Source organism: Mesorhizobium loti CJ3sym (assembly GCF_000472785.1).
In the GTDB taxonomy this organism is placed as follows: domain Bacteria; phylum Pseudomonadota; class Alphaproteobacteria; order Rhizobiales; family Rhizobiaceae; genus Mesorhizobium; species Mesorhizobium loti_E.
Genome location: NZ_AXAL01000017.1, coordinates 1 through 57,076, shown reverse-complemented (window position 1 = coordinate 57,076; position 57,076 = coordinate 1). Strand labels below are relative to the sequence as shown.

The following is a 57,076-nucleotide window of genomic DNA, read 5'->3' as shown; positions in this document are numbered from 1 at the left end:
CCGAAGCACGCGCGATAGAGTTCGTTCACAACTCTGCTGGGGGAGCATTCATGGGCAAAGGCAAGATCTTTCGCGAGCTGCATGCATCGACCTTCGTCATGCCCAATCCCTGGGATCCGGGCACGACCAAGCTGCTTGGCTCCTTCGGCTTCAAGGCGCTGGCGACGACGAGCGCCGGCTTTGCCTTTTCGCGCGGCCTGCCGGACGGCGCGGTGACCTTCGAGCAGATGATCCATCATTGCCGCGAGGTGACGGCGGCGACCAGCCTGCCGGTCTCGGCCGATCTCGAGAAGGGCAAGGGCGACAGCGCCGAGCAGGCAGCTGAAACCATCTTCGCGGCGGAAGCGGCCGGCCTTGCCGGCTGTTCGATCGAGGACCACACAGGCGATCCCGACAAGCCGATCTATGATTTTGCGCATGCGGTCGAGCGCGTGGCCGCGGCGGTGGAGGCAGCACGCGCCCTGAAGCGGGATTTCGTGTTCACCGCGCGGGCCGAGAATTTTCTGTGGGGCAAGTCCGACCTCGACGACACCATCAAGCGGCTGCAGGCCTTCGAAAAGGCGGGCGCCGACGTGCTCTATGCGCCGGGTATCGGTGACGTCGAGATGATCCGCACGCTTTGTTCGGCGGTCAGCAAGCCGGTCAATGTCATGGCAAAACCCGGCTTCACCATCGCCGATCTCGCCATGGCCGGCGTGAAGCGCATTTCGCTAGGGCCATGGCTGACCAATTTCGCCTATGGCATGCTGGAGACAGCGGCGCGCGAGATCCAGCAGGACGGCACGTTCGGCTTCACCCGCGCCGCCATGCCGTTCAGCAAGCTACAGGCGCTGTACAGCAAGCCTGTCGCATGACGCTGACCGTCGTCGACATGCATACGGGCGGCGAACCGCTCAGGATCGTCACATCAGGCTATCCCGCCATCCCGAAGGGCACCATCCTGGAAAAGCGCGCCTATGTGCGCGACCATCTCGATCATCTCAGAAGAATCCTGATGTTCGAGCCGCGCGGCCATTACGACATGTATGGCGCCCTGCTGATCGAGCCGGACCTGCCCGGCGCCGACCTTGCCGTGCTGTTCATGCACAATGAGGGCTATTCGACCATGTGCGGCCACGCCATCGTCGCGCTCGGCCGCTATGCCATCGATGAAGGGCTGGTGGCGAAACAGGAACCTGTCACGACTGTCAACATCGAGGCGCCATGCGGTCTCGTGGTCGCCTCGGTCGAGGTCAGGGACGGCAAGGCCGGTGCAGTGTCGTTCGAAAGCGTGCCGGCCTTCCTTTTCGCTCGTGACCAACAGATCGAGCTGACAGGCTATGGCAACATCAGTTTCGACGTCGCCTATGGCGGCGCCTTCTACGCACTGGCCGATTGCCACCAGTTCGGCCTCGAATTCGGCCGCAGCCGCGTGCGCGATTTCGTCGACGCGGCGACCGCCTTGACGGACAGGCTGAAAGCCGATTTCCGCCTGTCGCATCCCGATCATGCCGATCTTGCCTTTCTCTATGGGACCATTTTGACCGACGGAAAGGATGCCTTTTGCGGCGAGGAGACCAAAAACATCTGCGTCTTCGCCGAGGCGGAAGTCGACCGCTCGCCGACCGGTTCCGGTGTCACCGCGCGGCTGGCGGCCATGCATGCCAAGGGCGAGATCGGCATCGGGCAGACGCGTACCTTCGAGAGCATCGCCGGCTCGCGCTTCTCCGGCGCCGTGGCGAGCACAGCGCAGGCCGGCCAGCACGAGGCGATCATCGCCCGCGTTGGCGGCCGGGCCTATTATTCCGGGCGGGCGGAATTCATTGTCGAACCCGACGACGAACTGGGGCGCGGCTTCCTGTTGCGCTGAACCGGGTTTAAGCCCGCGAAGGGCGCTCCCGCGCCGAAATCGCCTTATGCAGATGCACCATCATCGCGGCGGCGAACAACGGCGTCACCAGATTGAGCAGCGGCACGGCGAGGACGGCCGCGATGACCAGCCCGGCGAGAAACACCGTGCCGGCATACTGCCTGCGCAAGGCCCTGGCCTCTTCCTCGGAGCGAAAGCGCATGGCGGCGAACTCGAAGAACTCGCGCCCGAGCAGATAGCCATTGACGATGAAGAAGGCGGCGATGTTGACGCCCGGCACCAGCAGAAGCAGAAGCGCCACGATATTGCCCAGGATGACGACGCCGAAGAATTTTACCGCCAGCACCAGCGAGCGCAATGCCGGCATGGCGCGTCCGGCCGGGTCGCCGGGATAGTCGGTGCGCTCGACCACTTCGGCGACATCGTCGAGGAACAGGCCGGCGATCACGGCCGTCACCGGCGCGATGAGCAACGCCATGCCGAAGGCGAGCGCTATGGCCGCGATGATGCCACCAAGCCAGCCGGCCCAGGACGGCATGCCCGGCAGCAATGCCTGGAGCCACGGCAGCGCCAGCCACTCGCCCAGACTTGTCAGGCCGAACCATAAGGCGACCAGCGCCAGTACGGTCAGGCCAAGCGTCTTGATGAACACGGCACGAAACGGCGGCGAAAGCAGCTCCAGGGCCGCATTGCGGGCAGCGTCGAAAATCACGGTGCTTCACCCCCAGGTCAGCGCCGCCGGAGGCGGGATGCTCCCGAGATAGGCAGCGTAGGTCGCGAGCACAAGCGCGTATCGCTACTTAGCGAAAGCTGGCTTTCTAACAGGGATGGTCATGGCCGCGACGCCGACCACGACAAAGGCCATACCCAGCCATACAGCTGGCCCGAGGCTTTCACCGAGAAAGATGGCTCCAATGCCGACACCGATCGGCACGCGCAGATAGGCCTGCGACGTCGTGCCGACAGAGCCCAGCGTGTGGATGAGGCGGAAATAGATGACGAAGGCCAGCGCCGTTGAGAGGATCGACAGGCCGAGCAGGGCTAGGATCGATGCCATGGACGGTGTGAGCGTCCAGGGTTGGTCGACGACCAGGCTGAGTGGGACCAGAATGACGGCACCGCATAGCATCGAGCCTGCGGCCGGCAGCATCGGATCGAGGCCCTTGAAGCCACGACCGAAGATCGCGGCAGCGGCGTAACAGATCGTTGCCACGACGATGGCAATCTGCGCCCACAATTCGTGACCGAGACCACCCAGCGCCTCGGTGCCGACGATGAAACAGATGCCGGCAATGCCGGCGCCGACACCGATCAGCTTTCGCACCGTGACCGGCTCATGTCGGGTGATGAGCGCGGTGAAGACGAAGGTGAAGATCGGCGAGGTGGAATTGAGGATGGTGGCGAGGCCGGCATCGACCGAGCGCTCGGCGGCCGCGATCAGCGTGAACGGTATCACGCTGTTGAGGCAGGCCTGGAAGGCGAAGCGGCGCCAGGTGGCCGCATCGCGCGGCATGGAGAGCCCGCGCCAGCGGATGATGGCGAACAGGATGCCGCCAGCGATCAAGGTGCGGGCGGCGATGAAGGTGACCGGCGGGATTGTCTCGACGCCGATCTTGATGAAGGTGTAGGAAGCGCCCCACAGCACCGCCAGCACGCCGAGCAACGCCAGGTCCGTGGTCGTATCGTTTTTTGCCGACATGGATGTTGCCTTCGGTGCGATCGGGCTCGTTGTAGGCAACGCCGCGAAGAAATGCTTCGTCCACGGTCGAATTGTCGTAGCGCCTGGTTTTTATGCGCACCGGCCATCGCCACCACGCCGGCAACGACAGAAAATCGGTTGCCAATTTTCGGGGTCATGCTGTAGACCCGCGCGGGCGTGGCAGGAAGCCGGCTCTCTCTTTGTACGCAATTCCTGTGGGAAAACCGCTAAGCACTTTTGCTGGAATTGCTCTAGGTTTTTGGTGGAGACATTGATGCCGGATTATGACGTGCTTTGCATCGGCAATGCCATTGTCGACATCATCGCCCAATGCGAGGAGGATTTCCTCGAGACCAACGGCATCATCAAGGGCGCGATGAACCTCATCGACACCCAGCGCGCCGAGCTGCTCTATAGCCGCATGGGTCCGGCGATCGAAGCCTCTGGCGGCAGCGCCGGCAACACGGCGGCCGGCGTCGCCTCCTTCGGCGGCCGCGCCGCCTTCTTCGGCAAGGTTTCCAACGATGCGCTGGGCGAAATCTACGCGCACGACATCCATGCCCAGGGCGTTGCCTTCGACACCAAACCGCTCAAGGGCGAGCCGCCGACGGCGCGCTCGATGATCTTCGTCACCCCTGATGGCGAACGCTCGATGAACACCTATCTCGGCGCCTGCGTCGAGCTCGGCCCCGAGGATGTCGAGGCCGACAAGGCCTCGGGCGCCAAGGTCACCTATTTCGAAGGCTATCTATGGGACCCGCCGCGCGCCAAGGAGGCGATCCGGCAGACGGCCAGGCTGGCGCACGCGGCCGGCCGCGAAGTGTCGATGACATTGTCGGATTCGTTCTGCGTCGACCGCTACCGCGACGAGTTCCTCGAGCTGATGCGTTCGGGCACCGTCGACATCGTCTTTGCCAACAGCCACGAGATCAAGTCGCTCTACCAGACATCGTCGTTTGACGAGGCGCTGGCCAGGATTCGCAAGGACTGCAAGATCGCCGCCGTCACCCGCTCGGAAAAAGGCTCGGTCATCGTGCGCGGCGACGAGACCGTGGTCATCCAGGCCACCACCATCAGGGAACTGGTCGACACCACGGGCGCCGGCGACCTCTACGCCGCCGGTTTCCTGCACGGCTACACGCAAGGCCGCGACCTCAAGACCTGCGGCGACCTTGGCTCGCTGGCGGCCGGCCTGGTGATCCAGCAGATCGGCCCAAGGCCAAGGCAGAATTTGCGACGCGAGGCCGAACTGGCTGGATTGCTGTAGGGACAACTGCCGATCTCCCTCCTTGTGGGGGTTGAGGAGTGGTCCGCGAAGCGGGCGGAAAGCCAATTGCTTGGCTTTCCGAACGACGAACGCCGGCAGGCCAGAGGGCGGCGCTGTCCCGCCGGCATTTCCAATGTTTACTTCACAGGGCGCGACGCCCGCCGAGAGCGTGGGGCACGGCGCAAGCATTGCTACGCAGCGATCCTTCGCGCCCCCCTCTGCCCTGCCGGGCATCTCCCCCACGAGGGGGGAGATCGGCAACTTCACCGTCGCGTGATTGTCATATATCGCTCCTACACGAAAACGAGAGCGTCCCGTGACTGACATTTCGGGGCGCTCGCAGTCAGATGGGGTGTTGAAAGATGCAAGACAGCAAGCTGTCGGGCGGACGTATTCGTTCGCGCCGCGATTTCCGTTTTCCGCGCTAGAAATTCAGCAATCGGCCGCAGCCGAGGGAGCAGCGCGCGCGGCCAGAAGACAGATGCATGAGCAGATTTCAGACCACCGGTCTCGGACAGGACGACTTCGCGGAGATGGTCGCCGAGGATGTCGAGCGCGCACTTGCCCGCCATGACGAGGCTATAAAGCAATCCACGGTGGTCTCGCTCGGCAAGATCGCCGCCGGCATAGCTTCCGCCGTAACCTTGCTGTCGCCCAAGCATCAGCGCGCCATCGACGCCATCCATGCCGACCTTCCCGGCCTTGCCTCGAAATTCGTGCGTGCACTGGCGGCGGAAGCCGCGCGCCGCAGTGAAGCCGGCACCGCCGGAAATCCACCGACAGTATTGCGGGCCAACGAGACGCCTACCTCGCAGTCCGACGACCTCGAATCGATGCTGATCGAGGACTGGGCCGGCCGCGTCGCCGGCTCGACTTATCTGGAAGAGAATTTGCATATTGCCCGCTCGACCCTGCATCGCTGGCAAAGGCGAAACAATGTCATCGCCTTGCGCAAGGGTGGCCGCAAGCACGTCTTCCCGCTGGCGCAGTTCGTCGACGGCAGGCCAGTGGCGGGCATCAGCGACGTGCTGTCGCTGATCGGCAATCCGAGGCTCGCCTGGCTCTGGCTGACACGGCCTGCGGCGCAACTCGACGGCCGCATTCCGATCGACCTGCTGCGGGCGGACCAGATCGACGACGTTGTGGAAGCGGCAAGGGTGTTCGCGCCGGGCTGAAGCCGGCACTGTCGGATATCGGAGTCGACGTTAAATTCGCACCGATAGCTCTACGCGGTCTTGCGAAGGTGAGGCCCGGACGATGGCTGTTGCGGCGTCATTTCGCTGGCGGTGACCAGGCGGTTGCGACCGCTCTTCTTGCCGATGTACATCAGCCGGTCGGCGAGTGCGATCAGCGCTTCGGAATCGCCGGCTTCCGCCGGATACATGGCCACGCCAACGGTGCAGCCGACCTGGATGGCGCCATTGGGCGTCGGAACCTTGATCCGCAACCTTTCCAGGATGCGTTCGGCGACACGCACGGCCTTCAGCTGTGCCAGATCTGTGTCGGCCGAGAACAGGAAGGCGAACTCGTCGCCGCCAAGCCGGGCGACGAAATCGGCGCTGCGCAGGATCGAGCGAAGCTGGCTCGACACGCGCTGCAGCAGCCCATCGCCGGCCTCGTGGCCGAGCGTATCGTTGACTTCCTTGAACCGGTCGAGGTCGATGAACAGAAGACCGGCCGCCTCACCGGTGGCGCCGCAGCGGGCAACCACTGATTTGAGCTCGTTGTGGAAGGCACGCCTGTTGGGCAGGTCTGTCAAGGCATCGTGGTTGGCCGAATGGTCGCTCTGCTGCTTCGCCACTTCGATCTCGCGCTTTTGCGCGGACAATTCCTCGTTAGCTGTCTTCAAATCCAGAAGCAGCTGGGCGTTGAGATCCTCGACGACCTTGCGGTCGCTGATGTCGACGACGAAGCCTTCCAGAAATTCGAGTTCGCCGGCATCATCCCAGACACCGCCGCCGATCTCGCGGACCCAGAGCGGTTCACCGACCTGCGGCACGATACGGTAGTCGACATTCCAGTTGCAGCGCGCCTCGAGCGCGGCGTCGACTGCGGCATAGACCGAGGGCAAGTCATCCGGGTGGATAGCTGAGACATAGTCGCGCACCGCATTGTGGATGAAATCGCTCGGCCGATAACCGCTGACGGTGAAAATGCCGTCGCTTATATAGAGCATGGTGTAGGACGCGTCGTTGCGGCAACGGTAGAGATAACCATCCATGCGGCCGGTGATGCTGAGCAAAGCATCCAATCGCTCGTCGTGGTAGGCTCGCTCGCCGACCACGGATAGAGAAACTCCGTCATGCTTCATGGCCGCACCCCCATTTGGCGGTCTGAGCGCGCCGTGGATGCCGTTACGGCATGCGGCAAGAGCTTCCCTATATCAGCTGAATCTTATCAAGATGTTATGGGTGGGGGTCCGGCGGAGTTTTGAGCGCCGCGCGTTCGAAGAGCTAGATCGTTGGCTTCCGCCCTCTCCAGGACCGCTCGTCACGTCCCCGCCGTATAAGCCGCGATCGCCGCCATGTTGACGATATCGCTGTCCTTGGCATTCAGCGACACGATCTGCACCGGCTTGTTCAAGCCGACCAGCAGCGGGCCGATGACGGTCGAGCCGCCGAGCTCCTGCAGCATCTTGGTCGAGATCGAGGCTGAGTGGAACGCCGGCATGATCAGCACATTGGCCGGGCCGGTGAGTCGAATAAACGGGTATTGCGCCATGGCGCGGGCATTGAGCGCGACGTCGGCCGCCATTTCGCCGTCATATTCGAAATCGACGCGGCGCTTGTCGAGGATGCGCACGGCTTCCTGGACGCGCTCGGAGCGTTCGCCCTGCGGATGGCCGAAGGTGGAATAGGCGAGCATGGCGAGCCTCGGCTCATAGCCCATGCGGCGGGCAAAGCCTGCCGCCTCCTCGGCGATGTCGGCGATCTGCTCGGCATTTGGCATGTCGTGCACGGCGGTGTCGGCGACGAGGACCGTTTTACCCCGCGCGAGCACGATCGAGACGCCGATGACGCGGTGGCCCGGCTTGGCGTCGATGACGCGGCGGATGTCGTCCAGCGCTGTCGAATAGTTGCGGGTGACGCCGGTGACGATGCCGTCGGCATCGCCCAGCGCCACCATGCAGGCAGCAAAATGGTTGCGGTCGTTGTTGATCAGCCGCTGGCAGTCGCGAAACAGGAAGCCTTTGCGCTGCATGCGCTCGTAGAGATAGTCGGTGTAGATGCCGTTGCGGCGCGACAGCCTTGCATTGATGATCTCGATGCCTTGCTTGTTCAGGTCGATGCCGGCGTGCTTGGCGTTTTCCTTGATGACATCGTCACGGCCAAGCAGGATGGCGGTGCCGAGCCGCTGGTTCACATAGGAGACGGCGGCGCGCATCACCTGCTCCTCCTCGCCCTCGGCGAAGACGATACGCTTGGGTTGGCGGCGCACGCGGTCGTAGATGCGCTGCAAGGTGGAGGCGATCGGGTCGCGGCGGGCCGAGAGTTCCTGCGCATAGCGATCGAGGTCGAGGATCGGCTTTTGGGCAACCCCCGAATCCATTGCCGCCTTGGCCACCGCAAGGGGGATAGCCGAGATCAGGCGCGGGTCGAACGGCACCGGGATGATGTAGTTGGGGCCGAATTTCGGCCGGTTGCCCTGATAGGCGGCAGCGACATCGTCGGGCACGTCCTCGCGCGCCAGCGCGGCCAGGGCTCGGGCGGCGGCGATCTTCATGTCATCGTTGATGGTCGTGGCCCGCACATCCAGCGCGCCACGGAAGATGTAGGGGAAGCCGAGAACGTTGTTGACCTGATTGGGATAGTCGGACCGGCCCGTGGCCATGATGGCGTCGGTGCGGATTTCGGCCACTTCCTCCGGCGTGATTTCGGGGTCGGGATTGGCCATGGCGAAGATGATCGGGTTCTTGGCCATCGACTGCACCATAGCGGTGGTCAGCGCGCCCTTGGCCGAGAGGCCGAGAAAGACGTCGGCGCCGTCGAGCGCCTCGGCAAGGCTGCGCGACTCTGTCTTGGCGGCATGCGCCGACTTCCACTGATTCATGCCTTCGGTGCGGCCCTGGAAGACCACGCCCTTGGTGTCGCACAGGATGATGTTTTCGGGCGCGAAGCCCATAGCCTTCATCAGCTCGATGCAGGCGATGCCGGCGGCACCGGCGCCATTGCACACCATTTTCGTGGTCTTCATGTCGCGGCCGGTGATTTCCAGCGCGTTGATCAGGCCGGCGGCCGAGATGATGGCAGTGCCATGCTGGTCGTCGTGGAAGACTGGGATGTCCATCAGTTCGCGCAAGCGCTGCTCGATGATGAAGCATTCCGGAGCCTTGATGTCCTCGAGATTGATCCCGCCGAAGGAAGGGCCGAGGAAGCGCACGCAATTGATGAACTCGTCCGCATCTTCGGTGTCGACCTCGAGGTCGATGGAATCGACATCGGCGAAACGCTTGAACAGCACCGCCTTGCCTTCCATCACCGGCTTCGAGGCCAGCGCGCCGAGATTGCCGAGGCCGAGGATGGCGGTGCCATTGGAAATGACGGCGACCATGTTGCCGCGCGTCGTGTAGTCGAAGGCGCGGCTGGGATCCTCGGCGATTGCCAGAACCGGTACCGCGACACCAGGCGAATAGGCGAGGCTGAGGTCGCGCTGCGTCGCCATCGGCTTGGTGGCAACGACCTCCAGCTTGCCGGGGCGGCCCATGGCGTGGAATTCGAGCGCCTCCTGCGCGCTGACGGACGGACCGCTGTTTTCGGTTTTCCTGGCCATGATGCTTTTGATTTCCTCGCCGGTGCAGCACCTCGTTGAAGCGGGTGCTTTGTTTCGCTCCGAATTAAGACCACGCGCCGCCCCGTGTAAACCGCCAAGCTGGGCAAAGCTGCGTCAAAGCCGACACGTTCGGTCAGGAACCATGCTGCGCTGACTTGAATGCCGCGATCTCACGCGCATGCTCGCGCAGCGTCGCCCAGCGCATCAAGGTTCCAGCACCCTGAAATGGCCATTGCGAGAAGGGCGGGTCGCTGCTGCCCAGGCGCTGCTTCAGTGCCGACAGATAGGCCGTCAGGTCCAGCCGCCCGGCCCGCACCTTTTCCAGCGTACGCTCGCGGATTTCCTCACGCGGGATGGCGCGGTCCCGGAGCCGCTCGACCGCGCGCCTGATGGCTGCCGGTTCCGGCTCGACGATCATGCAATAGTCCGGGTCGAAAAAGACGTCCCGGCCGCCGAGGCTTGGCGTACTAACGATCGGCAGACCGGCGAGCAGATATTCCATGGAGGCATACATCGCCCCCTCCTCGGCCGACAGGCAAAGTCCGACGGCGGCCTGGTTGTAGACGCGATTGACTTCGGGCGTGGTCAGCTTGGCGGTCATGCCGTCGACGATCGGGTTGGCGATGTGGTGCAGCGGTGATTGCGCCTGCAGGCGGCGGATAAAGGCGCGGGCACCGGCTGGTGACACCTCGCCGATCGAAAAGGTGATATGAACCAGCCTTTCAATGTCGAGCGCTAGATAATGGCGCTTGGTGTGCGAAATGCGGCCATTATGGACGGCATCGAATACGGCCGGCACGTCCGGCAGCGGGCGGAACATGTCTTCCGGGACCATGAGATTGTGGTTGGAAACAATCGCGGTGCCGCCGGCCGCGGCGACAAGGCGGCGCTCCTCTTCGGTATTGCAAAGGAAAATCAGCTCGTGAAGCGGGAAGCGCTCGCGGTACCAGGCTAGATCCGCGCCCATCCTTCCGACCACATGCGGCCGCTCCAATGTCCAGTTCGGCGACAGCAGCAAGGTCGCGCGCCGCTTGGCCAGGCGCCGGCCGATGGCGGCGACGGTCGAGAGCGGGCGGGCGCCACCGATCGGCGTGTAGAGTATCAGCGGATCGTGGCTGACCGCATAAACCGAAACGACCATGCCCCCATCGACATCCCGCAACGGACCATGGATCGGAAGAAGGAAAGGTATGCGCTTGGCGGCCGAAAGCCGGGCCTTGCCAAGAACCTTGGCCGCGCGCCGTACGAGGTCCAGCCGCTCGAAGGGCGAACGGACTGCACCGATCATCTCCTCGAATGCTTCCTGGCCAAACCTGTCCATCTGCCAATGCCTTGTCCGCAGCGATGATTAGGTGCGACTTCACCTCGTTGCAAGGCTGGTGAACCCATCAAACGATGGTGGCGGCAACGCAGTCGTCCCCTGCTTTTCGAGGCGCCGGCATTAAACCCTGCCATCACATCTGCTAGCGTGTCGGCATGAACATGCACATTTCCAACGAGCCGGACGCCCCTGAGGCCATGACGCCGTTGCCGGCCGCCACTGCCGGCGCCACGCCAATGATCGAGCAGTTCATCGAGATCAAGGCAGCGAACCCGGATTCTCTGCTGTTTTATCGCATGGGTGATTTCTACGAGCTGTTCTTCGACGATGCCGAGAAGGCAAGCCGGGCGCTGGGCATCGTCTTGACCAAGCGCGGCAAGTACCAGGGCCACGATATCCCGATGTGCGGCGTGCCGGTGCATGCGGCCGACGATTATCTGCAGAAGCTGATCGGCCAGGGGTTCCGCGTCGCCGTCTGCGAGCAGATCGAGGATCCGGCCGAGGCGAAGAAGCGCGGCGGCAAATCCGTCGTGCGCCGCGACGTGGTGCGGCTGGTGACGCCGGGCACCATCACCGAAGACAAATTGCTGGCGCCGTCGGAATCGAGCTTCCTGATGGCGCTGGGGCGGGTGAAAGGCGGCAGCGACCACAGCTTTGCAATTGCCTGGATCGATATCTCGACCGGCGCGTTCCGTGTTGCCGAGACCACCGCCGACCGGCTGCTGGCCGACATCTTCCGCGTTGACCCACGCGAGCTGATCGTCGCCGAGCCGGTGTTTCATGATCCCGAGCTGAAGCCGGTGTTCGACGTGCTTGGCCGCGTCGCCAGCCCGCAGCCGCCGAGCCTGTTCGATTCGGCCTCGGCCACCGGGCGCATCGCGCGTTTCTTCGACGTGGCGACGCCCGACAGTTTCGGGGCGTTTTCGCGCGCCGAACTGTCGGCGATCTCGGGCGCCATCGCCTATGTCGAGAAGACGCAGAAGGCAGAGCGGCCGCCTTTGTCGCGGCCAGAGCGCGAGGAGCAGGGATCGACCTTGTTCATCGACCCGGCGACGCGCGGCAATCTGGAACTTTTGCGCACATTGTCCGGCAGCCGCGAGGGTTCGCTGTTCAAGGCGATCGACCGCACGGTGACCGGCGGCGGCGCAAGGCTGCTAGCCGACCGGCTGATGGCGCCGCTGACCGACCCGGCGGCGATCGGCGCCAGGCTGGATTCGGTGTCGTTTTTCCGGTCCGAAACCCGGCTGTGCCAAGCGGTAAGGGCGAGCCTGAAGAGCGTCGCCGACATGCCGCGCGCACTATCGAGACTGGCGCTCAACCGTGGCGGCCCGCGCGATCTTGGTGCGCTGCGCGCCGGTTTCGAGGCCGCCGGCGCGATCGCCGAAATCTTTGCCGCGACCGCTTTGCCCCAGGAATTGACGGCATCGCTAGACGCTATTCAGACACTGCCCCAGGCGCTTGCCCGGCATCTGATGCAGGCGCTGGGCGAGGAACAGCCGCTGCTCAAGCGCGACGGCGGCTTCGTGCGTGGCGGCTACCACCCGGAACTCGATGAGATGCGGGCGCTGCGCGACGAATCGCGGAAGGTGATCGCCGGGCTGGAGCGCTCGCTGATCGAGGAGACCGGCATCCGCTCGCTGAAGATCCGGCACAACAATGTGCTCGGCTATTATATCGAGGTGACCGCCAACCATCATGCGATCATGACCGGCAGCGACGGCGCCAAGGCCCGCTTCATCCATCGCCAGACCATGGCCAATGCCATGCGCTTCACCACGACCGAGCTTGCCGAACTCGAAACCAAGATCGCCAATGCCGCCGACCGGGCACTGAGCATCGAACTGGCCGCCTTCGATGCGCTGACTGTGGAGGCGGTCGGCGAGGCGGAAAAAATCCGCGCCGGCGCCGATGCGCTTGCGGTGATCGACGTGTCGGCGGCACTCGCGCTTCTGTCGGAAAGCGAGGCCTGGTGCCGGCCGGTGGTGGATTCCAGCCTGGCCTTCGAAATTTCCGGCGGCCGGCATCCGGTGGTCGAGCAGGCGCTGCGCCGCTCCGGCGAAGGCCCGTTCGTCGCCAATAACTGCGACCTGTCGCCGGAGGGCAGCGCCAAGAACGGCGCCATCTGGCTGCTGACCGGCCCCAATATGGGTGGTAAGTCGACCTTCCTGCGCCAGAACGCGCTGATCGCCATCCTGGCCCAGACCGGCTCCTTCGTGCCGGCAACGTCAGCTCATATCGGCGTCGTCGACCGGCTGTTCTCGCGCGTCGGCGCCTCCGACGATCTGGCGCGCGGCCGCTCGACCTTCATGGTCGAGATGGTCGAGACGGCGGCGATCCTCAACCAGGCCGGCGAACGCGCGCTCGTCATCCTCGACGAGATCGGCCGCGGCACCGCGACTTTCGACGGCCTGTCGATTGCCTGGGCGGCAGTCGAATATCTGCACGAGAAGAACCGCTGCCGCGCGATCTTCGCCACCCACTTCCACGAAATGACCTCGCTCGCCGGCAAGCTGGCGCGGCTGCACAACGTCACCATGCGGGTCAAGGAATGGGAAAACGACGTCGTCTTCCTGCATGAGGTCGGCAAGGGCGCGGCCGACCGCTCTTATGGCGTGCAGGTGGCGCGACTGGCCGGCCTGCCGGAAGCCGTGGTCGACCGCGCAAAGCAGGTACTGCACCAGTTGGAGGAAGGCGAGGTTTCCGGCAAGACCAATCGACTGGTCGACGACCTGCCGCTGTTTTCAGTGGCGGTGAAGCGCGAGGCAGCGAAGCCGGTGAAAAGCGACGCGCTGGGCGCGGCACTCGGCGACATCAATCCCGATGAGATGACGCCACGGGAAGCGCTGGAGGCGCTGTACCGGCTGAAGGGGCTGGCCGGGAAGTAATCAGATCATCTCCAGCCCACGCTTGCGCGTCGGTGCCGGGAACGCGCGGTCGAGATCGGCGAGATCCTGCTGCGTAAGCTTGATGTCGAGCGCGGCAAAATTCTGACGCACATGCTCCTGGCTGCTGGCCTTGGGAATGGCGATGACGCCGTCCTGATGTATCACCCAGGCCAAGGCAATTTGTGCAGGGGTGGCATTGTGGCGGGCGGCGACAGCGTCGAGCCGGCTGTTGCGCGCCAGCGCGCCCTGCTCGACCGGTGAATAAGCCATCAAGGGAATGCCGCGCTGCCGGCTCCAGGGGGCGAGATCGAACTCGAGGCCGCGCCGGATGAGATTGTAGAGCACCTGGTTAGTCTGGACGTTGCCGCCGTTGGCAACGCCGACCAGCCCTTCCATCTCATCGGTGTCAAAATTGCTGACGCCCCAATGGCGGATCTTGCCGGCCTTTTTCAGCGCCTCGAAAGCCTCGACGGTCTCCGCCAACGGCACGCTGCCCGGCCAATGCAAGAGGTAAAGGTCGATGCGGTCGGTGCGCAGCCGCTTGAGGCTGTTTTCGCAGGCGCGCTGCACACCGGCGCGCGAAGCGTTTGACGGCAGCACTTTCGAGACCAAAAAAGTCTCGTCGCGGCGCCCGGCGATGGCTTCGGCCACCACCTCCTCGGCGCCGCCGCTGGCATACATTTCGGCGGTGTCGATCAGCGTGATGCCAAGGTCGAGGCCGAGCTTTAGAGCGTTCACTTCACCGGCCCGGCGGCGCGAATCCTCGCCCATCTTCCACGTGCCCTGGCCGAGCACGGCAATGGCTTCGCCTTGGGGTAGCGTGGTGGTTCTGATGGTCGATGGCATGGCAGGCTCCGTTTGAGGCGGGATCGCATCACAGGGCGGGCGGGAAATCCAGAGATATCCTCGCCCGATTCTTCGTCGCGAAAAGGCTCACTTCACCGAATGGGCGGCGAGCCAATCCTGCATCTGCTTGATCTCGGCTTCCTGCGCGGCGATGACGCCTTCGGCGAGCTTGCGGATTTCCGGGTCCTTGCCATTGGCAAGCTCGACCTTGGCCATGTCGATGGCGCCCTGATGGTGCGGGATCATGCCGCGGACGAAGTCGACATCGGCATTGCCGGTGTATTTGACCATCATGCCCTTGTGCATCTTGTCCATCGCCTTCTTGTAGCCAACGGTGGCAGGGCTTTGCGCACCCATCGCCATGCCGGCCATGTCGTGTTTCATCTCTTCGCTCTGTGCCGGAACGCTTTCGAGGAAGACGGCGAGCAGCATTCCGGCCGCCATCAGCAAAAGCACGAGTTTTTTAGCCAAGGTCATTCATGGTCTCCTGTTGCTTGGTTTCGTATCTGGGGGGGGTCGTATTTGGGGGGTTGGATCAGAGTTTCAACGTTCTCAGCCGCAATGCGTTTGATATGACCGACACAGAGGACAGGCTCATCGCCGCCGCCGCCAGCATCGGCGACAAAAGCGTGCCGGTGAGCGGATAGAGCACGCCGGCGGCGACCGGCACGCCAAGCACATTGTAGAGGAAGGCGAAGAACAGGTTCTGGCGGATGTTGCGGATCGTCGCCTGGGCCAGCGTTCGAGCCCGCACGATGCCGTTGAGGTCGCCCTTGACCAGGGTGATGCCGGCGCTTTCGACCGCGACATCGGCACCGGTGCCCATGGCGATGCCGACATCGGCGCTGGCCAAGGCCGGTGCGTCGTTGACGCCGTCGCCGGCCATGGCGACGCCGGCACCCCTGCCGCGCAGCTCTTCGACGAGGGCTGCCTTCTGTTCCGGCAGCAGCCCGGCGCGGACCTCATCGATACCGAGGCTTTTGGCGATCGCCTTTGCGGTGCGCTCATTGTCGCCGGTCGCCATGATGATCCTCAAGCCGCTGTCATGAAGCGCCCGGATCGCCTCGGCGGTGGTCGCCTTGACCGGATCGGCAACGGCGACGATGCCCGCCAGCTTGCCGCCGACAGCGACGAACATTGCCGTCTTGCCTTCGACCTGCAGCGTCTCGACCTTGGCCGACATGGCTGCGATGTCGATGCCAAGATCGGCCATCATGGCGGCATTGCCGAGAGCGACAGTCTTTCCAGAGACCATCCCGGACACCCCCTTTCCGGTGATTGCCTCGAAATCTCCGGCATCGGCGACAGTTACACCGCGCGCGGCAGCACCTTCGACGATGGCCTCGGCCAGCGGATGCTCCGACCCCTTCTCCAGGCCGGCCGCAAGCGCCAGCAATTCGTCTTCGGAAAAGCCGTCTGCTGCGAGAACATCGGTCAGTTTCGGCCGGCCCTCGGTCAGCGTTCCCGTCTTGTCGATTATCAGCGTGTCGACGGAGGCAAAGCGTTCGAGCGCGGCGGCTTCCTTGATCAGCACGCCGACATGCGCCCCGCGCCCGGTGGCGGTCATGATCGACATCGGCGTGGCGAGGCCGAGCGCGCAGGGACAGGCGATGATCAGCACCGACACCGCCGAGACGATGGCAAAGATCAGGCTGGGCTCCGGGCCGAAAACCGCCCAGGCAATGAACGCGGCGATCGCGATAAGGACCACTGCCGGGACAAAGTAGAAGGAAACGCGATCGGCCAATCCTTGAATGGGTGCGCGCGAGCGTTGTGCCTTGGCGACGAGTTCGACGATGCGCGCAAGCGTGGTCTCGGAGCCAATCCGCTCGGCGCGCATGATCAGCGAGCCGTTCTTATTGAGTGTGCCGCCGGTCAGGGCGTCGCCTTCTGCCTTTTCGACCGGCAGCGGCTCGCCTGATATCATCGATTCGTCGATCGAGGAACGACCTTCCAGCACGGTGCCGTCGACCGGCACGGCATCGCCGGGCCGGATACGCAGGCGATCACCGGCCTTGACGCTGTCCAGCGGCACATCGGCCTCGGAAGCGTCTTCGGCGATACGCCGCGCGGTCTTCGGCGCCAGGTCGAGCAAGGCGCGGATCGCCGATCCGGTCTTTTCGCGGGCGCGCAATTCCAGCACCTGGCCGAGGAAGACCAGAGCGACAATGACAGCGGCGGCCTCGAAATAGACCGGCACCGCACCGCCATGGCTGCGGAACTGGTGCGGAAAGATGTCGGGGAAGAAGGTGGCGATAATGCTGTAGAGATACGCGGCACCGACGCCGAGCGAGATCAGCGTCCACATATTGGGGCTGCGGTTGAGGATCGATTCCCAGCCGCGATGGAAGAACGGGAACGCAGCCCACAGCACCACCGGGCTCGCCAACGCCAACTCAACCCAAGTCTTTGTCCGGTCGCTGACCAGATTTTCGAAGCTCAGGCCGACCATCGGCGCCATGGCGATGATCAGAAGCGGGACCGACAGGGCCGCGCTGACCCAGAACCACCTGGTGAAGTCGACCAGTTCGGGATTTGGCCCTTCATCGCCTGTTGGCACGCCCATCGACTCCAGCGCCATGCCACAGATCGGGCAGGAACCGGGCTTGTCGCGGATGATCTCGGGATGCATCGGGCAGGTGTATTGCGTGCCCTTTGGCGCCGGCACCGGCGCCGGCCTGCCTCGGAGATAGGTTTGCGGTGCTGCTTCGAATTTCGCCTTGCAGCCGGCGGAACAGAAATAGAAGCCCTGGCCTTCATGATGGAGAAAGTGCCTAGCTGTGGCCCGGTCGACGCTCATGCCGCAGACGGGGTCGGTGGTCGTCAGGAATTTTTCCGGCTCCGCGACAAATTTCGTGCAGCAGCCTTCACTGCAGAAATGATAGAGCCGGCCGCCATGTTCCGATGTCGGCTTGCCGGCGGCTGGATCCACGGTCATGCCACAGACTGGATCGCGCAGAACCGCATCCACGACCGCGCCTTTCGGCGCACAGCAGCCGCCATAGGCGCCGTGGTGGTCACCGTGGTGGTCATGATCTGAATGCGTCATTCCAAAAATGCCTTTGCGCCTCTGCCTGGTGGAGAGGTAGTGCTTCCAGTAACTGGAAGGTCAAGGGCTGTTCGGATTTTTCTCGTTTTCGGCAACAGGCTGGGCCAGCCGTTCGGAAAAAGCCCATACGCCGGAGCACAGCATGTGCTAGTAGGTGCCGATATTCCAAAAATGGTGCCGTTTCCTTTAAACAATGAAGTTTCTGGTCATCAATCTCGATCGGTCTCCAGACCGACTTTCCCATATCACGGCGGAGTTTGCCCGCATCGGCATCGCCTTCGAGCGAATCGTTGCAACGGATGCCCGTGACCATCCTGACCTGGTGCTGCAACCACAGCACGCGCTGTGCGGCGTCCGGCATTTGACCGCCACCGAGGTGGCCTGCATGCACAGCCACCGCGCCTGCTGGTCGATCATCGCTCAGGATAATGCCCCCTATGGCGCCGTGTTCGAGGACGACATGGTGTTTTCGGCAAAAGCCGGTGCGCTGCTTGCCGACATCAGCTGGATTCCAGCCGACGCCGATGTCGTCAAGCTCGAAACATTCTTCAGAAAAACCATGATCCAGCGAAAAAGGACTACGGTTGGCAACGGCTTTTTCCTCTCCAGGCTGATCTGGAACCACGTTGGAACCGGCGGCTACATCCTGTCGAGGCAGATGGCGCGCGATCTGTTCGAAGCCACAGCACAGGCCAACGTAGTCGCCGATGATGCCGTCTTCAATCCGGCGTTCCCGAAGGCCAGCGGCAAGACGATCTACCAGCTCATTCCCGCGATCTGCGTGCAGGATCAGTTCGTTGGCGACAGATTTCCAAGCCTGCTTTACGAGGAAAGGGAGGCCTCCTGGGACGCAAGCGGGCTCAACACGAAACGCCGAAGACCGATCACCGAGAAGGTATGGAAAGAGACAAAGCGGATCATCGAATGGGTCGCCGACTATAGCAGGCTGCGGCGATTTACGATCGTCCCTTTCGATGCGCCCGGGGCGGAAGACCAGCCCACAGGCGGCGCTGTCGACCGGCCCCATACCCAGCGCCGCGAAAACACGCTATAGACGCCGCCCAAAAGGCAAGGCCAACCGGTACCTATGGCGAAAATCTCCCTGAAGCTCGATGAACTGATCGACGGCGAAGCCTTGCGACGCGAGATGACCGCGCTGACGACGGCCACCGACGGCGATGGTTCCGGGAAGGCCGCCCGTGCTGGCGCGCTGCAGCTTCTCAAGGCCCGGCTCGCCGAAGGCCGAAAGATCGCCGAGACGATGCTGATGGAGGACGGCGGCGGCAATGCCTGCGCCGAGCGGCTGTCGCATCTGATGGATGAGCTGATCCGGGCGCTTTACGATTTCGCGGCAAACCATGTCTACCGGGTTAAGAACCGGTCGTCGGCGGAGCGCATGGCCGTCGTGGCGGTCGGCGGCTACGGCCGCGGCACGCTGGCGCCGGGATCCGACATCGATCTTCTGTTCCTATTGCCCTACAAGCAGACGCCGTGGGGCGAACAGACCGTCGAATACATGCTCTACATGCTGTGGGATCTGGGCTTAAAGGTCGGCCACGCCACCCGCAACATCGATGAGTGCCTGAGGCTGTCGCGCACCGACATCACCATCCGCACCTCGATCCTGGAAGCGCGATTCCTGTGGGGCGAACGCAAGCTTTACGACGAGCTGATGCTGCGCTTCGACCATGAGGTGGTGCGCACCACCGGGCCTGAATATGTCCAGGCCAAGCTCGCCGAACGCGACGAGCGCCACGCCAAGGCCGGCGAGAGCCGCTATCTGGTCGAGCCTAACGTCAAGGACGGCAAGGGCGGCCTGCGCGACCTGCAGACGCTGTTCTGGATCGGCAAGTATTTTTACCGGGTGCGCACCGGCGAGGAACTGGTCGAGAAGGGCGTCTTCACCGATGCCGAGTATCGCGAATTCCAGAAGGCCGAGGATTTCCTGTGGGCGGTGCGCTGCCACATGCATTTCCTCACCGGCAAACCCGAGGAGCGGCTGCATTTCGACATCCAGCGCGAGATTGCCGAACGGCTCGGCTACACAACCCATCCCGGCCTGTCGGCGGTCGAGCGCTTCATGAAGCACTACTTCCTGGTCGCCAAGGATGTCGGCGACCTTACCCGCATCTTCTGTGCCGCGCTCGAGGAGGAGCAGGCCAAGCACGTGCCGGGCTTCAACCGCATCTTCCTCACCTTCCAGCGCCGCAAGCGCAAGCTCGCCGGCACGTCCGATTTCATTGTCGACAACCACCGTATCAACATCGCCGACGACCAGGTGTTCGAGCGTGATCCAGTCAATCTGCTCCGACTGTTCTGGTTCGCCGACAAGCACGGGCTGGAGTTCCATCCCGATGCGCTGAAGCTGCTCACCCGCTCGCTTGGCCTAGTCAACAAGTCGCTGCGTCGCGATGAGGAAGCCAACCGGCTGTTCCTCGACATATTGACCTCCGACCGCAATGCCGAACTCAATCTGCGGCGCATGAACGAGGCCGGACTGCTGGGCAGGCTGATCCCCGATTTCGGCAAGATCGTCGCCATGATGCAGTTCTCGATGTACCACCATTATACGGTGGACGAGCACCTGATCCGCTGCATCGGCGTGCTGGCCGAGATCGAGCGCGGCGACGGCGAGAAGGTGCATCCGCTGTCGCATTCGCTGATGCCGGGCCTGAGGAAGAGCCGCGAGGCGCTCTATGTCGCCGTGTTGCTGCACGACATCGCCAAGGGCAGGCTGGAGGATCACTCCGAGGCCGGCGCCCGGATCGCACGCCGCATCTGCCCGCATATGGGGATGTCGCCCGCCGACACCGAAACGGTTGCCTGGCTGGTCGAGAACCACCTCGTCATGTCGATGACGGCGCAGACCCGCGACCTCAATGACCGCAAGACAATCGAGGATTTCGCCGCGATCGTGCAGTCGGTCGAGCGGCTGAAGATGCTTTTGATCCTCACTGTCTGCGACATCAGGGGCGTCGGACCGGGGGTGTGGAACGGCTGGAAAGGTCAGTTGCTGCGCACGCTCTACTATGAGACCGAACTGCTCCTGACCGGCGGCTTCTCGGAAGTTTCGCGTGCCCAGCGCACGGCCGCGTCACGCGAACGCCTGGCCGAAGCGCTTGCCGACTGGCCCGAGAAGGACCGCAAGCGCTATGTCGGGCTGCACTACGAGAACTATCTGCTGGCCGTCGACCTGCCGGATCAGCTGCGCCACGCCGAATTCATCCGTGAGGCGGACGCGGCCGGCAACAGGCTCGCCACTATGGTCAAGACCCACCAATTCGAGGGTGTTACCGAAATCACCGTGCTGGCGCAGGACCATCCCCGTCTTCTCTCGGTCATTGCCGGGGCATGCGCCGGCGCCGGCGGCAACATCGTCGACGCGCAGATCTTCACCACCTCGGACGGCCGTGCGCTGGACACGATCCTGATCTCGAGGGAATTCGACCGCGACGAGGATGAGCGCCGTCGCGCCGAGCGTGTCGGCCGGCTGATCGAGGACGTGCTGTCGGGCAAGAGCTGGCTGCCGGAGATGATCGAGAAGCGCACCAAGCCCAGGCGCGGATCCAAGGTGTTCAAGATCCCGCCGCGCGCCGAAATCCGCAACACGCTGTCGAACCGATTCTCGGTCATCGAGGTCGAGGGGCTCGACCGGCCCGGCCTGCTGTCGGAGATCACCGGGACCTTGTCCGACCTGTCGCTGGACATCGCCTCGGCGCACATCACCACCTTCGGCGAAAAGGTCATCGACACATTCTATGTCACCGACCTCACCGGCCAGAAGATCGACAGCCCGGCCCGGATCAACACGATCCGCAACCGGCTGATGGCGACGCTGGAAGGCATCGCGCCCGAACGCGGCGGCAAGGCCAAGGCGGCCGCCGAGTGACGACAATTTCCCCTTCCCAATTCCGCAGGCAGTTTCCAGACTTATGAGCCTCGTCAAGAAATTCGCAACGGTTGCTTCCGGCACGCTGATGAGCCGCGCGCTTGGCTTTGGCCGCGAGATGCTGATGGCGGCAGCGCTCGGCACCGGACCGGTGGCCGATGCCTTCAACGCCGCCTTCCAGTTTCCCAACACGTTTCGCCGGTTGTTTGCCGAGGGCGCTTTCAACGCCGCCTTCGTGCCGCTGTTTGCCAAGGAGATCGAGACGCACGGCACTGACGGCGCCAAGCGCTTTTCGGAGGAAGTGTTCGGCGTGCTGTTCTCGGCGCTGCTGGTGCTGACCATCGCCATGGAACTGGCGATGCCGCTGATCGTGCGCTATCTGGTGGCACCGGGTTTCGCCGACACGCCGGGCAAGTTCGAGACGACCGTCACGCTGGCGACGATCATGTTCCCGTATCTGATCTGCATGTCGCTTGCGGCCATGATGGCCGGCATGCTGAATTCGCTGCGCCGCTATTTCGCGGCTGCCGTCGCACCCGCTTTCCTCAACATCATCCTCATCAGCGTGCTCGGCTATGCTTGGTACCACGGCATGGATGCGCGTGCCGTTGGTTTTGGCCTGTCCTGGGGCGTGCTGGCGGCGGGGCTCGTGCAACTCGCTATCGTCTGGGTGGCGGTGCGCAATGCCGGCATCGCGATCGGCTTTCGCCGTCCCAAGATGACGCCCAACGTCAAGCGGCTGCTGATCCTGGCGCTGCCGGCCGCGATCACCGGCGGCATTACCCAGATCAACCAGCTGATCGGTACGGCGATCGCCTCCGCGCAGGACAGTGCCGTGTCCTCGCTTGCCTATGCCGACCGCGTCTACCAGTTGCCGCTCGGCGTCGTCGGCGTGGCGGTGGCAATCGTGCTGCTGCCCGAACTGTCGCGGGCCCTGAAGTCGGGCAATTTGATCGAGGCCGCCAATCTGCAGAACCGCTCGGTCGAGTTCACGCTGTTCATGACCTTGCCGGCGGCGGCCGCACTCTGGGTCATGGCCGAGCCGATCGTACGGCTGGTCTATGAGCGTGGCGCGTTCGCCGCCAACCATTCGACGCCGACGGTGGCGGCGATCCTGGCGATCTTCGGTCTTGGCCTGCCGGCCTTCGTGCTGATCAAGGCCTTCACCCCAGGCTATTTCGCGCGCGAGGACACGCGCACGCCAATGACCTTCGCCGCCATTTCGGTGGCGGTGAACGTTGCCACCGCACTGACACTGTTTCCCAGGATGGGCGCGCCCGGCATTGCGGTCGCCTCGGCCGTGGCCGGCTGGGTCAACGCGGTGATGCTGCTTGCCGTGCTCATCCGGCGCGGCCATTGGGGCCGCGACGTGCCGCTTTTGAAGCGCATTCCAAGGCTGGTGCTGTCGGCGGCGGTGATGGCGGTGGCGCTGTATTTCGCCGAGCACTATTTCGCGGCAAGACTCGGACCAGGCTCGCCACTGGTCATCAAGGCCACGACGGTGCTTGGCCTCGTCGCCGGCGGGGCGCTGCTCTATTTTGTCACCGCCTTCGCCACCGGCGGCGCCGATTTCGGCATGATCCGGCGCAATGTCGGGCGCAAGGGAACGCCGGCGCCTAAGGAACAGTCTCCAGATCCGTGAGTCTGACGGTGGCGACGCCGCCGACAAGCATCAGTCTTCGCCTGACAATTCGTCGTAGACTTGGCGCGACAGTGGCTGGTGGGCCTGTTTGCCAAGTTCGATCCCTACTTCGGCCCGAAGCCGGGCCGCTGTCTCCAGCGGTGTCTCGCGATCGCGTCGGCGCTTGAGCGCTTCCTCGTTGTTGAAGGTGACAGGCATTCATTTTCTCGTCAGAATTATCTGTAGGGAGATCCCACCATATCATAAATGCCGATCTCGGCGCCGCCCCTCATTGCCCTGCCGGGCATTTCTCCCCGTAAACGGGGAGAAAGAAGCTGAGTGCGACGACTGCGCTTCCCTTGCAGCGTTGGCGATTGGCGAGGCGGCAACGGCAGCGTCTTTCTCCCCGTCTCTATACGGGGAGAAATGTCCGGCAGGACAATGAGGGCAGCGCCAACCTGGCAGTTCAAGAGACCAGCGCTATGAGCGCCATCCCCAACAAGATGGGAACAAGCATTCCGACCTGCCGCACCTGCTCCGCAGAACCTCTTGATCCGCCCCGCACTCTCGTCCATAAGCGCGCCGTCTAAAAGACTTTCGCCGCGCGCGAAACGGCCCTCCACAAGCCATGAGGAAACCCATGTCCGCCTTCAAGCCCCTCGTCTTCTCCGGTGTCCAGCCGACCGGCAATCTGCATCTCGGCAACTATCTCGGCGCCATCAAGAAATTCGTCGCCCTGCAGGACACGTCCGACTGCATCTACTGCGTCGTCGATCTGCATTCGCTGACCGCGCAGCTCGTCCATGACGACCTTGCCGACCAGACACGTTCGATCACCGCCGCCTTCCTCGCCTCCGGCATCGACCCGAAGAAGCACATCGTCTTCAACCAGTCGCGGGTGATGCAGCATGCCGAGCTCGCCTGGATCTTCAACTGCGTCGCGCGCATCGGCTGGATGAACAAGATGACGCAGTTCAAGGACAAGGCCGGCAAGGACCGCGAGAATGCCTCGCTGGGCTTGCTCGCCTATCCCTCGCTGATGGCTGCCGACATCCTGCTCTACCGTGCCACGCATGTGCCGGTGGGTGAGGATCAGAAGCAGCATCTGGAGCTGACCCGCGACATCGCGCAGAAATTCAACAATGATTTTTCCGACCGCATCGCCAGGCTTGGCGTCGGCGTCGAGATGCAGATCGGCGAGGAGACGGTGAACGGCTTCTTCCCGATCACCGAGCCCGTCATTGGCGGCCCGGCGGCGCGCATCATGAGCCTGCGCGACGGGTCGAAGAAGATGTCGAAGTCGGACCCGTCGGACCTGTCGCGCATCAATCTGACTGACGATGCCGACACCATCTCGAAGAAGATCCGCAAGGCCAAGACCGATCCGGAAGCCTTGCCGAGCGAAGTCGACGGCTTGCAAAGCCGGCCGGAAGCTGAAAACCTGGTCGGCATCTATGCCGGGCTGGCCGAGATGTCGAAGGCCGACGTGCTCAGGGAATTTGGCGGCCAGCAGTTTTCAGTGTTCAAGCCCGCGCTGGCCGACCTCGCGGTGGAGAGACTGGCGCCGATCGCCGCCGAGATGCGCCGCATCGAAGGCGACCGCGCCTATGTCGACGCGGTGCTCAAGGACGGTGGCGAGCGCGCCGGCGTGCTGGCCGAAACGACGATGAAGACGGTGCGCGACATCATCGGCCTGCTGCAGGGCTGATCGCGATGCCGTGCACTGCGCCAACATTGGCCCAAGCCATACAGGCCTAGGCATACTGGCCTAAGACCGGCGGCTTGCCGCCGGTCTGCCGCAGTGGCAGATTGCGGCCGAATAGATACCGAGTAGATAGACATGGTCTCCAAACGCCTCAGTCGCGAAGCCGGCCATCGCAGGAAATTCCTGACGATCATCGACGATACTCCCGAGTGCGAGCGCGCCGTCGCCTACGCCTCGAAACGGGCGCTGAGCACCAGCGGCACGCTGGTGCTGCTCTATGTCATCGAGCCGGACGATTTCCAGCACTGGCTGGGCGTCGAGAAGATCATGCGCGAGGAGGCAACCGCCACGGCACGCGCAGCCCTCGACAGCTACGCCAACAAAGTGCGCCAGAAGCTCGGCATCGAGCCGGAGATGGTGGTGCGCGAAGGCAAGCCGACGGAAGAAATCCACAAGCTGATCGAGGAAGACCAGGACATCGCCATCCTGGTGCTGGCGGCCGGCGCCGGCAAGGAGGGGCCGGGGCCACTGGTCGGCGCGGTGGCCGGCAAGGGTGCGGCTTTCCCTATTCCCGTCACAGTGGTGCCGCAAAACCTTTCGGACGAAGAGATCGATAGTCTCGCCTGAGCCCGCCAGGGATTCTGTTCCCCAGCCAGCAAAAACATTCCGCCAGCCAGCCGTTCCAGCGATGCGTTTCGCTTGAATGTCCAGCCGATAGAGCCTATTTAGAACTATTCCAAACTATCTGCCCGGAACGGGCACGGAGACGGCCATGTTCATCCAGACCGAATCGACGCCCAATCCGGCGACATTGAAATTCCTGCCCGGCAAGGAAGTGCTGCTCGAAGGCACCGCGGATTTCCGCGATGCCGACAGTGCTGCCACGGCCTCGCCCCTGGCGGGCCGGCTGTTCGAAATACCGGGCGTTACCGGCGTCTTTTTCGGCTACGACTTCATCACCGTGACCAAGGACGGTCCCGACTGGCAGCACCTGAAGCCGGCGCTTCTTGGCGCCATCATGGAGCATTTCATGTCGGGCGCGCCCGTCATGACAAAGGCCGGACCTGCCGCCGAGACCAGCGAGACCGGCGAATTCTACGACAAGGCGGACGAGGAACTCGTCGTCACCATCAAGGAGTTGCTCGACACACGGGTGCGCCCTGCCGTGGCCCAGGATGGCGGCGACATCACCTTCCGCGGCTTCGAGAACGGCACCGTGTTCCTGCACATGAAGGGCGCCTGCGCGGGTTGCCCGTCATCGACGGCGACGCTGAAGCACGGCATCCAGAACCTGTTGCGGCATTTCGTGCCCGAAGTGCAGCAGGTCGAACAGGTCTCTTGACGCCCCTTTGATGATTCTACCCTGCTGACCATCTGGTCTGATTTTCTTCGGTTCCGGCGTATCGATCAGAAGGCACTCCAAAATGATCTACGAACTTCGGGTTTACCGGGCTTTGCCGGGACGCTTGCCGGCGCTTCTTGATCGCTTCGACAAGATCACGCTCAAATTGTGGGAAAAGCACGGTATCCGCCAAGCGGGTTTCTTCACCACGCTGATCGGTGCTTCGAACAACGAACTGACCTACATGCTGGCATGGGAATCGCTGGCCGAACGCGAAGAGCGCTGGGCGGCGTTCGTGAAGGACCCTGCCTGGAAGCAGGCGCGGGAAGATTCCGAGCGTGATGGCCAGATCACCGAGACAATCACCAACCAAATTTTGGTTCCCACCTCGTTCTCGGCGGTGTCCTGACCGCCGAGCAGGCGTCGCATCGCGCAAACAACAAAAAACCGGGCCAAATTGCCCGGTTTTCTGTTTGGGACGTCCGTTGTTGCCTAGACGGTCCGCGTACGAAACCTTGTCTTCTCGTTTGACCATGATCCCGCGAGGGATCGTGGTCCTTACATCACGATGACCTTGGCGCCCACCTCGGCGCGGTCATAGAGGTCGATGATGTCCTGGTTCATCAGACGAATGCAGCCCGACGACATCGCCTTGCCGATCGAATTCCATTCCGGGCTGCCATGCAGGCGGTAGCCCATGTCGCCGCCCTTGTTGAACAGATACATGGCGCGCGCGCCGAGCGGGTTCTTGAGGCCCGGCTCCATGCCGTCGGCGAACTTCGCCAGTTCCGGCTGGCGCTTGATCATTTCGCGCGGCGGCGTCCAGGTCGGCCATTCGCGCTTCAGCGCGATATGGGCGGTGCCGTGCCACTCGAAGCCCTCGCGACCGACGCCGATGCCGTAGCGGATTGCCCGGTTGTCGCCTTCGATGAAATAGAGAAACTTGTTCTGCGTATCGACGATGATCGTGCCAGGCTTTTCCGAACTGTCGTAGTTCACTTCCTGCCGGTGAAACTGCCTCGGCACTTTTTCGATCGGGATGCGCGGCAGCTGGTACCCGGCATCGGTCACCGCACCGTAGTCGTTGGAGAAGATCTGACCGCCAATGGTGCTGCAACCGGCGAGTGCAGTGGCCAGCGCCATTGCGGCAATTATTGCAAGCGACTTCATCCGCATAAGGTGATCCGTGCCCCGCCAAACCTGTGCGGCACGAGTCTGCCGCTTTCTTGGCCACATTCATGCTGGCATTTGCTTTGCTTGCCAAGCGGGCGATGCCTATATGCGTGGCCTCACCTGCTGGTAAGCGTATCACTATGGCATTTCGGCAACAGACTTCACCGGATTGTGAAGGAAATTCAATGCGGGCGACATCAAACGGTTACGTGAAATCGAGGACCAGCCATGAATGTCGGTGATGCAGCCAGCCGGTCCGGCCTGCCGGCCAAGACCATCCGTTACTACGAAGAGATCGGCCTGATCGCGCCCGCGCGCGCCGCCAACGGCTACCGCGATTACTCCGGCGACGACATCCACCGGCTGGCTTTTCTGCGCCGCGCGCGCAACCTGGGCTTTTCCATCGAGGATTGTCGCCAGTTGATGGCACTCTACCAGGATCGCAGCCGCGCCAGCGCCGACGTGCGCGAGATCGCCGCCGCCCATGTCACGGCAATCGAGGAGAAGGTGCGCGAACTACAGTCGATGCGCACGACGCTGCAGAAACTGGTTCATGCCTGCCATGGCGATGAGCGGCCGGATTGCCCGATTTTGGATGATATGGCGGGGGCTGTGCCGGGTGGCGACAGAGCTGCTTCACGCTCTGCCTGAGTGCGAGGCTGAGAGGATCAGCCGGTCACCTTCGCAAGAGATGCCACGATATCTTTCGAGGGCAATATCAACCGACGCTCCATACCAGTTGTCTCCTGGAAATGGTATTTTGTGTAGAAGCTCATGGCATCGTCATCAATGGCGTGCACTACGACGCCCCGGAACGCTACGAGTTGGGCGGCCGACACTATGCTAATCAAAGCGTTTTTGAGAAGCGCCGGTCCAAGTCTCCTTCCCTGATGCTCTTTGGTAACGGCAAGCCGAGCCAAAACCGCAACCGGCAACTCAGCTGGAGCTTGCGAGCCCTTGATCGACCGCGAGACATGGTCCCGATGAATGATCCCGGCGCACAAGGAGTGATAGCCGACAACGTGATGATCTTCGTCGGCTATCACGAATGTACGGGAATAGCCCTGCGCTTGATTATACAGGGCCATATCCTTTAGCCACTGATTGAGCGGCGCCTTACCGCAATCGAACCCGTCAATAATATGCTGTTCAGAGATTGGTGTTGGCTTCCGGTATGGCAAGTGTCAGTCCATCCACTCAACATTGCTTTCGAACAGCCTGACAAGTTCGTCGCGTGCCGTTCCTGGCGCGGCGAATTTATCGCTTACGGCTTCAAACACGTCGGAGGTAACGCCAATGAACCTCTGGTCAAGCAATTCTTCCTGCGCGGAATAGACCGACGCTTCTGTCATAAAAGCCGTTATGCTCTTGCCGCAAACCTCCGCAGCGCGAGCGATCAAATCGTGCGCCTCCGGCTCGATACGAAGGTTCACTGTTTTTGTTTTCCTTTGTGCGGACATGTTAGGTCTCCATCCTCTCACGCCACCGGGGTTAGCGGCGAGCGCAGCGGTACTCTGTCTACTGAGATTTCAAATAGGGTGTTGTGTGGGCATTGTAAATACGCCTTGCCAAAACGCAAAAAACATGCTACGAGGCGCGTGCCTCTCCGTTAGGCACTTACCTCTTCGGCGCTGAATTTCCAAAAATCCGTTACAAAATATTTTCGCTCGCAGCAGTGGGCGGAGCCCTTTCGTATCTCGGAGTCGCGTAGGGTGGACTTTCGCCACGAAACAAGGGCGGATGGTGATCCCGCTAACCCACTCTAACACCTGTAGCAAATCATAGCACAATCGAGCCGGCCTGTCAGGACTATGTTCCTATCTTTACAATGGATCTGACAGATATAAGATCGCCCACCAAAACCGGGTTCAAACCGTGAACAAAATCTGGCATGGTACCTGCCATGCCGATCATCTCCCCGATTCCCCTCAATCCCCTCATCGACGGCCGCCAGTCCGAACGCGCCATGCTGGTGCGGCGCGGGGTGCAGCGGTTGCTCATGCAGATGGGCGCACATGTGCTGCCAGAACTGTCGCTCGCGACAGGACGCCGCGCCGACCTCGTTGCGCTCACCCGGCAGGGCGACATCTGGATCATCGAGATCAAATCTTCGATCGAGGATTTCAAGGTCGACCGCAAATGGCCTGACTACCGGCTGCACTCCGACCGCTTCTTCTTCGCCACCCATCCGGGCGTGCCCTCGGAGATCTTTCCGGAAGAATGCGGCTTCATCCTCTCCGACGGGTATGGCGCGGAGATTCTGCGCGATGCGCCCGAGCACCGCATGGCGGCGGCGACGCGCAAGGCGCTGATGCTTCGCATAGCGCGGGCCGGTGCTTCGCGGCTGCTGGCGGCGGAATTGGCCGGCGTGTCGGTGCCGGCGCTGGAGGGTGAGAGCGAGTAGTTCGCAGACCTTGGTTCCTCGCCCCACGAAGTGGGGAGAGGTGGCCCGGCTTGTTGATGGACTCTACTCTTCGCCTTCCTCCACCCCACCAGCAGTTGGCGCCATCAGCAGCACGGCGGCGCCCAGCAGCGCGGCGATGAAGGAGCCGGCGAGGATGCCAACCTTGACCGCGTCCTGCAGGGCCACATCATTGGCAAAGGCGAGCAGGCCGATGAACAGGCTCATGGTGAAGCCGATGCCGCAGAGCAGCGAGATTCCGACCATGTGCGACCAGCCAGCATTGGCCGGCAGATCGGCCAGGCCGAACCGGATGGCAAGTGCCGAGGAGCCGAACACGCCGACCAGCTTGCCGACCACAAGGCCGGCGGCAACGCCCAGCGTCAACGGCTCGATCAGCGCGCCGAAACTGAGGCCGGCGAGCGAGACGCCGGCATTGGCAAAGCCGAAGATCGGAATGACGAAGAACGGCACGATCCCGTGCAGGCCATGCTCGAGCCGATGTAGCGGCGAATGATCGAGGTCGTGGCCGATGCCGGCGGAGCGTTCGAGCGGAATGGTGAGTGCCAGGGCCACGCCGGCAAGCGTGGCATGGACACCCGACTTCAGCACCAGCACCCACAGGATGACGCCTAGCACGAGATAGGGCACCAGCGTCATCACCCGCATGCGGTTGAGGACGATGAGAACCGCAATGACGGCGAAGGCAGCACCGAGATAAGCCAGCGACAGGCCGCTGGTATAGAAGATGGCGATGATGATGACGGCGCCGAGGTCATCGATGATGGCGAGCGCGGTAAGAAAGACCTTCAGCGAGGCCGGCACGCGGCTGCCGAGCAGCGACAGCACGCCGAGCGCGAAGGCGATGTCGGTGGCGGTCGGGATCGCCCAACCAGAAAGGGCTGGTCCGTTGTTGCGGTTGATCAAGACATAGACCAGTGCCGGAACCACCATGCCGCCGGCGGCGGCAACACCGGGCAGCACCCGGCGTGGCCAGGTCGAAAGCTGGCCGTCCAGCATCTCGCGCTTGATCTCCAGCCCGACCAGCAGGAAGAACACCGCCATCAACCCGTCATTGACCCAGTGCGAGACACTGAGCGGCCCGAGATAGGCGTGGAGAACGGAGAAATAGGTTTCGGCGAGAGGCGAGTTGGCGACGATCAGGGCAAGGGCGGCGGCCACCATGAGGATGATGCCACCAGCCGCCTCGCTGTCGAGAAATTCGCGGAAGACGGACCGCTGCTTCAAATCCTGCATGTCACCTCCGTCATGCCGCCCGTTCGGCGGGCTTCATTCGCGATGATGCTCAAACTCAGCGCGGCGCGCGCTTGGCCAGAATCCGCTGCAGGGTGCGGCGATGCATGTTGAGCCGGCGCGCGGTTTCGGAGACGTTGCGCTCGCACATCTCATAGACGCGCTGGATGTGTTCCCAGCGCACGCGGTCGGCCGACATCGGGTTTTCCGGGGGCGCGGCGCGCTCGCCTGTCGTACGTGTGAGCGCGGCGAAGACATCGTCGGCATCGGCGGGTTTCGACAGATAGTCGACGGCGCCGAGCTTTACGGCCGTCACCGCGGTGGCGATGTTGCCGTAGCCGGTCAGGATGATGGTGCGGGAATCCTCGCGCTTCTCGCGGATGGCGGCGACGACGTCGAGGCCGTTGCCGTCGCCCAGCCGCATATCGACCACGGCATAGGCCGGCGGATTGGCGCGGGCCTTGCCCACCGCCTCCTCGACGCTCTCCGCGGTCTCGACCACGAACCCCCTGGTTTCCATGGCGCGGGCCAGACGGGTCAGGAACGGCTTGTCGTCATCGACGATCAGAAGCGAGGTGTCCTCGCCTTCAACCATTGCGCCAATATTCTCATCGCCTGTCATCGTCTTGAAAATTCCTGCTGCCTTAATTTTACGCAGATATAGTTTCGCGCCGCTATTGTCCAATTTACGCAGTGTCAAACATGGTCGCTGGAGCCATTTCCGGGTTCAGGAAGACATTGCGCGGCCACGAAATCTGCACCACGGCGCCCTCGCCCAGGCCGCTCGAATTGCGGAAATCGAGTGCCGCACCCGAGCGTTCGAGCAGAGTCTTGGCGATGAACAGGCCTAAACCCAGGCCACCACCGGCTTCCGTGCCCTGGCGCGTCGACATATAGGGCTCGCCGATGCGGTCGATGATTTCGGGGGGAAAACCGGGCCCGTCGTCGATGATCGAGAAGGTGACGGCGGCATCGTCCCAGCTCCAGCGCACGGTGACGCTCTTGCGGGCGAAATCGACGGCGTTCTCGACCAGATTGCCGAGGCCATAGATGACGCCCGGATTGCGGCGCCCGACCGGCTCCGGCCCGGTGCGGTCGCCGGGACGAAGCTTGATCGAAATGCCGAAATCGCGATGCGGCGCGGTGACTTCCTCGACCAGCGAGGTCAGCGGCAGGCGGGAAAGATGTGCCTCGCCCTCGGACGACAGGCTGGTCAGGCGCTTGAGAATTTCGCGGCAGCGCTCGCTTTGCGAGCGCAGCAGCTTGACGTCTTCGCCATATTTCGGGTCGCTGCCGAGCGCCTTTTCCATCTCCTTGGCGACCAGCGTGATGGTGGCGAGCGGCGTGCCGAGCTCATGCGCCGCCGCCGCCGCCAGGCCATCGAGCGCCGAAAGGTGCTGCTCGCGCTGCAGCACCAGTTCGGTGGCGGCAAGCGCATTGGCCAGAAGCCGCGCCTCGGCGGCTACCCGGAAGGCATACATGGCGGTGAAAGCGATCGAGGACAGCACCGCCATCCACATGCCGGCGACATAGATGAAGGGCATCGCCAACGGCGCGCCCTCATGCCAGGGCAAGGGCAAATGGATGAAGACCAGCAAGGTCGCGGCCGTCATCACCAGCCCGCCGAGGAGCGCTGTCAGGCGAAGGGGCAGCGACGTCGCCGAAATGACGACGGGCACGGTCATCAGCAGCGAGAATGGATTGGTCAGGCCACCGGTCATGTAGAGCAGGCCGGCAAGCTGCAGGCTGTCGAAGATCAGGATGCCGAAGGCCGCGAATGGGGTGAGCCGGTGCGCCGCCGGAAAGCGGAAGGCCAAAAACAGGTTCATCCAGGCCGAACAGGCGATCAGCGCAAAGCACAGGCTGACCGGCAACGGGAATTTCAGGCCATAGGCGACGACGAGCACCGTCACGCTCTGGCCGACAATGGCCAGCCAGCGCAGCCGGATCAGCGTGTTGAGGCGCAGTCTCTGGCTCTGCTGGAAATCGGGCGTGTTCAGGATATTGATCATGGCCATGGATTACAGCCGCAGGAGCGCAAACGCTAGGTCCGCTCCAATCCGATGAAGTCGGATTGGAGCTTTACTTATTGTTTGAGCATGATCTTTTCCAAAAACCGGTTCCCACTTTTTGGGATCATGCTCGCGGTTTGGCACGGGCGGTAGCGGCGGCCAGCAGCGGGTTTTCCGGCCAGACATGCTTGGGATAGCGGCCGCGCATGTCGGTACGCACGTCGGCCCAGGAGCCGCGCCAGAAGCCGGGCAGGTCGCGCGTCGTCTGGATCGGCCGGTGTGCCGGTGACAGAAGTTCAAGGGTGAGCGGCACCGTGCCGTTGGCGATCGATGGATGGCGATCGAGCCCAAAGAGCTCCTGAACGCGGACCGCCAGCACCGGCCATTCGCCGTCATAGCGGATCGGCACGTGGCTGCCCGATGGCGCGTCGAAATGGGTCGGTGCCAGCACATCGACCTTGCGCTGCAGATCATGCGGCACGAACGAGGCCAGCCCGGCTGAAACGACATTGGGGCCGATCGCTGCCAGGGATGCGGCACCCGACAGGAATGGCAGCAGCCAGTCGTCGAGGCGCTCGATGAGGGCCGCGTCCGACATATCGGGCCAGGGTGCGCCGAGGCCACGATGCAGCCAGGACAGCCGATGGCGCAGCGTCTCGGCCTCCTTGCTCCAGGTCAGCAGCGACAGCCCGTGTTCCCGCAAGGCGTCAAGGATGGCGCGGTCGGCCTCGCTGCCGGCCGGTGGCGGCAGCATGCGCTCGGCCAGGGTGATGGCACCAAGGCGAACGGTTTCGCGCACGCGCACGGCACGGCGCTCGCGGTCGAAACTGGTTTGCCGGCGTGTTTCGATCCGGTCGGCCAGCGCGGCGCGGATGTCCTCCTCGCCGATGGCTGCCGCCGCCGTGATGCGTGCATTCTGCGCCTTGCCCTGCAGGTCGGCGACGACCAGAAACGGCTCGCCCGCCAGCGGGTCGGCGGCATCGAGCATGGCGCCGGAGCCATTGGCCAGCACGAAGCGGCCACGCTCGCCGCGCGCCTTGGCGACGCGGTCCGGCCAGGCGTGGATGAGAAGTGCGCCGGCAGGAGCGGCTTCGCCGTTTTTCGCCCCGCCCACCTGCCTCGCCAGCCTCTCAGCCAGTTGCCGTGCGGCGGTGGCGCGGGGTGATCGTTCAGAGCGAAAGCGCATCAGCCGCCGTTCGAGATCGGCGCCGTCGCCGCCAAGGCCGCGTTCGGTGAGCAGCACGGCCAACATCGTTGCCTCGAAGGCGTGGCCGCTGCTGGCCGCCTCGGCGACCATATGCGCCAGCCGCACCGGCAGAGCGAGCTTGCGCATCGAAGCGCCCGCTTCCGTCAGGCGCCCTGCCTCGTCGATGGCATGCAGCGCGCGCAACAACGCCCGTGCCTCGTTGAGTGCCGGAGCCGGAGGCGGATCGAGGAAGGCGAGCGCCGACGGATCGGCGACACCGAAGGCGGCGCAGTCGAGCAGCAGGCCGGAGAGGTCGGCCTCGAGGATTTCCGGCGGCGTGAAGGCGGGAAGCGCCGCCGTCTGTTCGGCCCGCCATAGCCGGACGGCGACGCCAGCCTGCGTGCGTCCGGCGCGGCCGGCGCGTTGGTCGGCCGATGCCTTGCTGACGCGCACCGTCTCCAGCCGCGTCAGGCCGCTGGCCGGCTCATAGCGCGGCAGCCGCGACAGGCCGGAATCGATGACCACGCGCACGCCGTCGATGGTGATGGAGGTTTCGGCGATCGAGGTCGCCAGCACCACCTTGCGGCGGCCAGACGGCGCCGGCTTGATCGCGGCGTCCTGCGCCTTGCCGTCGAGCATGCCATAGAGCGGCACCATATCTGTGTCGGCGCCGAGCTTGCCGGCCAGCCGCTCGGCGGTGCGCTCGATCTCGCGTTGGCCGGGCAGGAAGGCAAGCACGCTGCCGCTCTCGTCAACAAGTGCTGATCGGATCGCCTTGGCCATGGCGTCCTCGATCGGAACACCGGCTGGCCGTTCGTCGTAACGGATGTCGACGGGGAAGGCGCGGCCCTCGCTTTCGATCACTGGCGCGCCCGACAGGAGTCGGGCGACACGGGCGCCGTCCAGTGTCGCCGACATCACCAGCAGCCTGAGATCCGGCCGAAGCGCTCCTTGCACGTCGAGCGCCAGGGCCAAACCGAAATCGCCGTCGAGCGAGCGCTCGTGGAACTCGTCGAAAATGACCGCCGAGACACCGGGCAGTTCGGGATCGTCGAGGATCATGCGCGCGAGCACGCCCTCGGTGACGACCAGGATTCTTGTCGCGGCCGAGGTGCGGTTTTCCATGCGCATGGCGTAGCCGACGGTAGCGCCCGGTTCCTCGCCAAGCAATTCGGCCATGCGGCGGGCGGCGGCGCGGGCGGCGAGCCGGCGCGGTTCGAGCAGGACGATCTTGCCCGTGCCCAGCCAGGACGCATCGAGCAACGCCAGCGGCACCAGCGTCGTCTTGCCGGCGCCGGGCGGCGCCACCAACACCGCGCTGCTGCCGGCGTCGAGGGCTTCGCTCAGCGCCGGCAGCACGGCGGATACCGGAAGCTCGGGCAAGGGTTTTGTCTTCATCGCGTCCGCATATCAGCGGTCGCGGTCGCCATGCAACGGTACCGGCTTAAAGCCGGGTGCGCGAAAACGGGTTCCAGCGCACCGTGCCGAGCCGCGCTTCCTCGCGCACCATGGTCAGCAGGCCGGAGCCGCCAACGACCGCGAGGCCGACGAGCGACAGCCAATCGGGGTATTCCTGGAAGAACAGGGCGCCGAGAATCACCGCCCAGACGATCTGCGAATAATGCGTCGGCGCGATCCGGTTGGCGGGGGCATATTTGGCGGCGAGCAGCTGCAGCAATTGTCCGCCCGCGGTGAAGGCGCCCGCCATCGCCAGCCAGACAAGCTGCATGGCATTCGGCAAGGTGAACGAGGTGGCGGCGGCGCCGGCCCCGTTGAACAACAGGCCGTAGCCGACAAGCACGCCGAGCATCGATGTGCGCTTCTCCTGCTGGGCGAGCGACCGCATCAGGATGATGCTGGTGGCGGCGAGGAAGGCAACCACAAAGGCGGCCAGATGGCCGAGGTTCAATTCACGAAAGCCCGGCCGCACCACCAGCATCACGCCTGCAAAGCCGGCGACCACGGCGAGCCACCGCCACGGGCCGACCTTTTCCTTCAGGATGACCGTCGACAGGATGGTGACCAGCAGGGGCGCCAAAAAGATCAGCGCGTAGACCTCGGCCAGCGGAATGTGGGTGAAGGCATAGACGCTGAGCACGCCCGAGGCGATGCCGGCCCAGGCCCGCGCCTGCACGGCCCATGGCCGCTTCATGCGCCAGAAATCGCGCCAGCGCTCGCCCACTGGGCGGGTGAAGAACAGGAAACAGCCGGCAAACAAGGTCGCGAAGAAACCGATCTCGAAGACGGTGAACTGTCCGCCGAGGCTCTTGATAACGGCATCGCTGCCCGAATAGCTTGCGTAGGCGATCAGGGCGAGCAGAATTCCGTTCGTCACTTTTTTCATTTCCGGGGGGTGAGTGGCTTTGAAAATATTGGCGCTCGGTGCGCATCCGGACGACATCGAGATCTTCATGTTCGGTACGATGGCCGCCTATGCGGCGCAAGGCGCAGAGCTCACTTTTGCCGTGGCCACCGATGGTGCCAAGGGCGGCAAGAGTGATGCCACGGTGCTTGCCCGCGTCCGCCGAGAGGAAGCAACGGCGGCGGCCGCGCTGCTAGGTGCTGCGCCACGCTTCCTCGACTTTCCCGACGGCGAGCTGGTGGCCGATGCCGCGCTGATCGGCACGCTGAAAACGCTGATACGCGAGACCGGGCCGGATCTGGTGATCACGCATGCCCGCAACGACTATCACGCCGACCACCGCGCGCTGTCGGACGGGGTGCGTATCGCCGCCTCGTTCGCGGTTGCGGTGCTGCACGCCGACACGATGGGCGGCACAGGGTTTTCGCCGACGCACTATGTCGATATTTCCGCCTACCGGGATATCAAGACGCGGGCGATCCGCGCGCACCGCTCGCAACGGCCGGAGCAATATGTCGACAGGGCGCGCATCCAGAACGAATTCCGCGCCGGTCAATGCAACGCCGCGCCTCGTTCATTGGCCGAGGCATTTCGCTTCGAGCCGACATTTCCCTTCGCCGACATCCGCGCCTTGTTGCCGCCCGCGCCGCCTGTGCGGCCGGTGACGCCACAGACGAACCTCGTCGGTGACGCCGGCTGAACGACGGACAGCCGAGCCCTCCGACGATCATTTCCCAACGATTTCAATCCCCCGTTTCGACATGCTGCGGCGCAGCAACGAATTCGCTTGCCTTGTTTAGTAAAAATTGCATCACTAAACAAATTACTAAACATTCGCGACGCACCGCGCCGCCATGTTTGGGCCCCTGAGGAGAGGGGTTAGAGGGCTCTTGAAACCGTCATCCGGGCGCGTTTCGCAAATGGGAGGAAGGCATGAAATCGAGCTTGAAACTGGCGTTGGGACTGGCCTCGGCGATTACTGCGTCGACAGCCGTCTCGAACGTCGCGCACGCTGAAGACCTGACGCTGTGCTGGGCCGCATGGGACCCGGCCAATGCGCTGGTCGAACTGTCCAAGGATTTTACCAAGGAAACCGGCATAGGCATGAAATTCGAATTCGTGCCGTGGACCAACTATGCCGATCGCTTCCTCAACGAGCTGAATTCGCACGGCAAATTGTGCGACCTGATCATCGGCGACAGCCAGTGGATCGGCGGCGCGGCCGAGAACGGCCACTATGTCAAGCTGAACGACTTCTTCGACAAGGAGAAGATCAGCATGGACGACTTCGTGCCGGCAACCGTTGTCGGCTATTCGGAATGGCCGAAGAACACGCCGAACTACTGGGCGATGCCGGCCATGGGCGATGTCGTCGGCTGGACCTACCGCAAGGACTGGTTCTCCAAGCCGGAGCTGCAGAAGGAATTCAAGGCGAAGTATGGTTGGGATCTCGGCCCGCCGGCCACTTTCGACCAGCTGAAGCAGATCGCCGAATTCTTCCAGAAGCGGCAGATCGACGGCAAGACCGTCTATGGCGCCTCGATCTACACCGAGCGCGGCTCGGAAGGCATCACCATGGGCGCCATGGACGTGCTCTACAGCTATGGCTTCCAGTACGAGAACCCGAAGAAGCCTTACGACATGGAAGGCTTCGTCAATTCGCCCGACGCGGTCAAAGGCCTGGAATTCTACAAGGCACTCTATGATTGCTGCACGCCTCCTGGCGCCTCGAACAGCTACATGGGCGAGGGCGTCGATGCCTTCAAATCCGGCCAAGTGGCGATGCACATGAACTTCACCTTCACCTGGCCCGGCCTGCAGAAGGACGAGAATGTCGGTGGCGACAAGATCGGCTATTTCGTCAATCCGAAGGGTCCCGGCGGCGCCCAGTTCGCCCAGCTCGGCGGCCAGGGCATCTCGGTGGTGTCCTATTCCGACAAGCAGGAATCGGCGCTGAAATACATCAAGTGGTTCGCCAACAAGGACGTGCAGGCCAAGTGGTGGTCGCTTGGCGGCTATTCCTGCCTGAACGCGGTGGTGAAGGATCCGAAGTTCCCGGCCAGCCAGCCCTACGCCCAGGCCTTCCTCGACTCGATGGCCATCGTCAAGGACTTCTGGGCCGAGCCGAGCTACGCACCGCTGCTGCAAGCCTCGCAGAAGCGCTTCCATGACTATGTCGTCGCCGGCCAGGGTTCGGCCAAGGACGCGCTCGACGGGCTGGTCAAGGACTGGACGCAGGTCTTCCAGGACGACGGCAAACTGTAAGGCTCCTCCCGAGCCCGACCCAGGCGTCCCGTGCCGCTCTTGGCACGGGACGCAGTTCAGATAAATTCCATGACAGAGACGACCCAAGTGACCGAAGCAGGACTGACCATGCTCAATCGGACCGCGGAGAACGTTGCCCGGGCGACCCCGGAACCGTTGGCCCGCAAGGTTCGGGGCATCAGCGACAAGGGCCTCGCCTGGCTGTTCATCTCGCCGACGATCCTGTTGCTGCTCGCCATCAACATCTTCCCGCTGTTCTGGGCGATCTATCTGTCGTTCACCAATTACCGGGCCAACCGGCCGAACGAAGTGGTCAAGAACCTCGGCTTTGCCAACTACCAGCGCATTCTTGGCGACAAGGACGTCTGGATCGCGATGCAGACAACGGCGCATTTCGTGTTCTGGACCATCCTTCTGCAGACGCTGATCGGCTTCACACTGGCCTGGCTGATAGACCGGAAGTTCCGCGGTCACGCCTTCTGGACGACGCTTATCCTGGTGCCGATGATGCTGTCGCCGGCGGTGGTCGGCAATTTCTGGCGCTTCCTCTACGAGCCGCAGATCGGCCTGTTCTCTTATGTCATCTCGTTCGTCAGCGGCATTCCGCCGACAAGCATCCAGATGCTCTCCAACGTGTCGCTGGCGCCATGGTCTATCATCATCGTCGATACCTGGATGTGGACGCCCTACGTGATGCTGATCTGCCTCGCCGGCCTGCGCTCCATCCCCGAATATATCTATGAGGCGGCTGAGGTCGACCGCGCTTCGAACTGGCGGCAGTTCTGGTCGATCACGCTGCCGATGGCGCTGCCTTTCATCATGCTGGCGGTGCTGTTTCGCGGCATCGAGAACTTCAAGATGTTCGACATGGTCAACCTGCTGACCGGCGGCGGGCCTGGCTCGACCACCGAGGTCGCCTCGATCACGCTGAAGCGGCAGGCTTTCGAGAGCTGGCGTACCGGCTATTCCTCGGCCTTCGCCATCATCCTGTTCGTCGCGGTGTTTGGTCTCGCCAACATCTACGTCAAGGCGCTCAACAAGGTGAAGCAGAGATGAGCCTGACCACTGCCCACTCGGTCGTCGCCCCTTCGGACAATTCGAAGCGCATCGCCGGCGCGATCATCATCGCCTATGCGCTGATCTCGATCGTGCCACTGTTGTGGATCTTCGCCACCAGCTTCAAAACGCCACCGGATTCGATCGCCTATCCGCCAAAAATCCTGTTCCAGCCGAGCCTCGAGGGTTACTGCAACCTGTTCACGACGCGAACGCGGCAGACGCCGGAATACATCAACTCGCTCGGACCGGCGACCGGCTTCTGCGACGAGACCGTGCGCAAGCGCAACATGGTGATCGCCGGCCAGTCCAACTTCCTGCCGCGCTTCATCAATTCGCTGATCATCGCCTTCGGCTCGACCTTCTGCGCTGTGTTTCTCGGCACGCTCTCGGCCTATGGTTTTTCGCGCTTCAAGGTGCCGCTCGCCGACGATCTTCTGTTCTTCATCCTGTCGACGCGCTTCATGCCGCCGATCGCGGTCGCGATTCCCATCTACCTGATGTACCGCGAGCTTGGCCTCTCCGACACGGCGCTTGGCATGATCCTGCTCTACACGGCGGTCAACGTGTCGCTGGCGGTGTGGCTGCTGAAAGGCTTCATCGACGAGATCCCACGCGAGTATGAGGAAGCGGCGATGATCGACGGCTACACCAGGCTGCAGGCGTTCTGGCGCACCGTGCTGCCGCAGGCGACCACCGGCATTGCCGCAACCGCCATCTTCTGCCTGATCTTCGCCTGGAACGAATATGCCTTCGCCGCGCTCCTGACCTCCGGCACGGCTCAGACCGCGCCGCCCTTCATCCCGACCATCATCGGCGAGGGTGGCCAGGACTGGCCGGCGGTCGCCGCCGGCACGACGATCTTCCTGGTGCCGATTCTGGTTTTCACCATCCTGCTTCGCAAGCAATTGCTGCGCGGCATCACCTTCGGTGCGGTGCGCAAATGAGCATGACCAAATCAGTCAAACGCAAGTCACGCTGGCCGGTTTGGGCGCGGCGTGGGCTGATGGAAAACATCGCCACGGCATTGATCGCCATCGGCTTCCTGATGCTGTTCCAACCCTTCGCCCTGTCGCTCTACACCTATTCCTTCATCACCATGCTTGCCGGCACCGTGATGTTCATCATCGTCTCGAAGTTCCCGGAATAATCATGGCCGAGATCCGCGTCCAACATCTGAGAAAGGCCTTCGGCGATTTCGTCGCCGTGCAGGATTCCAACTTCGTCGTCGAGGATGGCGAGTTCTTCGTCATGCTCGGGCCGTCGGGCTGCGGCAAGACCACGACACTGCGCATGATCGCCGGGCTGGAATTGCCGACCGGCGGTCAGATCCTGCTCGGCGGCGACGACGTCACCATGCTGCGGGCCCGCGAGCGCGACATCGCCTTCGTCTTCCAGCTGTTTGCGCTCTATCCGCACATGAATGTGCGCAAGAACATCGGCTTTCCCCTCTTGGCGCAAGGCATGCCGTCGGCCGAAATCCGCAGCCGCGTCGAGGAGACGGCGAAGCTGTTGCGCATTGACCATCTGCTCAACAAATCCGTCTCAGGCCTTGCCGGCGGTGACCGCCAGCGCGTCGCGCTTGGCCGCGCCATTGTGCGGCGGCCAAAATGCTTCCTGATGGACGAACCGCTCGGCACGCTCGACACCGAATTCCGCGATCTGATGGTCCATGAGCTGCGCGAACTGCACAACCGCATCCACGCCACGACGGTCTATGTCACCCATGACCAGATGGAAGCGATGTCGATGGCCGACAAGATCGCAGTCATGAACCATGGCATCATCGAGCAGTTCGGCACACCGCGCGAAATCTATGACCGTCCCGCAACCATGTTCGTCGCCGACTTCATCGGCTCGCCGCCGATGAATTTTCTGGGATTCGGCGGCGGGCTCACCAAGGGCGCGAAGGAGATTGTCGTGCAGGGCGCGACGGTGGCGGTGCCGGAGGTGCGCGAGGATATTGCGCCGGCCGATATGGCGCTCGGCATTCGGCCCGAACACATCCGCTTCGACGACGCCTCGAAGCTGCGCGGCGCCATCTACGGCACCGAATATCTCGGCACCACGCAGATCGTCGCGGTGGAGACGGCGGACGGCATCATCAAGGCGCGCGTGCCGGCCGAGATCCGGCTCAATGCCGGCGATCATGTCGGCCTGACACTGAACAGCGCGCGGCTGTCGCTGTTCGACAAGGGATCCGGCCGCGCGGTGCGAACCGCGGTCCACGATACCGCCTCTCAGGGGAGAGCGCAGCATGGCTGACGTGCACATCAAGAACGTAACCAAGAGCTTTGGCGAGCATGTCGCCGTCAACGGTCTCGACCTGCATATCGCAGACGGCGAATTCGTCGTGCTGCTCGGACCAACCGGAGCCGGCAAGACGACGACGCTGCGGCTGATCGCCGGGCTGGAACGGCCGGACAGCGGAACCATCGAGATCGGCGGCCAAAATGCCACGGCCCTGTCGCCGGCCGAGCGCGACACCGCTTTCGTGTTCCAGCAATATTCGCTCTATCCGCATCTGTCGGTGTTCGACAATCTCGCCTTCCCGCTGCGCTCGCCGGCGCGGAAAATACCGGAAGACCAGATCCGGCGCCGCGTCGAGGAGGTGGCGAAGATGGTGCGCATCGATCACAAGCTCGCCAATCGCTCGACCAAGCTGTCTGGTGGCGAGATGCAGCGCGTCGCCATCGGTCGCGCCCTGGTGCGCAAGCCTTCGATCTACCTGATGGACGAACCGCTGTCGTCACTCGACGCCAAGCTGCGGGCGGATCTGCGGCTTGAATTGAAGCGCATTCAGACCGAACTCGGCGCCACCATGCTTTACGTCACGCATGACCAGATCGAGGCGATGACCATGGCCGACCGCATCGGCATCCTTGCCGATGGCGTGCTGGTGCAGATCGGGTCGCCGCGCACGATCTATTCCGAGCCGGCAAACCTGCATGTCGCGGCAAGGCTCGGCCAGCCGGCGATCAATCTTCTGCCGACTGGCCTGCTGCCCGATGGCGGCGCGCCCACCGGAACCAAGACGATCGGCGCGCGCACCGAGCATCTGGCGATCGAGAAGGCAACAAATGGCCACGCCGACGGCGTCGTCGACTGGGTCGAGCACCTGGGCGACCAGAACCATCTGCATGTGACGGTGGGGGCGAAGAAACTGGTGACGCTGACCGACCCGGACACCGATCTTGCGCAAGGCGACAAGGTGGTGATCCGCTATCGCTCGCCGCTCTATTTCGGCGCCGATGGACAAAGGCTGATGTGAACGGTTTTCGGTTGTTCGCCTGCGAAGGGTGAGCACCGGTCTCTGATTGACGATTACGAATACGGGACGAATTCGATGAAGCACTTTTTCAACCGCAGGGAAACGATCGTCACCGAGGCGCTGGACGGCCTTTTGCGGACCATTGGCTCAGGCGATCTCGCGCGCCTCGACGGCTATCCCGAGATCAAGGTCGTGCTGCGCGCCGACTGGAACAAGTCGAAGGTCAGCGTTGTCTCCGGCGGCGGCGCCGGGCACGAGCCGTCGCATGCCGGCTTCGTCGGCAAGGGCATGCTGACGGCGGCGGTGTCGGGCGAGATCTTTGCCTCGCCAAGCGTCGAGGCGGTGCTGGCGGCCATCCGCGCGGTGACCGGCCCGGCCGGCTGCCTGCTGATCGTCAAGAACTACACCGGCGACCGCCTCAATTTCGGCCTGGCGGCCGAGAAGGCGCGCGCCGAGGGGTTTGCCGTCGAGATGGTGATCGTCGCCGACGACATCGCGCTGCCCGACATCGCCCAGCCGCGTGGCGTTGCCGGCACTCTGTTCGTGCACAAGATTTCAGGCCATCTGTCGGAAGCCGGCCATGACCTGGCTGATATCGCAGCAGCGGCGCGGGCAGCGGCGAGGGACATTTTTTCGCTCGGCATGTCGCTGTCGTCCTGCTCCATCCCCGGCCAGCCGCACGAAGACAGGTTCGGCGACAATGACGGCGAGCTCGGCCTTGGCATTCACGGAGAGCCGGGGGTCGAGCGCATCGCGGTGCAAAGCGCCAACAAGCTGGTGGCGATCATGGCCGAGCGCCTCTCGTCACGGCTCGACCCGAAGGCCAGCTATGCCTTGCTGATCAACAATCTCGGCTCGGCGCCGCCGCTCGAAATGTCGCTGGTTGCCAATGCGGTGCTTGTTTCTCCATTGGCCAAGACGCTCAAGTTGACGATCGGTCCCGGACCGCTGATGACGGCGCTCAACATGAATGGCTTCTCGCTGTCGCTGATCCGGCTCGACGCAGCCCGCGAGACAGCCCTGCTGGCGCCGGTCGGCCCGCATGCCTGGATGCCGGCAAAGCCGGTCGTGACACCTGCTATCGTGCCGATGGCGAAAGCAGCCGGGCAGAGTGCTGCACATAAGGCCAGCCAGAATGCCAATACCCGGTGCCTGATTGTTACGGTCTGCGAGAAGCTGATCTCGCTCGAAGCAACGTTGAACGGACTCGACGCCAAGGCGGGCGACGGCGACACCGGCTCGACGGTGGCGACCGGCGCGCGCAGCATCCTTGAACGACTCGATACGCTGCCACTGGCCAACCCCGCGGCGACCCTTGGCGCTGTAGGCGACATTCTGAGCGCATCGATGGGCGGCTCCAGCGGGGTGCTGCTGTCGATCTTCTTCACGGCGGCAGCACAGGCCCTGGACAGCGGCGCTGAGGTGGCCAAGGCGCTGCTTGCCGGCCTAGAGCGAATGACTTTTTATGGCGGTGCAAAAATTGGCGATCGCACGATGGTCGATGCCCTGGAGCCTGCCTTGAAAGCGCTTGATGCCAATGGCTTGGAAAAGGCAGCCGCCGCCGCTCAGCGCGGCGCCGAGGCTACAGCTGCCATGGAGAAGGCGAAGGCCGGACGATCCGCCTATGTCGGCAGCAAGCTGCAAGGCGTGGTCGACCCCGGCGCCCATGCGGTTGCCGAAGTCTTCGCGGCCGCCGCCGCGCTGCTTACAGCGGCCTGATGGCATGCTGCAGTTGTCGAACGAAAATTCTTTCGCTACTGCCGGCAAGGTGGAAACCGGGACTTTGGGCGACATGGCGGCGTTAAATCTTGCCGGGCTGATAGCGGCCGCCGCTGATACGATCGCCGCTCACGCAGAGGAATTGACGGCGCTCGATCAGGCGATCGGCGACGGCGACCATGGGCTTAACATGAAGCGTGGCTTCGAGGCGGTGCGGGCCGAGGCCGAGGCGTTCTCGGCAAAACCGCTGCCCGACGCCTTGAAGGCGATCGGCACCAAGCTGGTGATGACGGTGGGCGGCGCCTCCGGCCCGCTGTTCGGCACGCTGTTCCTGGCGCTCGGCAAGGAGATTTCGGCGGACCCTGACCGTGCCAGTCTGACTGCTGCTTTCGGCAAGGCGATCGAAGCGGTGGCCGCGCGCGGCAAGTCACAGGTCGGCCAGAAGACAATGCTCGATGTGCTGCAGCCGGTGCATGACGCCTTGTCCGGCGGAAAGACGGCAGCGGAAATCGCTGACATCGCCGACGCCGCGGCAGAAGCGACCGTGCCGATGAAGGCGCTGCGTGGCCGCGCCTCCTTCCTCGGCGACCGCTCGATCGGCCATATGGATGCTGGCGCGCGCTCGACCGCGCTGCTGGTGCGGACCTTGGGGCAAGCGATCGGGGACAACGCATGAGCAATGTCGGCATCGTGATCGTCTCGCATTCGCCGCTGGTCGCGGAGGGCACGGCCGACATGGTACGCCAGATGGTGGGCGACGAAGTGCCGCTTGCGTGGTGCGGCGGAAACGGCCATGGCGGGCTCGGCACCAATGTCGAGGCGATCATGGGCGCCATCGACAAGGCCTGGTCGGAAGCCGGTGTCGCCATCCTCGTCGATCTCGGCGGCGCCGAGACCAATTCGGAAATGGCGGTGGAGATGATCGGCGAGCCGCGCGCGCAGAAGATCATTGTCTGCAACGCACCGATCGTCGAGGGCGCGGTGATGGCGGCGACCGAGGCATCCGGCGGCGCCTCGCTCAGGGAAGTGGTGGCGACGGCGCACGAATTGTCGCCGTCGTGAGTGAACGGGATTTCTGAAATGTCCGCAGCCGCCGAAGCGACCGTCCTGATCACCCACGATGTGGGCCTGCATGCGCGTCCTTCGGTGAAGTTCACCAAGCTGGCCAAGAGCTTTGCCGCCGAGGTGGAAATCGCGCTTGCCGCCAACGGTCCATGGTTCGACGCCAAGAGCATCGTCAAGGTGATGGCGGCCAAGGCGCCGAAAGGCACCGTGCTGCACATAAGGGCCAGCGGTGATGGCGCCGACGACGCCGTCCGCGCACTGATCGACCTGGTGCAGCGCGATTTCGACGAGGACGCCGGTCATGTCCGCTCGGCCTGAAGGTGGCGCGCGCCCTCGGCGGCCCGTGGGGAATGCGAGCCATGCGGATTGAGGGGATTCCGGCCTCGGCCGGCTATGCCGAAGGACCGCTGTTCGACCTCGACCGGCCGCCGGCCGTCTACGCAGGCAAAGCCACATCAGCGGAAGAGAAGACTGCGCTGGAGGTCGCGATCGGCAAGGCCGTGAGCCGGCTTTCGGCAATGGTCGAAAGCGTCGACAGCGATGCCGCCGGCATACTCGAGTTCCACATCGCCATGCTGGAGGACGACGCCTTGAGCGGGCCGGCCTTCGCGGCGATCGCCTCCGGACAGACAGCGGACGCGGCCTGGCGGCAGGCACTCGATGCCGAGATCGCCGGCTACGAGGCCTCGGACCAGGACTATTTCCGCGCCCGGGCCACCGATCTGCGCGATATCAGGGACCAGGTGCTGCGCGCCCTGACCGAGGACGGTGGCAGCACAGCACCGTCCGGTGCCATCCTCTGCGGCGAGGACATCGCGCCGACGCGCTTCCTCGAAACCGACTGGAGCCATGGCGGCGGCATCGCGCTGAAGGCGGGCAGCACCGCCAGCCACGTCGCCATGCTGGCGCGCTCGCGTGGCGTGCCGATGGTCGTGGGTTTGCGCGAACCCCTTGCCAGTCTCACAGGCGTGGTACTGCTCGACGCTGAGCACGGCAGTATCGTTCTGGCGCCTTCGCCGGCGGAGATCGGCTCGTTCCGGCAGTCGTCGTCTTCCTTCGCCGCCCGCCAGGGCGAGGCGCGGAGTTTTCTGGCGCGGCCTGCGGTGACCAAGACCGGAACGGCGGTGCGCGTGCAGGTCAACATCGCCGACCCGTCGGATGTCGACGCCATCGCCATCGCGACCTGCGACGGTGTCGGCCTGATGCGCACCGAATTCCTGTTCGGCAAGACATTGCCGGATGAGGAGACGCAGTTTCGCGCCTATCGCAAGGTGCTGGAATGGGCCGGCGACAAACCGGTGACGATCCGCACCGTGGACGCCGGCGGCGACAAGCCGGTGCCGTGCTTCACTGTCGAGGAGGGCAATCCATTCCTTGGCCTGCGCGGCATCAGGCTGTCGCTGGCGCGGCTCGACATTTTTCGCCAACAGATCAGGGCATTGCTGCGCGCCGCGCCGCACGGCAATCTCAGGGTCATGTTTCCAATGATCGCCGTCGCCGAAGAGTATGAACGCGCAGCCGCCTTGTTTGCGGAGGAGCAGGCGGCGCTTGCCGCGCGCGGCGTCGCGCACAAGATGCCGCCGCTCGGCATCATGGTCGAGGTGCCGTCGGTGGCCATCGCGCCGGAGGCGTTCGCCGGCGTCGCCTTCTTCTCGGTCGGCTCCAACGATTTGACGCAATATGTGATGGCAGCCGCGCGCGACAACGCTGCCGTCGCCCATCTCAATTCGGTCCGCCACCCCGCCGTGCTGCGGCTGATCGGCTCGGTTGTCGCTTTCGGACGCGAGAATGGAATTCCCGTAAGCCTGTGCGGCGACGCCGGCGGCGATCCCGACGCGATCCCGGCGCTGCTCGCGGCCGGCTTGCGCGACCTTTCCGTCGCACCGGCGCAACTTGCCATGGCCAAGGCGGCCATCGCGGATGTTTCGGTCTAGGCATGGCTGGCAAGACACCAGAACCCGGTTCCGAAGAGGCGATCCGTGCCTACAAGACGATCCTGTCGCAGGTCATCGACCAGCGTCCGTCCGGCATGCGCCAGCGCCTTGCCGATGCGCTTGGCAAACACCGCAGCTTCGTCACGCAGATTTCGAGCCCCACCTATTCGATCCCTATCCCGTCCAAACATCTGCCGGCGATCTTTTCCGTCTGCCATTTCAGCCCGGCTGAGCGCGACCAGTTTCTGGCCGCCTATCACCAGGCGCATCCGGGCAAGATGTCGATCGCCGCGGGAATGCGCAAGACGCGGCATGTTTCGCTCATCGTGCCGGATTTCGGCGACGACAGGCAGAATGCGGCGCTCGACCGGGCGATCAACGAATTCATCCAGAAGATCACAAGCATCACCGGGAAAGGTGGCTGATCGTCTGGCTGGGGCCTATTTCGGGAGGAGACGGCCGTGAAGAAATTTATAAACTCGGTGGACACGGTGCTAACCGAGAGCCTCGATGGTTTCGTGGCCGCCCACGCCGATATCCTCGTGCTTGGCGAGGAGCATAGATTCATCCGTCGCAAGACCTTGCGACCGGGCAAGGTGGCGCTGATCTCCGGCGGCGGCTCCGGCCATGAGCCTATGCATGGCGGTTTTGTTGGCCATGGCATGCTGGATGCCGCCTGCCCCGGCCAGGTGTTCACCTCGCCGACGCCAGACCAGATGCTGGCAGCGGCACAGGCCGTCGACACTGGTGCCGGCTGCCTGTTCATCGTCAAGAACTATGAGGGCGATGTGATGAACTTCGACATGGCGGCCGAAATGTCTGAGGGCATCCTGCAAGTGGTGACCAATGACGATGTCGCTGTCGAGAATTCATCCTATACGACCGGCCGGCGCGGCGTCGCCGGCACGCTGGTGGTCGAAAAGATCGTCGGCGCGGCCGCCGAGCATGGCCTCGCGTTGAAGCCGTTGAAGGCTTTGGGCGAACGCGTCAACGCCGCCACCCGTTCGATGGGCGTGGCGCTGACCAGTGGCACCGTACCGGCCGCCGGCAGGCCGACCTTCGACATCGGTGACGGCGAGATGGAATTCGGCGTCGGCATCCATGGCGAACCCGGCCGCCGGCGCGACACCTTGAAAAGCGCCGACGCGATCGCCGAGGAGATCTGCGCCGCTATATCAGGCGATCTCGGCGAAAGGGCGAATGGCCCGGCGCTGCTGTTCATCAACGGGTTCGGCGGCACGCCGCTGATGGAGCTCTATCTGATGTACAACAGCGCGCGAAAGATTTTCGAGAAACGCGGCGTGACGATAAGCCGTTCGCTGGTCGGCAGCTATGTCACCTCGCTCGACATGGCCGGCTGTTCGATCACGCTGACCATGCTCGATGACGAGATGACCGGCTGGTGGGATGCACCTGTCCACACTGCGGCCTTCCGCCGGGGCATGTAAAGCTGGCTTCAGCAGCGCTTTTCTGCAACCATTCCAGACAATCCACTTAAACATTTGTCCGGTTGATGCTGCCATCCCTCACCTCCGCTGAAGAAAGACTGCTGCTGCGCTTCGCCGATCCGGAGGCCGCGGCGGTCGAGGACAATCTGTCGGCAAAGGCTCTGTCGGCGCTGCTCGACAATGCCGAATTCCACGGCATCCTGCCGATCATGCTGCGCAAATTGCAGGAGAGCGGTGACGCGCGTCTGCCGCCAGACGCCGGTTTGCGGGAGAAGCTCGACGATTTGCGCGATAAGGCGACGATCGCCACCGGCCAGTCGATGCTGCTGCAATATCATGGCGACCGCATCATGAAGGGAATGGTGGCGCAAGGCATCCCGGCGCGGATTGTCAAGGGACCGGTCTTCGCGCGAAAACTCTACCGCAACGTATCCGACAGGCCATTCACCGATATCGATATCCTCGTCGAGCCCGCCAATCTTGCACCGGCAAACCAGGTCATCGCGGCATGCGGTTTCGAGCTCGGCAGCAACGAGGCCGAATCCTATCAGTTGCAGGAATTCAAATGGCTGGAGAAAGAGAATTCCAGCCTGCTCGTCGAACTGCATGGCGACCTGGTGCATGACACCGGCATGCGCCGGCGCCTGTCGCTGGGTTTTCGCGAACTGGGCATCATCGACGGCGACGCGACGGACACCCCTGCCGCGTTGCTGACGATCGCCATCGTGCACGCCGCGGGCGGGCACAAATTCCACCGGCTGCAGCTTTGCGTCGACGTGCTGCAAGGCGTGCGGGCGTTGCAATCGGCGGAATCGGAAACTCGCCTGCTCGACGCGGCGCGCATGACGGGCATCGAACTCGAACTCGCGATCGTGCTCAATGTGACCGGCCAGTTGTTCGACGAACAGCATGCGCTTGAGCTTGCCGGGCGGATCAAGCCGGACCTCTCGATCCGATTGGCCAAGCGGCTGATCACAACGAACACGCTGCTCAGGGTCAATTCCCGGGAAAAGATCGGCTCGCGCCTGCGCCGCGATGCCTTCCGCTGGATCCAGCGGCTGGCCAAGGCCAAGCCATACGTAGCCTGAACCTCCGGTTCAGTCCTGCCCGGTCAATGTGGCGCTTATCAGCGCCGCCGCGTCGGCCGGGCGTGCGCCGACTTCCAGCGTGAAGGTCGGCACCGACGAGACCAGTCTGCCGATCGTTGCCAGCCGGCGTTTCTGCGACGGCAGCAGGCCGGTCATGCCGGTGCGGACATTGTCCATGGCCAGCGCCACCATCGCGTCGGTCCGGGCCATGGGCACGAGCCGGGTCTCCCTGTCGGCGGAGCGCGCCAGGTGCAGGAGCGCGGCTACCGGCCTGGCGACCGGGCTTTCGATGCGTATAATTTCACTCAACCGTTCCAGCGAGACGGCCTGTTCGCCGTTGCGGTCCCATGATGGACCAAGGCATGGCGACACCTCCGGGATCATTCGGGCGGTGTTCTCGTGGATCTTGGCGTGGCGTGGCAGCCCCCATGCCATGGGTCGATCCGAAGCGACATTCAGGATCATGGCATCGTCGGAACAGAGGCCGAAACCTTGCGTTGCCAGGGCGAGCGATGTCGTGCTCTTGCCGGTGCCGCTTGGCGCATGGATGAGCACGACGGTGTCGTTGTCCGGCAGCGTCAGCCCGGCCGTGTGCAGCATATGCTGACCGCCAGCGTCGAGTGCGGCGTCCAGCACCAGCATCGATGGTGTCCACGCGGTTTTGCTGCCGCGACGAACCCTCAGTTGAGCCCAGCCCTCCACGTCATTGATGGCAACGGTCTGACGTTCGGGAAAAATGAGATGGACGGTGGCACCGTCGACGATCATCCGGCAGTAGCCATCTTCCGGAATCTCGCCGTCGAAGACGAGCGATCCGCCGGGTGCCTCGTCCAGGATTTCCGTCTCCGCGATATCGAGGCGAAAGCCCGGCTCGACAGCACCTTCAAGGCGCAGGATGCCCAGCATCCTGTCGAAATCCTGCCACAGCTCGGGACGTTCGGCCGATATGCCGAGAACCTGGCCGTTGAGGCCATAGGCGACAGACGGTCTGCTCAAGCGGGACGCACCTTTGCAGCATCGGCATGGTGGCGATAGATCTCGACCATGCCGGGAAGGCTGTCACTAACCACCGGCCTGCCGTCGAGGCAGACCCAGCAATGAGCCGAAACGCGTGGCGTCTGCAGCGATTTCGGATCGACACCGAAGCGCAGCTCCGGATCGAAGCCGGCGAGGCGCAGGAAGCGATGGCCGAGCAGGCCTTCCCTGAGGCATCTGCGGTCGCGCATCAGCCAGGGATGGCGCACGGTGCGGTTGACGCGGGCGACGATGTAGATGGCCGGCAGGCCGCGATAGGGTGTCGAGGAGGCGAGCGGTGCCCATTTTAGTACCCCCTCGAAGCTGCGCCTGGCAATCAAAAGCGGCATCAGCCGCGCGCTTGCCCAGAGATGGCAGCGAAACAGGGCACGCAGGAGCGGACCGTCGGCCATCAGGCAACCGGCGCGGCGAGGATACCTTCCGAGACCAGTTCGGTGGCCAGTGCCGCCATGTCCCCATCGAGCGTATCCTTGTCGACCTCGAACTCCGCGCAAAGCAGGCCAACGATCTGGTCGAGACTACGCGCGCCGTCGACCTTGTCGAGAAAGGCTTCGGTCGTGGCGTTGCAGGTATAGAGCTGGCCGCTGCGTGCCAGGAGTACGACGGCACCGTCGCCGACGTGCTGGACCGAGGCGTCGTCCGCCAGCCGCAAAACAGTTCCAGAGACAATTTCCATCTCGACCCCCAACAAACCCCGAAATGAGATAGCGCGGTGATGGGACGCTGTCTATCTGCCGGCGGGGGTAGATGGCCCATACGGCTTTGCGCCTGCAAGGGATTCCTGCCCGGCCGAAAGATGCACCGCCACCTGCTCCCGGCCGAAAATCATCCCAGAAATAGTCGTCACCATGACGCCATGGACATGCATGTTGACCGGCAGGACCGTTGCCTTTCTTCCCCAGAGTAAGGTAAGGACTCCTGGGGTTTTGGGGAGATAGCGTATGCGTTACAATTGGGAGCGGGCTCCGACGACTTTCGAACGTCATCGAAAAGCCCTGGCGGCAGCCATTTTGATCTTCGGTGGCGTAGGCCTCATGCTTGTCGCTCTGCCGATATAGTGCGATCGATTTTTGTCCAATGATTACCGGTCGTTAGGCGGCTATCGACCGGTCTCTCAGCGTGGCTGGCCGGTCACGGCAATGAAGCGCCGATCGCGCCCTTCAAAGCCCTGGCTGAAGCGCTGCACCAGAACGACAATCACCGCCGGTTTGCCGGAAGGTGTGTATTCGTAGGATTCCGACAGGCTGTAAGAGGTCGGGCAATTTCTTGAGCCCGGCACGGCCTTGTCTTCATGCAAGGTCTTGAACGGCTTGCCGTCCTGGCCCTGCAGCGTCAGCTTGAACCCAAGAGCCTTACCTGCTTTATCACCTTGAAGAGCCTGGTCGCCCTGCTGAGCGTCTTCAAAGCTCGCTGAACAATCGGCTGAACTGTTGGCCAGAATCTCATCAAGCTGGATCGTCGAAACCTCGGTTTCGTCATAGAGCGGTGAAAGCCATTTCTGCGATATCTGTTCGAGGCGGGAAATGTCGCTGTAGCCGACGATCTCGCCCGGGAAAGTAAACTTGTCCGAGGCCGTTTGCTGGCCGCGCATGGCAATGGCGTATTTCGCAACGATGGGGGCAGCCTTAGCGGCCGCTTGCGCCCTCGCCTGTTCGAGCGTCAGCGTCGACTCCTCGGATTCATCGACGACCAGGATCGGCTTGCCGCCAACGAATTCATCGGTGCGGGTGTCGATGATGTCGATCTCAGAATAACCGGAAGCCGAGGCGCCGGCATCGAGTTCGCCATACTGCTCAAAGGCGAAGTAGGCGCCGTCGGGCGAGAAACCGATGATACGACGTGCGGCCGCGTCCCAGCCTGAGCGGTTGCGGACGTGACCAGAAGCATGGCGCCGATCATCAAGGCCCGCGCCGGGCTTGCCACAATCGACCATGGATGGCGCATTGGTTGACATCTCCCCCTCGTCGCATACTTCACGACACCACTGATCCGGGTCAATACGAGACCCGTCAGACGAAAATCAGGCAAGACAGCGCCGGAAAAAACAGCATAGGCTGTTTGCAAAGACGGCAAATAGTTCCCGGGGAGGTTACGGATGGCTTCACGCTATCACGAGGTCTATGACGGCTGGAAACGCGACCCGGAACAATTCTGGGCGGACGCGGCCGCCGCCATCGACTGGTATTCGCCCTGGGACAAGGTGTTCGATGCCACCGCCGGCGTCTATGGCCGCTGGTTTACCGGCGCGACCTGCAACACCTGCTACAACGCCCTCGACCGGCATGTCGCCGGCGGGCGCGCCGACCAGATCGCGCTGATTTATGATAGCGCCATCACTGGAACGGTGAAGAAGTTCACCTATGCCGAGTTGAAGCGCGAAGTGGTGGCGCTGACCTCGGTGCTGAAGAACCGGGGCATCGGCAAGGGCGACCGCGTCATCATCTACATGCCGATGGTGGCCGAGGCGGCCATCGCCATGCTCGCCTGCGCCCGCATTGGCGCAGTGCATTCGGTCGTCTTCGGCGGTTTTGCCTCGCACGAACTGACCACCCGCATCGACGACGCCAAGCCGAAGCTGATTATCTCGGCCTCCTGCGGCCTGGAACCAGGCCGGATCGTCGCCTACAAGCCACTGCTCGACAAGGCGATCGAGATGTCCCGCCACAAGCCGGACGCCTGCCTGATCCTGCAGCGCGACCAGCTGCGCTGCGACCTGAAGGATCATTTCGACATCGACTATGCCGATGCCGTCGCCCGCGAGCGGGCGGCCGGCGCCAATGTCGACTGCGTGTCGGTGCTCGCCACCGACCCGCTTTACATCATCTACACCTCAGGCACGACCGGCCAGCCCAAGGGCATCGTGCGCGACAATGGCGGCCACATGGTCGCGCTGAAATGGACGATGGAAAACGAGTTCGGCGTCAAGCCGGGCGAAGTGTTCTGGGCGGCCTCCGATGTCGGCTGGGTGGTCGGCCACTCCTACATCGTCTACGGGCCGCTGCTGCATGGCTGCACCAGCATCCTGTTCGAAGGCAAGCCGATCGGCACGCCCGACGCCGGCACCTACTGGCGGGTCATCTCGGACCATGGCGTCGTCGCGCTGTTCACAGCGCCGACGGCGTTCCGGGCGATCAAGGGGCAGGACCCCAAGGGCGAATTCGTTCCCAGATACGATCTGTCGAAATTCCGCACGCTGTTCCTCGCCGGCGAGCGCGCCGACCCCGAAACCATCAAATGGGCCGAGCAGAAGCTCAACGTGCCGGTGGTCGACCATTGGTGGCAGACCGAGACCGGCTCGCCAATGACGATCAATCCGGCCGGGCTCGGCCTCTTGCCCGTGAAATACGGCTCGCCCGGAGTGCCGATGCCGGGCTACGACATCCGTGTGCTTGACGACGCCGGCCACGAGGTGCCACGCGGCACGCTCGGCAATGTGGTGGTCAAGCTGTCGCTGCCGGCCGGCTGCCTGCCGACATTGTGGAACGCCGACGAGCGATTCCGGCAAGCCTATCTCGACGAGTTCCCCGGCTTCTACAAGACGGCCGATGCCGGCATGATCGACGCGGACGGCTACCTCTATGTGATGGCCCGTACCGACGACATCATCAATGTCGCCGGCCACCGCCTGTCGACGGGGGCCATGGAGGAAGTGCTCTCGGCGCATCCCGATGTCGCCGAATGCGCCGTCGTTGGCATTGCCGATGCTATGAAAGGGCAAATTCCGCTCGGTTTCGTGGTGCTGAACGCCGGTGTCGCGCGCGACGGCGACGTCATCGAGAAGGAGGTCGTCGCACTGGTGCGCGAGCGCATCGGCCCGGTTGCCGCCTTCAAGACCGTGGTGACGATCAAGCGCCTGCCCAAGACGCGGTCGGGAAAGATCCTGCGCGGCACCATGCAGAAGATCGCCGACAAGGAAGCGTGGACGATGCCGGCGACCATCGACGACCCGGCCATTCTCGATGAGATTACCGCAATCCTGAAGGAGCGCGGATTCGGGCTTTGAGTCGCTGGCACGCCCGGTAGTTGTTCGCCGCCTTTGCTTGATGATGGGCCGCCCGCATCAGCAAGCAATACTTTCATTGTGCAATGCAGCAATCCGAAATACAGTCAGGGTCGGGGGGCATCGACAAGGTCGCATGGCTCAAAAAAAGATCACGTTTGGCGGTGTCGACATCCTGCGGTTTCTCGCCGCCGTAATGGTTATGGTCTATCACTACGGCTTCTGGGTGTGGGCCTATCCCGATGGCATGTCGGCCCGGGTCTCCGGCGGCGTCCCCCCGCAGCCCGAAATGGGCGCCTGGGTCGAATTCGGCTGGGTCGGTGTCCAGATATTCTTTGTCATCAGCGGCTTCGTCATCGCCTTCAGCGCCGAGAATTCGACGCCGCTGCGGTTTTTCGAGGCAAGAGTGAAACGGCTGGCGCCGGCAGTATGGATTTGCGCCCCCATCACGGCGGCTGTGCTGCTGCTGGTCGGTCTCACCTGGCCAACCGACGCCGTCATCAAGGTCGTTCGGACGAGCCTGTTCGTTCCTTACGCACCTTGGGTGGACAGCGTCTATTGGACGCTCGGCATCGAGATTGCCTTCTATGCCGTCGTCTGGACTGTGCTGCGGCTCGGCCGGTTCCACCAGATGGAAGCCGTGGCGATCGGCATCGGCCTGGTCAGCTCGCTTTTCTGGTGCCTCTACTACCCGCTCGGCTGGTCCGGCTTCGCCGAAACACGCTTGCTCGACCTGCTACGGGTGCATCATGGCGTCTTCTTCGCAACCGGCGTCATGCTCTGGCTGATGCGGTTCAAGGCGGTGACGACTGCTCGCTTGGCTTTCTGCGCCCTGTTCCTTGGCGGCGCTGTGTTGCAGATGGTCAGTTCGGTCGACGTTCATATGCTGAAGGTCGGGCAGCAGTTGCTGTTCGCGCCGCCAATCCTCGTCTTTCTCGTCGCCATCGCCTTGATGGCATCGTCGCTGCGGCTCGACCTCAACTGGAGCGGGTGGCGGCGGATCGGCCTGATGACCTATCCGCTCTACCTGATCCACGACGTCGTCGGTGCGGCAATGCTGGGACCGATGGTCCGTGCCGGAGTGCCCTATCTCTTGTCGATGGCAATCGTCGGCGCGACCATGATCGCGGCAAGCTGGCTAGTGGCCACCGAGGCCGAACCGCGCATCCGGCTGCTGCTCGACCACACCGTTTTCCGCTACCGGCTCAAGGTGGCGTAGATACCACTACGCGGAAACACGCCCGGCCTGTCCGCCAGATTGTTATCGGCGGGTACACCGCCGTCCGGCATTTACCCACTGATGCGGACAACAGGTTATTGTTTGGACCGGAGACATCGCGAACAGGTGTGCGAAGACATCGCGAACAGTTTCGTGCGCTTTGCGCGGGGAGGTTCGTGTTGCCATTCGAGGCCAGGAGCGTGATGAACCAGAAGGAAGAATTTGTGCGCCTGGCGCTGGCGCCGGGTGCGAATGTGAGTGCGCTGTGCCGTCGCTTCGGGATCGGCCGGACCTGCGGGCACAAGCTGATCGCGCGCTTTCGCGCGCAAGGCGAGAGCGGGCTTG

At 63.4% G+C, this 57,076-nt stretch carries 53 protein-coding genes; 32 read left to right on the top strand and 21 right to left on the bottom strand.

The window, feature by feature from the left end:
* The first annotated feature begins 50 nt into the window (after positions 1-50).
* The gene (locus A3A9_RS0122805; RefSeq protein WP_027060847.1) at positions 51-854 is read left to right on the top strand and encodes an isocitrate lyase/PEP mutase family protein; all 804 of its coding nucleotides are present in this window, start codon (positions 51-53) and stop codon (positions 852-854) included.
* Positions 851-1,849 (top strand): proline racemase family protein, encoded by a 999-nt coding sequence (locus A3A9_RS0122800; RefSeq protein ID WP_027060846.1) that lies wholly within the window; start codon positions 851-853, stop codon positions 1,847-1,849. The genes A3A9_RS0122805 and A3A9_RS0122800 overlap by 4 nt, the downstream gene beginning before the upstream one ends.
* A gap of 7 nt (positions 1,850-1,856) precedes the next feature.
* Here the strand turns inward: A3A9_RS0122800 and A3A9_RS0122795 are convergent, their stop codons facing one another.
* Positions 1,857-2,561, bottom strand: a complete 705-nt coding sequence (locus A3A9_RS0122795; protein ID WP_027060845.1) for a sulfate transporter family protein — start codon at positions 2,559-2,561, stop codon at positions 1,857-1,859.
* A gap of 84 nt (positions 2,562-2,645) precedes the next feature.
* Positions 2,646-3,548 (bottom strand): DMT family transporter, encoded by a 903-nt coding sequence (locus tag A3A9_RS0122790; protein WP_027060844.1) that lies wholly within the window; start codon positions 3,546-3,548, stop codon positions 2,646-2,648.
* A gap of 274 nt (positions 3,549-3,822) precedes the next feature.
* On the opposite strand from A3A9_RS0122790, the gene A3A9_RS0122785 reads away from it, so the two are divergent.
* Both A3A9_RS0122785 and A3A9_RS0122775 read left to right on the top strand, forming a co-directional pair.
* Positions 3,823-4,815: an adenosine kinase gene (locus A3A9_RS0122785; RefSeq protein ID WP_027060843.1), complete on the top strand. Its 993-nt coding sequence runs from the start codon at positions 3,823-3,825 to the stop codon at positions 4,813-4,815.
* Positions 4,816-5,300: 485 nt separating this feature from the next.
* Entirely contained in the window at positions 5,301-5,990 is a 690-nt protein-coding gene (locus A3A9_RS0122775) for an antitoxin Xre/MbcA/ParS toxin-binding domain-containing protein (protein WP_027060842.1), read from the top strand.
* 50 nt (positions 5,991-6,040) lie between these two features.
* Here the strand turns inward: A3A9_RS0122775 and A3A9_RS0122770 are convergent, their stop codons facing one another.
* From A3A9_RS0122770 to A3A9_RS0122760, 3 genes are all read right to left on the bottom strand, one after another.
* Positions 6,041-7,126 (bottom strand): GGDEF domain-containing protein, encoded by a 1,086-nt coding sequence (locus A3A9_RS0122770; RefSeq protein ID WP_027060841.1) that lies wholly within the window; start codon positions 7,124-7,126, stop codon positions 6,041-6,043.
* Positions 7,127-7,305: 179 nt separating this feature from the next.
* Positions 7,306-9,585 (bottom strand): NADP-dependent malic enzyme, encoded by a 2,280-nt coding sequence (locus A3A9_RS0122765; RefSeq protein ID WP_027060840.1) that lies wholly within the window; start codon positions 9,583-9,585, stop codon positions 7,306-7,308.
* 133 nt (positions 9,586-9,718) lie between these two features.
* Complete coding sequence (locus A3A9_RS0122760; protein WP_027060839.1) at positions 9,719-10,906, bottom strand: glycosyltransferase; 1,188 nt, start codon at positions 10,904-10,906, stop codon at positions 9,719-9,721.
* Between the two features lie 155 nt (positions 10,907-11,061).
* Here A3A9_RS0122760 and mutS point away from each other — a divergent pair, with 155 nt between their 5' ends.
* Positions 11,062-13,791, top strand: coding sequence for a DNA mismatch repair protein MutS (mutS, locus tag A3A9_RS0122755; RefSeq protein WP_027060838.1), 2,730 nt, complete (start codon positions 11,062-11,064; stop codon positions 13,789-13,791).
* Here the strand turns inward: mutS and A3A9_RS0122750 are convergent, their stop codons facing one another.
* The 3 genes from A3A9_RS0122750 to A3A9_RS0122740 form a co-directional block, all read right to left on the bottom strand.
* Positions 13,792-14,637, bottom strand: coding sequence for an aldo/keto reductase (locus A3A9_RS0122750; RefSeq protein WP_027060837.1), 846 nt, complete (start codon positions 14,635-14,637; stop codon positions 13,792-13,794).
* 87 nt (positions 14,638-14,724) lie between these two features.
* Positions 14,725-15,114, bottom strand: coding sequence for a CopM family metallochaperone (gene copM, locus A3A9_RS0122745; protein ID WP_027060836.1), 390 nt, complete (start codon positions 15,112-15,114; stop codon positions 14,725-14,727).
* Between the two features lie 58 nt (positions 15,115-15,172).
* Positions 15,173-17,686, bottom strand: a complete 2,514-nt coding sequence (locus A3A9_RS0122740; protein WP_027060835.1) for a heavy metal translocating P-type ATPase — start codon at positions 17,684-17,686, stop codon at positions 15,173-15,175.
* Between the two features lie 193 nt (positions 17,687-17,879).
* On the opposite strand from A3A9_RS0122740, the gene A3A9_RS0122735 reads away from it, so the two are divergent.
* Genes A3A9_RS0122735 through murJ form a run of 3 tightly spaced genes read left to right on the top strand, consistent with a single transcriptional unit; the run spans position 17,880 to position 23,217 of the window.
* Positions 17,880-18,740: a glycosyltransferase family 25 protein gene (locus A3A9_RS0122735; protein ID WP_027060834.1), complete on the top strand. Its 861-nt coding sequence runs from the start codon at positions 17,880-17,882 to the stop codon at positions 18,738-18,740.
* Positions 18,741-18,773: 33 nt separating this feature from the next.
* On the top strand, positions 18,774-21,575 hold the full coding sequence (locus tag A3A9_RS0122730; protein ID WP_027060833.1) for a [protein-PII] uridylyltransferase: 2,802 nt from the start codon (positions 18,774-18,776) through the stop codon (positions 21,573-21,575).
* 43 nt (positions 21,576-21,618) lie between these two features.
* Complete coding sequence (gene murJ, locus A3A9_RS0122725) at positions 21,619-23,217, top strand: murein biosynthesis integral membrane protein MurJ (protein ID WP_027060832.1); 1,599 nt, start codon at positions 21,619-21,621, stop codon at positions 23,215-23,217.
* A gap of 30 nt (positions 23,218-23,247) precedes the next feature.
* Here the strand turns inward: murJ and A3A9_RS45285 are convergent, their stop codons facing one another.
* The gene (locus A3A9_RS45285; protein ID WP_202596403.1) at positions 23,248-23,415 is read right to left on the bottom strand and encodes a hypothetical protein; all 168 of its coding nucleotides are present in this window, start codon (positions 23,413-23,415) and stop codon (positions 23,248-23,250) included.
* Between the two features lie 421 nt (positions 23,416-23,836).
* Between A3A9_RS45285 and trpS the strand changes: the two genes are divergently transcribed.
* The 4 genes from trpS (at position 23,837) to A3A9_RS0122700 (ending at position 26,652) form a co-directional block, all read left to right on the top strand.
* Positions 23,837-24,904 (top strand): tryptophan--tRNA ligase, encoded by a 1,068-nt coding sequence (gene trpS, locus A3A9_RS0122715; protein ID WP_027060831.1) that lies wholly within the window; start codon positions 23,837-23,839, stop codon positions 24,902-24,904.
* A 132-nt stretch (positions 24,905-25,036) separates the two neighbouring features.
* Positions 25,037-25,528, top strand: coding sequence for a universal stress protein (locus A3A9_RS0122710; protein ID WP_027060830.1), 492 nt, complete (start codon positions 25,037-25,039; stop codon positions 25,526-25,528).
* Between the two features lie 145 nt (positions 25,529-25,673).
* Positions 25,674-26,243 carry a NifU family protein gene (locus tag A3A9_RS0122705; RefSeq protein WP_027060829.1) on the top strand — a complete coding sequence of 190 codons (570 nt, stop codon included), beginning with the start codon at positions 25,674-25,676 and terminating at the stop codon, positions 26,241-26,243.
* A gap of 82 nt (positions 26,244-26,325) precedes the next feature.
* Entirely contained in the window at positions 26,326-26,652 is a 327-nt protein-coding gene (locus tag A3A9_RS0122700; protein WP_027060828.1) for an NIPSNAP family protein, read from the top strand.
* Between the two features lie 149 nt (positions 26,653-26,801).
* Here the strand turns inward: A3A9_RS0122700 and A3A9_RS0122695 are convergent, their stop codons facing one another.
* Positions 26,802-27,419, bottom strand: a complete 618-nt coding sequence (locus tag A3A9_RS0122695) for a L,D-transpeptidase (RefSeq protein ID WP_027060827.1) — start codon at positions 27,417-27,419, stop codon at positions 26,802-26,804.
* A 225-nt stretch (positions 27,420-27,644) separates the two neighbouring features.
* Between A3A9_RS0122695 and cueR the strand changes: the two genes are divergently transcribed.
* The gene (gene cueR, locus A3A9_RS0122690) at positions 27,645-28,067 is read left to right on the top strand and encodes a Cu(I)-responsive transcriptional regulator (protein WP_027060826.1); all 423 of its coding nucleotides are present in this window, start codon (positions 27,645-27,647) and stop codon (positions 28,065-28,067) included.
* Between the two features lie 17 nt (positions 28,068-28,084).
* Here the strand turns inward: cueR and A3A9_RS0122685 are convergent, their stop codons facing one another.
* The gene (locus A3A9_RS0122685; protein ID WP_027060825.1) at positions 28,085-28,597 is read right to left on the bottom strand and encodes a GNAT family N-acetyltransferase; all 513 of its coding nucleotides are present in this window, start codon (positions 28,595-28,597) and stop codon (positions 28,085-28,087) included.
* Positions 28,598-28,600: 3 nt separating this feature from the next.
* Positions 28,601-28,876, bottom strand: coding sequence for a DUF1778 domain-containing protein (locus tag A3A9_RS42820; RefSeq protein ID WP_082222179.1), 276 nt, complete (start codon positions 28,874-28,876; stop codon positions 28,601-28,603).
* A 443-nt stretch (positions 28,877-29,319) separates the two neighbouring features.
* Between A3A9_RS42820 and A3A9_RS0122675 the strand changes: the two genes are divergently transcribed.
* Complete coding sequence (locus tag A3A9_RS0122675; protein WP_051371084.1) at positions 29,320-29,820, top strand: MmcB family DNA repair protein; 501 nt, start codon at positions 29,320-29,322, stop codon at positions 29,818-29,820.
* A 63-nt stretch (positions 29,821-29,883) separates the two neighbouring features.
* Here the strand turns inward: A3A9_RS0122675 and nhaA are convergent, their stop codons facing one another.
* From nhaA to A3A9_RS0122650, 5 genes are all read right to left on the bottom strand, one after another.
* Complete coding sequence (nhaA, locus tag A3A9_RS0122670) at positions 29,884-31,074, bottom strand: Na+/H+ antiporter NhaA (RefSeq protein WP_027060823.1); 1,191 nt, start codon at positions 31,072-31,074, stop codon at positions 29,884-29,886.
* Between the two features lie 55 nt (positions 31,075-31,129).
* The gene (locus A3A9_RS0122665) at positions 31,130-31,693 is read right to left on the bottom strand and encodes an ActR/PrrA/RegA family redox response regulator transcription factor (protein WP_027032803.1); all 564 of its coding nucleotides are present in this window, start codon (positions 31,691-31,693) and stop codon (positions 31,130-31,132) included.
* A 64-nt stretch (positions 31,694-31,757) separates the two neighbouring features.
* Positions 31,758-33,089: an ActS/PrrB/RegB family redox-sensitive histidine kinase gene (locus A3A9_RS0122660; protein ID WP_033838739.1), complete on the bottom strand. Its 1,332-nt coding sequence runs from the start codon at positions 33,087-33,089 to the stop codon at positions 31,758-31,760.
* Positions 33,090-33,207: 118 nt separating this feature from the next.
* On the bottom strand, positions 33,208-35,667 hold the full coding sequence (gene hrpB / locus A3A9_RS0122655; protein WP_027060821.1) for an ATP-dependent helicase HrpB: 2,460 nt from the start codon (positions 35,665-35,667) through the stop codon (positions 33,208-33,210).
* Between the two features lie 46 nt (positions 35,668-35,713).
* On the bottom strand, positions 35,714-36,604 hold the full coding sequence (locus A3A9_RS0122650; protein ID WP_027060820.1) for a DMT family transporter: 891 nt from the start codon (positions 36,602-36,604) through the stop codon (positions 35,714-35,716).
* A gap of 28 nt (positions 36,605-36,632) precedes the next feature.
* On the opposite strand from A3A9_RS0122650, the gene A3A9_RS0122645 reads away from it, so the two are divergent.
* The 15 genes from A3A9_RS0122645 (at position 36,633) to A3A9_RS0122575 (ending at position 50,477) form a co-directional block, all read left to right on the top strand.
* Positions 36,633-37,331 (top strand): PIG-L deacetylase family protein, encoded by a 699-nt coding sequence (locus tag A3A9_RS0122645; protein ID WP_027060819.1) that lies wholly within the window; start codon positions 36,633-36,635, stop codon positions 37,329-37,331.
* Between the two features lie 233 nt (positions 37,332-37,564).
* Entirely contained in the window at positions 37,565-38,896 is a 1,332-nt protein-coding gene (locus A3A9_RS0122640; protein ID WP_027060818.1) for an ABC transporter substrate-binding protein, read from the top strand.
* Positions 38,897-39,004: 108 nt separating this feature from the next.
* Positions 39,005-39,952, top strand: a complete 948-nt coding sequence (locus tag A3A9_RS0122635) for a carbohydrate ABC transporter permease (protein ID WP_027060817.1) — start codon at positions 39,005-39,007, stop codon at positions 39,950-39,952.
* On the top strand, positions 39,949-40,899 hold the full coding sequence (locus A3A9_RS0122630) for a carbohydrate ABC transporter permease (protein WP_027060816.1): 951 nt from the start codon (positions 39,949-39,951) through the stop codon (positions 40,897-40,899). Before A3A9_RS0122635 ends, A3A9_RS0122630 begins: the two co-directional genes overlap by 4 nt.
* The gene (locus A3A9_RS0122625; RefSeq protein ID WP_027060815.1) at positions 40,896-41,102 is read left to right on the top strand and encodes a hypothetical protein; all 207 of its coding nucleotides are present in this window, start codon (positions 40,896-40,898) and stop codon (positions 41,100-41,102) included. Before A3A9_RS0122630 ends, A3A9_RS0122625 begins: the two co-directional genes overlap by 4 nt.
* Positions 41,103-41,104: 2 nt before the next feature.
* Positions 41,105-42,217, top strand: coding sequence for an ABC transporter ATP-binding protein (locus A3A9_RS0122620; RefSeq protein ID WP_027060814.1), 1,113 nt, complete (start codon positions 41,105-41,107; stop codon positions 42,215-42,217).
* Positions 42,210-43,223, top strand: a complete 1,014-nt coding sequence (locus A3A9_RS0122615; protein ID WP_027060813.1) for an ABC transporter ATP-binding protein — start codon at positions 42,210-42,212, stop codon at positions 43,221-43,223. The genes A3A9_RS0122620 and A3A9_RS0122615 overlap by 8 nt, the downstream gene beginning before the upstream one ends.
* Positions 43,224-43,298: 75 nt before the next feature.
* Positions 43,299-44,942 (top strand): dihydroxyacetone kinase subunit DhaK, encoded by a 1,644-nt coding sequence (locus A3A9_RS0122610; RefSeq protein WP_027060812.1) that lies wholly within the window; start codon positions 43,299-43,301, stop codon positions 44,940-44,942.
* 73 nt (positions 44,943-45,015) lie between these two features.
* Complete coding sequence (gene dhaL, locus A3A9_RS0122605; protein WP_027060811.1) at positions 45,016-45,618, top strand: dihydroxyacetone kinase subunit DhaL; 603 nt, start codon at positions 45,016-45,018, stop codon at positions 45,616-45,618.
* Positions 45,615-46,004, top strand: coding sequence for a dihydroxyacetone kinase phosphoryl donor subunit DhaM (gene dhaM / locus A3A9_RS0122600; protein ID WP_006325214.1), 390 nt, complete (start codon positions 45,615-45,617; stop codon positions 46,002-46,004). The genes dhaL and dhaM overlap by 4 nt, the downstream gene beginning before the upstream one ends.
* 18 nt (positions 46,005-46,022) lie before the next feature.
* Positions 46,023-46,325 carry an HPr family phosphocarrier protein gene (locus tag A3A9_RS0122595; protein ID WP_027060810.1) on the top strand — a complete coding sequence of 101 codons (303 nt, stop codon included), beginning with the start codon at positions 46,023-46,025 and terminating at the stop codon, positions 46,323-46,325.
* Positions 46,326-46,366: 41 nt separating this feature from the next.
* Positions 46,367-47,941 carry a phosphoenolpyruvate--protein phosphotransferase gene (ptsP, locus tag A3A9_RS0122590; protein WP_027060809.1) on the top strand — a complete coding sequence of 525 codons (1,575 nt, stop codon included), beginning with the start codon at positions 46,367-46,369 and terminating at the stop codon, positions 47,939-47,941.
* 2 nt (positions 47,942-47,943) lie between these two features.
* Positions 47,944-48,366, top strand: coding sequence for a hypothetical protein (locus A3A9_RS0122585; protein ID WP_027060808.1), 423 nt, complete (start codon positions 47,944-47,946; stop codon positions 48,364-48,366).
* Positions 48,367-48,402: 36 nt separating this feature from the next.
* A complete protein-coding gene (dhaK, locus tag A3A9_RS0122580; protein ID WP_027060807.1) occupies positions 48,403-49,389 on the top strand; it encodes a dihydroxyacetone kinase subunit DhaK in 987 nt (328 codons plus the stop codon).
* A 65-nt stretch (positions 49,390-49,454) separates the two neighbouring features.
* Complete coding sequence (locus A3A9_RS0122575) at positions 49,455-50,477, top strand: nucleotidyltransferase family protein (protein ID WP_027060806.1); 1,023 nt, start codon at positions 49,455-49,457, stop codon at positions 50,475-50,477.
* Positions 50,478-50,486: 9 nt separating this feature from the next.
* On the opposite strand, the gene A3A9_RS0122570 is transcribed toward A3A9_RS0122575, so the two are convergent.
* The 4 genes from A3A9_RS0122570 to A3A9_RS41265 form a co-directional block, all read right to left on the bottom strand.
* Positions 50,487-51,473: a serine kinase gene (locus tag A3A9_RS0122570; protein ID WP_027060805.1), complete on the bottom strand. Its 987-nt coding sequence runs from the start codon at positions 51,471-51,473 to the stop codon at positions 50,487-50,489.
* Complete coding sequence (locus A3A9_RS0122565) at positions 51,470-51,904, bottom strand: lasso peptide biosynthesis B2 protein (RefSeq protein WP_027060804.1); 435 nt, start codon at positions 51,902-51,904, stop codon at positions 51,470-51,472. Before A3A9_RS0122565 ends, A3A9_RS0122570 begins: the two co-directional genes overlap by 4 nt.
* Entirely contained in the window at positions 51,904-52,188 is a 285-nt protein-coding gene (locus tag A3A9_RS0122560) for a PqqD family protein (RefSeq protein WP_027060803.1), read from the bottom strand. The genes A3A9_RS0122565 and A3A9_RS0122560 overlap by 1 nt, the downstream gene beginning before the upstream one ends.
* Positions 52,189-52,626: 438 nt before the next feature.
* Positions 52,627-53,466, bottom strand: coding sequence for a DUF2259 domain-containing protein (locus tag A3A9_RS41265; RefSeq protein ID WP_245279100.1), 840 nt, complete (start codon positions 53,464-53,466; stop codon positions 52,627-52,629).
* A gap of 141 nt (positions 53,467-53,607) precedes the next feature.
* Between A3A9_RS41265 and A3A9_RS0122550 the strand changes: the two genes are divergently transcribed.
* From A3A9_RS0122550 to A3A9_RS45805, 3 genes are all read left to right on the top strand, one after another.
* A complete protein-coding gene (locus A3A9_RS0122550; RefSeq protein WP_027060802.1) occupies positions 53,608-55,515 on the top strand; it encodes a propionyl-CoA synthetase in 1,908 nt (635 codons plus the stop codon).
* A gap of 133 nt (positions 55,516-55,648) precedes the next feature.
* Complete coding sequence (locus tag A3A9_RS0122545) at positions 55,649-56,731, top strand: acyltransferase family protein (RefSeq protein WP_027060801.1); 1,083 nt, start codon at positions 55,649-55,651, stop codon at positions 56,729-56,731.
* 203 nt (positions 56,732-56,934) lie between these two features.
* Positions 56,935-57,076 (top strand): helix-turn-helix domain-containing protein (locus A3A9_RS45805; protein WP_152536155.1); only part of this gene is annotated, 142 nt, incomplete at its 3' end.

Bases quoted from the DNA above. Each gene is read 5' to 3' on its own strand.
- A3A9_RS0122635 (WP_027060817.1), top strand. From the start codon at position 39,005: ATGCTCAATCGGACCGCGGAGAACGTTGCCCGGGCGACCCCGGAACCG.
- A3A9_RS0122740 (WP_027060835.1), bottom strand. From the start codon at position 17,686: ATGACGCATTCAGATCATGACCACCACGGTGACCACCACGGCGCCTAT.
- A3A9_RS45285 (WP_202596403.1), bottom strand. From the start codon at position 23,415: ATGCCTGTCACCTTCAACAACGAGGAAGCGCTCAAGCGCCGACGCGAT.
- A3A9_RS0122805 (WP_027060847.1), top strand. From the start codon at position 51: ATGGGCAAAGGCAAGATCTTTCGCGAGCTGCATGCATCGACCTTCGTC.
- ptsP (WP_027060809.1), top strand. From the start codon at position 46,367: ATGCGGATTGAGGGGATTCCGGCCTCGGCCGGCTATGCCGAAGGACCG.
- A3A9_RS0122705 (WP_027060829.1), top strand. From the start codon at position 25,674: ATGTTCATCCAGACCGAATCGACGCCCAATCCGGCGACATTGAAATTC.
- dhaM (WP_006325214.1), top strand. From the start codon at position 45,615: ATGAGCAATGTCGGCATCGTGATCGTCTCGCATTCGCCGCTGGTCGCG.
- mutS (WP_027060838.1), top strand. From the start codon at position 11,062: ATGAACATGCACATTTCCAACGAGCCGGACGCCCCTGAGGCCATGACG.
- A3A9_RS0122665 (WP_027032803.1), bottom strand. From the start codon at position 31,693: ATGACAGGCGATGAGAATATTGGCGCAATGGTTGAAGGCGAGGACACC.
- A3A9_RS0122595 (WP_027060810.1), top strand. From the start codon at position 46,023: ATGTCCGCAGCCGCCGAAGCGACCGTCCTGATCACCCACGATGTGGGC.
- A3A9_RS0122660 (WP_033838739.1), bottom strand. From the start codon at position 33,089: ATGGCCATGATCAATATCCTGAACACGCCCGATTTCCAGCAGAGCCAG.
- cueR (WP_027060826.1), top strand. From the start codon at position 27,645: ATGAATGTCGGTGATGCAGCCAGCCGGTCCGGCCTGCCGGCCAAGACC.
- A3A9_RS0122790 (WP_027060844.1), bottom strand. From the start codon at position 3,548: ATGTCGGCAAAAAACGATACGACCACGGACCTGGCGTTGCTCGGCGTG.
- nhaA (WP_027060823.1), bottom strand. From the start codon at position 31,074: ATGCAGGATTTGAAGCAGCGGTCCGTCTTCCGCGAATTTCTCGACAGC.
- A3A9_RS0122710 (WP_027060830.1), top strand. From the start codon at position 25,037: ATGGTCTCCAAACGCCTCAGTCGCGAAGCCGGCCATCGCAGGAAATTC.
- copM (WP_027060836.1), bottom strand. From the start codon at position 15,114: ATGACCTTGGCTAAAAAACTCGTGCTTTTGCTGATGGCGGCCGGAATG.
- A3A9_RS0122640 (WP_027060818.1), top strand. From the start codon at position 37,565: ATGAAATCGAGCTTGAAACTGGCGTTGGGACTGGCCTCGGCGATTACT.
- A3A9_RS0122750 (WP_027060837.1), bottom strand. From the start codon at position 14,637: ATGCCATCGACCATCAGAACCACCACGCTACCCCAAGGCGAAGCCATT.
- A3A9_RS0122575 (WP_027060806.1), top strand. From the start codon at position 49,455: ATGCTGCCATCCCTCACCTCCGCTGAAGAAAGACTGCTGCTGCGCTTC.
- A3A9_RS0122550 (WP_027060802.1), top strand. From the start codon at position 53,608: ATGGCTTCACGCTATCACGAGGTCTATGACGGCTGGAAACGCGACCCG.
- hrpB (WP_027060821.1), bottom strand. From the start codon at position 35,667: ATGAAGACAAAACCCTTGCCCGAGCTTCCGGTATCCGCCGTGCTGCCG.
- A3A9_RS42820 (WP_082222179.1), bottom strand. From the start codon at position 28,876: ATGTCCGCACAAAGGAAAACAAAAACAGTGAACCTTCGTATCGAGCCG.
- A3A9_RS0122565 (WP_027060804.1), bottom strand. From the start codon at position 51,904: ATGGCCGACGGTCCGCTCCTGCGTGCCCTGTTTCGCTGCCATCTCTGG.
- A3A9_RS0122800 (WP_027060846.1), top strand. From the start codon at position 851: ATGACGCTGACCGTCGTCGACATGCATACGGGCGGCGAACCGCTCAGG.
- A3A9_RS0122625 (WP_027060815.1), top strand. From the start codon at position 40,896: ATGAGCATGACCAAATCAGTCAAACGCAAGTCACGCTGGCCGGTTTGG.
- A3A9_RS0122675 (WP_051371084.1), top strand. From the start codon at position 29,320: ATGCCGATCATCTCCCCGATTCCCCTCAATCCCCTCATCGACGGCCGC.
- A3A9_RS0122630 (WP_027060816.1), top strand. From the start codon at position 39,949: ATGAGCCTGACCACTGCCCACTCGGTCGTCGCCCCTTCGGACAATTCG.
- A3A9_RS0122695 (WP_027060827.1), bottom strand. From the start codon at position 27,419: ATGCGGATGAAGTCGCTTGCAATAATTGCCGCAATGGCGCTGGCCACT.
- A3A9_RS0122700 (WP_027060828.1), top strand. From the start codon at position 26,326: ATGATCTACGAACTTCGGGTTTACCGGGCTTTGCCGGGACGCTTGCCG.
- A3A9_RS0122585 (WP_027060808.1), top strand. From the start codon at position 47,944: ATGGCTGGCAAGACACCAGAACCCGGTTCCGAAGAGGCGATCCGTGCC.
- dhaL (WP_027060811.1), top strand. From the start codon at position 45,016: ATGGCGGCGTTAAATCTTGCCGGGCTGATAGCGGCCGCCGCTGATACG.
- A3A9_RS0122730 (WP_027060833.1), top strand. From the start codon at position 18,774: ATGGCGAAAATCTCCCTGAAGCTCGATGAACTGATCGACGGCGAAGCC.
- trpS (WP_027060831.1), top strand. From the start codon at position 23,837: ATGTCCGCCTTCAAGCCCCTCGTCTTCTCCGGTGTCCAGCCGACCGGC.
- A3A9_RS0122545 (WP_027060801.1), top strand. From the start codon at position 55,649: ATGGCTCAAAAAAAGATCACGTTTGGCGGTGTCGACATCCTGCGGTTT.
- A3A9_RS0122620 (WP_027060814.1), top strand. From the start codon at position 41,105: ATGGCCGAGATCCGCGTCCAACATCTGAGAAAGGCCTTCGGCGATTTC.
- murJ (WP_027060832.1), top strand. From the start codon at position 21,619: ATGAGCCTCGTCAAGAAATTCGCAACGGTTGCTTCCGGCACGCTGATG.
- A3A9_RS0122735 (WP_027060834.1), top strand. From the start codon at position 17,880: ATGAAGTTTCTGGTCATCAATCTCGATCGGTCTCCAGACCGACTTTCC.
- A3A9_RS0122765 (WP_027060840.1), bottom strand. From the start codon at position 9,585: ATGGCCAGGAAAACCGAAAACAGCGGTCCGTCCGTCAGCGCGCAGGAG.
- A3A9_RS0122770 (WP_027060841.1), bottom strand. From the start codon at position 7,126: ATGAAGCATGACGGAGTTTCTCTATCCGTGGTCGGCGAGCGAGCCTAC.
- A3A9_RS0122560 (WP_027060803.1), bottom strand. From the start codon at position 52,188: ATGGAAATTGTCTCTGGAACTGTTTTGCGGCTGGCGGACGACGCCTCG.
- A3A9_RS0122775 (WP_027060842.1), top strand. From the start codon at position 5,301: ATGAGCAGATTTCAGACCACCGGTCTCGGACAGGACGACTTCGCGGAG.
- A3A9_RS0122610 (WP_027060812.1), top strand. From the start codon at position 43,299: ATGAAGCACTTTTTCAACCGCAGGGAAACGATCGTCACCGAGGCGCTG.
- A3A9_RS0122785 (WP_027060843.1), top strand. From the start codon at position 3,823: ATGCCGGATTATGACGTGCTTTGCATCGGCAATGCCATTGTCGACATC.
- A3A9_RS0122615 (WP_027060813.1), top strand. From the start codon at position 42,210: ATGGCTGACGTGCACATCAAGAACGTAACCAAGAGCTTTGGCGAGCAT.
- A3A9_RS41265 (WP_245279100.1), bottom strand. From the start codon at position 53,466: ATGTCAACCAATGCGCCATCCATGGTCGATTGTGGCAAGCCCGGCGCG.
- A3A9_RS0122760 (WP_027060839.1), bottom strand. From the start codon at position 10,906: ATGGACAGGTTTGGCCAGGAAGCATTCGAGGAGATGATCGGTGCAGTC.